The organism is Brachybacterium subflavum (assembly GCF_009299795.1).
GTDB classification, from domain to species: domain Bacteria; phylum Actinomycetota; class Actinomycetes; order Actinomycetales; family Dermabacteraceae; genus Brachybacterium; species Brachybacterium subflavum.
In genome coordinates, this window is the sequence record NZ_VIGP01000009.1 from 1 (window position 1) to 49,084 (window position 49,084).

Annotated in this window: 43 protein-coding genes, 4 tRNA genes, 1 pseudogene and 1 riboswitch; of the genes and pseudogenes, 30 read left to right on the forward strand and 18 right to left on the reverse strand. The window is 72.3% G+C overall.

What is annotated here, in order from left to right; genetic code table 11:
• Both FHG10_RS18340 and FHG10_RS17155 read left to right on the forward strand, forming a co-directional pair.
• Positions 1-543: pseudogene (locus FHG10_RS18340) on the forward strand (hypothetical protein); the annotation flags it as partial.
• Positions 544-673: 130 nt separating this feature from the next.
• The gene (locus FHG10_RS17155; RefSeq protein ID WP_152354623.1) at positions 674-1,099 is read left to right on the forward strand and encodes an HIT family protein; all 426 of its coding nucleotides are present in this window, start codon (positions 674-676) and stop codon (positions 1,097-1,099) included.
• Positions 1,100-1,277: 178 nt separating this feature from the next.
• Here FHG10_RS17155 and FHG10_RS17160 read toward each other — a convergent pair whose 3' ends face one another.
• Positions 1,278-2,228 carry an SDR family oxidoreductase gene (locus tag FHG10_RS17160; RefSeq protein WP_227488349.1) on the reverse strand — a complete coding sequence of 317 codons (951 nt, stop codon included), beginning with the start codon at positions 2,226-2,228 and terminating at the stop codon, positions 1,278-1,280.
• Between the two features lie 377 nt (positions 2,229-2,605).
• A tRNA-Leu gene (locus FHG10_RS17165) sits at positions 2,606-2,687 on the reverse strand.
• A gap of 87 nt (positions 2,688-2,774) precedes the next feature.
• On the opposite strand from FHG10_RS17165, the gene FHG10_RS17170 reads away from it, so the two are divergent.
• Complete coding sequence (locus FHG10_RS17170) at positions 2,775-2,948, forward strand: DUF3618 domain-containing protein (protein ID WP_227488350.1); 174 nt, start codon at positions 2,775-2,777, stop codon at positions 2,946-2,948.
• A 109-nt stretch (positions 2,949-3,057) separates the two neighbouring features.
• Here the strand turns inward: FHG10_RS17170 and FHG10_RS17175 are convergent, their stop codons facing one another.
• Positions 3,058-3,474, reverse strand: a complete 417-nt coding sequence (locus FHG10_RS17175; RefSeq protein WP_152354592.1) for a YchJ family protein — start codon at positions 3,472-3,474, stop codon at positions 3,058-3,060.
• Between the two features lie 279 nt (positions 3,475-3,753).
• Here FHG10_RS17175 and FHG10_RS17180 point away from each other — a divergent pair, with 279 nt between their 5' ends.
• From FHG10_RS17180 to FHG10_RS17195, 4 genes are all read left to right on the forward strand, one after another.
• Entirely contained in the window at positions 3,754-4,338 is a 585-nt protein-coding gene (locus FHG10_RS17180; protein WP_152354593.1) for a sugar O-acetyltransferase, read from the forward strand.
• 69 nt (positions 4,339-4,407) lie between these two features.
• Complete coding sequence (locus FHG10_RS17185) at positions 4,408-5,172, forward strand: SDR family oxidoreductase (protein WP_152354594.1); 765 nt, start codon at positions 4,408-4,410, stop codon at positions 5,170-5,172.
• Between the two features lie 113 nt (positions 5,173-5,285).
• Positions 5,286-6,008 (forward strand): TVP38/TMEM64 family protein, encoded by a 723-nt coding sequence (locus FHG10_RS17190; RefSeq protein WP_227488351.1) that lies wholly within the window; start codon positions 5,286-5,288, stop codon positions 6,006-6,008.
• 236 nt (positions 6,009-6,244) lie between these two features.
• Entirely contained in the window at positions 6,245-6,994 is a 750-nt protein-coding gene (locus FHG10_RS17195) for a hypothetical protein (RefSeq protein WP_152354595.1), read from the forward strand.
• A 21-nt stretch (positions 6,995-7,015) separates the two neighbouring features.
• On the opposite strand, the gene FHG10_RS17200 is transcribed toward FHG10_RS17195, so the two are convergent.
• Complete coding sequence (locus FHG10_RS17200; protein ID WP_152354596.1) at positions 7,016-8,113, reverse strand: NADH:flavin oxidoreductase/NADH oxidase; 1,098 nt, start codon at positions 8,111-8,113, stop codon at positions 7,016-7,018.
• A 203-nt stretch (positions 8,114-8,316) separates the two neighbouring features.
• On the opposite strand from FHG10_RS17200, the gene FHG10_RS17205 reads away from it, so the two are divergent.
• Positions 8,317-9,222 carry a LysR family transcriptional regulator gene (locus FHG10_RS17205; protein WP_152354597.1) on the forward strand — a complete coding sequence of 302 codons (906 nt, stop codon included), beginning with the start codon at positions 8,317-8,319 and terminating at the stop codon, positions 9,220-9,222.
• 13 nt (positions 9,223-9,235) lie between these two features.
• On the opposite strand, the gene FHG10_RS17210 is transcribed toward FHG10_RS17205, so the two are convergent.
• Together FHG10_RS17210 and FHG10_RS17215 are read right to left on the reverse strand one after the other, a co-directional pair.
• Positions 9,236-10,075 carry a PrsW family intramembrane metalloprotease gene (locus FHG10_RS17210; protein WP_152354598.1) on the reverse strand — a complete coding sequence of 280 codons (840 nt, stop codon included), beginning with the start codon at positions 10,073-10,075 and terminating at the stop codon, positions 9,236-9,238.
• Positions 10,076-10,077: 2 nt separating this feature from the next.
• Positions 10,078-10,698 (reverse strand): MarR family winged helix-turn-helix transcriptional regulator, encoded by a 621-nt coding sequence (locus FHG10_RS17215; RefSeq protein WP_152354599.1) that lies wholly within the window; start codon positions 10,696-10,698, stop codon positions 10,078-10,080.
• Between the two features lie 120 nt (positions 10,699-10,818).
• Here FHG10_RS17215 and FHG10_RS17220 point away from each other — a divergent pair, with 120 nt between their 5' ends.
• Positions 10,819-12,999 (forward strand): MMPL family transporter, encoded by a 2,181-nt coding sequence (locus tag FHG10_RS17220; protein ID WP_152354600.1) that lies wholly within the window; start codon positions 10,819-10,821, stop codon positions 12,997-12,999.
• 183 nt (positions 13,000-13,182) lie between these two features.
• Positions 13,183-14,223 carry a TerC family protein gene (locus FHG10_RS17225; protein ID WP_152354601.1) on the forward strand — a complete coding sequence of 347 codons (1,041 nt, stop codon included), beginning with the start codon at positions 13,183-13,185 and terminating at the stop codon, positions 14,221-14,223.
• Positions 14,224-14,238: 15 nt separating this feature from the next.
• Here the strand turns inward: FHG10_RS17225 and FHG10_RS17230 are convergent, their stop codons facing one another.
• Entirely contained in the window at positions 14,239-15,447 is a 1,209-nt protein-coding gene (locus FHG10_RS17230) for an NAD(P)/FAD-dependent oxidoreductase (RefSeq protein WP_152354602.1), read from the reverse strand.
• A 191-nt stretch (positions 15,448-15,638) separates the two neighbouring features.
• On the opposite strand from FHG10_RS17230, the gene FHG10_RS17235 reads away from it, so the two are divergent.
• The 9 genes from FHG10_RS17235 to FHG10_RS17275 all read left to right on the forward strand — a co-directional run bounded on the left by FHG10_RS17235 (position 15,639) and on the right by FHG10_RS17275 (position 25,228).
• On the forward strand, positions 15,639-17,165 hold the full coding sequence (locus FHG10_RS17235; RefSeq protein ID WP_227488352.1) for an MFS transporter: 1,527 nt from the start codon (positions 15,639-15,641) through the stop codon (positions 17,163-17,165).
• A 127-nt stretch (positions 17,166-17,292) separates the two neighbouring features.
• Positions 17,293-17,366: transfer RNA gene (locus FHG10_RS17240), tRNA-Lys, on the forward strand.
• Positions 17,367-17,588: 222 nt separating this feature from the next.
• Positions 17,589-18,485: an NAD-dependent epimerase/dehydratase family protein gene (locus FHG10_RS17245; RefSeq protein ID WP_152354603.1), complete on the forward strand. Its 897-nt coding sequence runs from the start codon at positions 17,589-17,591 to the stop codon at positions 18,483-18,485.
• A 241-nt stretch (positions 18,486-18,726) separates the two neighbouring features.
• Positions 18,727-19,689: a mevalonate kinase gene (mvk, locus tag FHG10_RS17250; protein WP_193636371.1), complete on the forward strand. Its 963-nt coding sequence runs from the start codon at positions 18,727-18,729 to the stop codon at positions 19,687-19,689.
• Complete coding sequence (mvaD, locus tag FHG10_RS17255) at positions 19,686-20,690, forward strand: diphosphomevalonate decarboxylase (RefSeq protein ID WP_152354605.1); 1,005 nt, start codon at positions 19,686-19,688, stop codon at positions 20,688-20,690. Before mvk ends, mvaD begins: the two co-directional genes overlap by 4 nt.
• On the forward strand, positions 20,687-21,784 hold the full coding sequence (locus FHG10_RS17260; protein WP_152354606.1) for a phosphomevalonate kinase: 1,098 nt from the start codon (positions 20,687-20,689) through the stop codon (positions 21,782-21,784). Before mvaD ends, FHG10_RS17260 begins: the two co-directional genes overlap by 4 nt.
• Positions 21,781-22,968, forward strand: a complete 1,188-nt coding sequence (gene fni, locus FHG10_RS17265) for a type 2 isopentenyl-diphosphate Delta-isomerase (protein WP_152354607.1) — start codon at positions 21,781-21,783, stop codon at positions 22,966-22,968. The genes FHG10_RS17260 and fni overlap by 4 nt, the downstream gene beginning before the upstream one ends.
• Entirely contained in the window at positions 22,965-24,035 is a 1,071-nt protein-coding gene (locus FHG10_RS17270; protein WP_152354608.1) for a hydroxymethylglutaryl-CoA reductase, read from the forward strand. The genes fni and FHG10_RS17270 overlap by 4 nt, the downstream gene beginning before the upstream one ends.
• Entirely contained in the window at positions 24,032-25,228 is a 1,197-nt protein-coding gene (locus tag FHG10_RS17275; RefSeq protein WP_152354609.1) for a hydroxymethylglutaryl-CoA synthase, read from the forward strand. Before FHG10_RS17270 ends, FHG10_RS17275 begins: the two co-directional genes overlap by 4 nt.
• On the opposite strand, the gene FHG10_RS18085 is transcribed toward FHG10_RS17275, so the two are convergent.
• Together FHG10_RS18085 and FHG10_RS17280 are read right to left on the reverse strand one after the other, a co-directional pair.
• Positions 25,225-25,374, reverse strand: a complete 150-nt coding sequence (locus FHG10_RS18085; protein ID WP_193636372.1) for a VOC family protein — start codon at positions 25,372-25,374, stop codon at positions 25,225-25,227. The genes FHG10_RS17275 and FHG10_RS18085 overlap by 4 nt on opposite strands.
• Positions 25,375-25,461: 87 nt before the next feature.
• The gene (locus FHG10_RS17280; RefSeq protein WP_152354610.1) at positions 25,462-26,166 is read right to left on the reverse strand and encodes an SDR family oxidoreductase; all 705 of its coding nucleotides are present in this window, start codon (positions 26,164-26,166) and stop codon (positions 25,462-25,464) included.
• A 55-nt stretch (positions 26,167-26,221) separates the two neighbouring features.
• Here FHG10_RS17280 and FHG10_RS17285 point away from each other — a divergent pair, with 55 nt between their 5' ends.
• A complete protein-coding gene (locus tag FHG10_RS17285; RefSeq protein ID WP_227488353.1) occupies positions 26,222-26,611 on the forward strand; it encodes a MerR family transcriptional regulator in 390 nt (129 codons plus the stop codon).
• 49 nt (positions 26,612-26,660) lie between these two features.
• Here the strand turns inward: FHG10_RS17285 and FHG10_RS17290 are convergent, their stop codons facing one another.
• Positions 26,661-29,249: a polysaccharide pyruvyl transferase family protein gene (locus FHG10_RS17290; protein ID WP_152354611.1), complete on the reverse strand. Its 2,589-nt coding sequence runs from the start codon at positions 29,247-29,249 to the stop codon at positions 26,661-26,663.
• 792 nt (positions 29,250-30,041) lie between these two features.
• Here FHG10_RS17290 and FHG10_RS17295 point away from each other — a divergent pair.
• Positions 30,042-30,413: a cupin domain-containing protein gene (locus FHG10_RS17295; protein WP_193636373.1), complete on the forward strand. Its 372-nt coding sequence runs from the start codon at positions 30,042-30,044 to the stop codon at positions 30,411-30,413.
• 60 nt (positions 30,414-30,473) lie between these two features.
• On the opposite strand, the gene FHG10_RS17300 is transcribed toward FHG10_RS17295, so the two are convergent.
• Positions 30,474-30,549: transfer RNA gene (locus tag FHG10_RS17300), tRNA-His, on the reverse strand.
• 196 nt (positions 30,550-30,745) lie between these two features.
• On the opposite strand from FHG10_RS17300, the gene FHG10_RS17305 reads away from it, so the two are divergent.
• Complete coding sequence (locus tag FHG10_RS17305) at positions 30,746-31,336, forward strand: hypothetical protein (protein WP_152354612.1); 591 nt, start codon at positions 30,746-30,748, stop codon at positions 31,334-31,336.
• 68 nt (positions 31,337-31,404) lie between these two features.
• Positions 31,405-31,746, forward strand: coding sequence for a thiamine-binding protein (locus tag FHG10_RS17310; protein ID WP_152354613.1), 342 nt, complete (start codon positions 31,405-31,407; stop codon positions 31,744-31,746).
• A 176-nt stretch (positions 31,747-31,922) separates the two neighbouring features.
• Here FHG10_RS17310 and orn read toward each other — a convergent pair whose 3' ends face one another.
• Complete coding sequence (gene orn, locus FHG10_RS17315) at positions 31,923-33,827, reverse strand: oligoribonuclease (RefSeq protein ID WP_227488354.1); 1,905 nt, start codon at positions 33,825-33,827, stop codon at positions 31,923-31,925.
• A 61-nt stretch (positions 33,828-33,888) separates the two neighbouring features.
• A riboswitch (TPP riboswitch) is annotated at positions 33,889-33,981 on the forward strand.
• Between orn and FHG10_RS17320 the strand changes: the two genes are divergently transcribed.
• The 3 genes from FHG10_RS17320 to FHG10_RS17330 all read left to right on the forward strand — a co-directional run bounded on the left by FHG10_RS17320 (position 33,973) and on the right by FHG10_RS17330 (position 37,039).
• Positions 33,973-35,403, forward strand: coding sequence for an MFS transporter (locus FHG10_RS17320; RefSeq protein WP_193636374.1), 1,431 nt, complete (start codon positions 33,973-33,975; stop codon positions 35,401-35,403). It overlaps the preceding riboswitch by 9 nt.
• Entirely contained in the window at positions 35,400-36,311 is a 912-nt protein-coding gene (locus FHG10_RS17325) for a hydroxyethylthiazole kinase (protein WP_152354614.1), read from the forward strand. The genes FHG10_RS17320 and FHG10_RS17325 overlap by 4 nt, the downstream gene beginning before the upstream one ends.
• Entirely contained in the window at positions 36,308-37,039 is a 732-nt protein-coding gene (locus tag FHG10_RS17330) for a thiamine phosphate synthase (RefSeq protein WP_152354615.1), read from the forward strand. Before FHG10_RS17325 ends, FHG10_RS17330 begins: the two co-directional genes overlap by 4 nt.
• Here FHG10_RS17330 and FHG10_RS17335 read toward each other — a convergent pair.
• Positions 36,993-38,084: an SDR family NAD(P)-dependent oxidoreductase gene (locus tag FHG10_RS17335; protein WP_152354616.1), complete on the reverse strand. Its 1,092-nt coding sequence runs from the start codon at positions 38,082-38,084 to the stop codon at positions 36,993-36,995. The two genes, FHG10_RS17330 and FHG10_RS17335, sit on opposite strands and share 47 nt — an antisense overlap.
• Before the next feature lie 253 nt (positions 38,085-38,337).
• The gene (locus tag FHG10_RS17340) at positions 38,338-38,964 is read right to left on the reverse strand and encodes a TetR/AcrR family transcriptional regulator (protein WP_152354617.1); all 627 of its coding nucleotides are present in this window, start codon (positions 38,962-38,964) and stop codon (positions 38,338-38,340) included.
• A 65-nt stretch (positions 38,965-39,029) separates the two neighbouring features.
• Between FHG10_RS17340 and FHG10_RS17345 the strand changes: the two genes are divergently transcribed.
• Complete coding sequence (locus tag FHG10_RS17345) at positions 39,030-40,025, forward strand: aldo/keto reductase (protein WP_152354618.1); 996 nt, start codon at positions 39,030-39,032, stop codon at positions 40,023-40,025.
• A 39-nt stretch (positions 40,026-40,064) separates the two neighbouring features.
• Positions 40,065-40,373: a DUF2316 family protein gene (locus FHG10_RS17350; RefSeq protein WP_227488355.1), complete on the forward strand. Its 309-nt coding sequence runs from the start codon at positions 40,065-40,067 to the stop codon at positions 40,371-40,373.
• A 63-nt stretch (positions 40,374-40,436) separates the two neighbouring features.
• Here FHG10_RS17350 and FHG10_RS17355 read toward each other — a convergent pair whose 3' ends face one another.
• Entirely contained in the window at positions 40,437-41,102 is a 666-nt protein-coding gene (locus tag FHG10_RS17355; protein WP_152354620.1) for a hypothetical protein, read from the reverse strand.
• A gap of 324 nt (positions 41,103-41,426) precedes the next feature.
• Here FHG10_RS17355 and FHG10_RS18410 point away from each other — a divergent pair, with 324 nt between their 5' ends.
• Positions 41,427-41,549: a hypothetical protein gene (locus tag FHG10_RS18410; protein ID WP_264674035.1), complete on the forward strand. Its 123-nt coding sequence runs from the start codon at positions 41,427-41,429 to the stop codon at positions 41,547-41,549.
• Between the two features lie 81 nt (positions 41,550-41,630).
• On the opposite strand, the gene FHG10_RS17360 is transcribed toward FHG10_RS18410, so the two are convergent.
• A tRNA-Arg gene (locus FHG10_RS17360) sits at positions 41,631-41,703 on the reverse strand.
• A 198-nt stretch (positions 41,704-41,901) separates the two neighbouring features.
• Here FHG10_RS17360 and FHG10_RS17365 point away from each other — a divergent pair.
• Positions 41,902-42,873 (forward strand): nucleoside hydrolase, encoded by a 972-nt coding sequence (locus tag FHG10_RS17365; RefSeq protein WP_152354621.1) that lies wholly within the window; start codon positions 41,902-41,904, stop codon positions 42,871-42,873.
• 70 nt (positions 42,874-42,943) lie between these two features.
• On the opposite strand, the gene FHG10_RS17370 is transcribed toward FHG10_RS17365, so the two are convergent.
• Together FHG10_RS17370 and FHG10_RS17375 are read right to left on the reverse strand one after the other, a co-directional pair.
• Positions 42,944-43,969, reverse strand: coding sequence for a DNA-formamidopyrimidine glycosylase family protein (locus FHG10_RS17370; RefSeq protein WP_152354622.1), 1,026 nt, complete (start codon positions 43,967-43,969; stop codon positions 42,944-42,946).
• Positions 43,969-48,747, reverse strand: a complete 4,779-nt coding sequence (locus tag FHG10_RS17375; RefSeq protein WP_152354631.1) for an ATP-dependent helicase — start codon at positions 48,745-48,747, stop codon at positions 43,969-43,971. The genes FHG10_RS17370 and FHG10_RS17375 overlap by 1 nt, the downstream gene beginning before the upstream one ends.
• Positions 48,748-49,084: the final 337 nt, after the last annotated feature.

Here is a 49,084-nt window from a genome sequence, read left to right on the forward strand (position 1 = left end):
CTGTGCTGGTTCCACCACGCCATGAAGACCGCCGGAACCCTCGACCCCACCCGCATCGAAGCCGACACCTCACCCACCGGGCGTGGCGGGACAGTGTGGGAGATCGAGGAACGCATCCGCGTGTTCCGTGAAGACGACACCGACCTCCTCACCCCGCAGGCCGTCGCCCAGCTCAACGCTGTCGAGGACGCTATGCGACGCAGGCGCGACGAGTTCGCGTGGCGGCGAGACTCAGCTGAGGCCCCGAAGCGCTCAGCCAACGCGGCCGACCCGTCCGCCAGCCCGGATCCCGAGAACCTCGACTCGCCCTGGCCGATCCGCCCCGGGCCACCGGACCCCTGGCCCCGCGTGGACATGGACCGCGCGGGTGCCTCGGACGAGGAAGAGGTCCCTGTCGAGAAACCCGCCGGCCGCCGCTGGCAAGGAAGACCCCCCCACGGTCCCGTATGCCAATGCGGACGCCCCATACCCATCCTCGAACGGCCACCAGACCCCGACCCCGAACCACCACCGAAACGAGACCCGGGCCCACCACCCTTCTGAGCCCGAGCGCTGGACCGGCCCGCCACCCGAAGCGCCACCCTCGCCTGTAGAGGGGCACGCCACCGTGCCCCTCTACACGCACGCCCGAAAGCCTTTGACGCGATGTGCGATCTCGTGGGGGATCGGCCGCATGGTCCATGGATATCCATCGCCGAATGAGGAGGCCCCGAATTCCGTCTTCCCCGGTGTGCCCGCAGAAGAGCGGGTCACGCAGAACGATCTCGCCTTCGCACTTCGAGATGCGAACCCTGTGCCCCCTGGCCACACGCTCGTGACCCCCTTCCGTCTCATCACGACGTGGTTCGAAGCTGAGACGGACGAGTGGCGAGCGGCGTGGGAGCTCGTCGGTCGCTGCAAGGACGAGCTCGATGATCGTCTCGCTCCCGACGGATGCAACGTCGGCTTCAACGCGGGCAGGGCGGCGGGGCAGACGGTGCCGCATGCCCACATCCGTGTGATCCCGCGCTTCCTCGGAGATGTCCAGAACCCGGTCGGGGGAGACCGGCATGCCGTGGTGGGCCACGGCTACTACGAGCGACCCGGTGGCATCGACTGACCTGTCTCAAGGGGCCAGTTCTCATATGAACGCTCGATCAATTCCGTGACCTGTGTGGGCAGGCACGTGGGTCGCTGCCCACGCAGCAGTCCGGCGGAGTGCCTCCTTCCTGGTCGGGGAGATCAGAGCATGCTCCGATCGGAGCCGTACGACGGGCCTGGTCAAGCCCGGCGACCGGTCACGCCTGGAGGTGTTCCAGGTCTTCGAGCAGGCTCGCGTGGGTGGGCCGCCAGCCGAGCACCGTGCGTGTGTGCAGGCTCGATGCGGGCTGGTCCATCGCGAAGATCGGCCCGAACGGCCCGTAGAAGGACTCGTCGACGGACTCGACGGGAAGCCCCAGGCGTCGACCGATGACGGCGGCGATATCTCGGGCGCGGTCCCCCTCGTCGGCGACGGCGTGCCAGGCCGTACCGGCGGGAGCGGACTCGAGCGCGAGGCGGAACAGCGCTGCCGCGTCGAGGGCATGGACAGCAGGCCAGCGCTGGCTTCCGTCTCCGATGTATCCGACCACGCCCGCCCGGCGTGCCTCCTGAGCGACCAGGCCTGCGAACCCGCCTCCGCCGTTGTTGTGGACGGTGCGCGGCATCCGAACGGCGCTGGCGCGAACGTTCCGCGACGCCAGTGCCAGCAACGCGTTGACGGACCGCGCGCGCCCGGCCACGGGTCCTTCGAGCGGCAGCGGATCTGCTTCGACGGAGGCGCGCCTCGGGACCCAGGGCGTGCCGGAGACCGTGACGATGGGGCGCCCTGATCCCAGCAGCGCCTCGCCCAGCGCCGCCATGGCGGCGCGTTCCTCGGCGATGGCGGCAGCAAGCCCGTCATCGGTGCCGTAGTCGGGGCTGAAGGCCAGGCTGATCACGCCATCGCCCCGGGAGGCGGCCGATCGCAAAAGGTCGATGTCCGCGATGGAACCGCGCAGAACTCGCGCACCCGCATTCTGCAGAGTCTGGTCGGAGGCGTCCGAGCGGGCGAGTGCCAGCACGGTGTGTCCGGCAGCGATGAGCTCTGATACGACGGCGGATCCGATGGTTCCGGTGCCGCCGGTCAGGAAGACATCCGTGGGTTCTCTCCTCGAGTGATGGGACAGGTGTCGCATCACCGTAGCAGAGCGATGCGACACCTGTTGCATCAGAATTTCGTGTTCGTCACGGCGCCGCGATGGGAGCCCGGTGCTCGGGAGCGTCTCGTGGTCGCTGCCGTCGCCGCCGGCCCCTTCGGCTCGTCGCAGAGTGCCTCGCACTCGCCTCGGGGCCGCGGCAGCCGTGGACGACTCTCCGGCTCGCGCGCGAGGTCGCCGAACCCTCTGCGCAGCTCGCGGGCGAGCGCAACGCCGACCGGGCATCCGCCTCCTGCATAACGGCGGCCGTGAAGCGCATCTATGCCGCGATGACCAGGCTGAGGTGACACGCATGCGGCATGCGCCGGCGAACAGCGACAGGATCATCGCTGTCCTTCAGCTGCGCGGGCGCCGTGGGCGCATCGCCGCGCAGGAGCTGACGACAGGGGTGCGCGAGGCGGGACTCGAACCCGCACGCCCTCGGGCACTGGAACCTAAATCCAGCGCGTCTGCCAGTTCCGCCACTCGCGCGCCGCACCAGAGTAGCGGTCCGGACGCGGCAGCTCCGTGCGCACGATACGATCGGAACCGTCAGCACCCGACGACCCGGAGGCAGCCGTGGCCAAGAAGAACAAGGTGTCCCTGGAGGACATGCGCCAGGAGGCGACGAGGCGCCAGGACAACCTGGCCTCGGACATCGACGAGCTCGTGGACCGCGTGAACCCCAAGAACGCCGTCGCCCGCTGGGCCAACGAAGCCGTCAGCACCGCGAAGGGCCTCTTCCGCCGCTGACCCGCAGCACACCGTCTCGCCCCCGGCGCGGATCGCTCCGCGAACCGGGGGCGAACTGCGTCCGAGGCTCCTCGAGCGCAGACGCGGCGCGCACGCGGCGGAGGTCCGCTCAGTCGCGGATCTCCCCGTCGACATAGACCCAGCCCGGCGCCGCCCCCACGCGGCGGAATCGCGAGCGCTCGTGCAGACGCACCTTGCCCGCGCTCCCGCGCGCGATGGCCACGAATTCCACGATGCCCTCCGCATCGTCGGGCCCGCCGCCGACCACGTCGAGGATCCGCAGCTTCTGCCAGCGCAGGTCCTCGTCCGACGACTCGAGCTCTGAAGCGGACGGGCGGTGCGCCGCATCCCAGCTGCGCCGCAGGTGAGCGGTGTCCCCGAGAGCGAAGGCCGTGAAGCGCGAGCGCATCAGCGCCTCAGCCGTCGGCGCCCCGCGATCCCCGGAGACGATCGGTCCGCAGCACGCGGCGAGCGCCTCCCCGCTCCCGCAGGGGCAGGGCGCCCCGGCCGGCACGGTGGGAGGCATGGAGGAGTCAGGGGATATGGGTGAGCGGGGAGCCACCCGATCAGTATCCCGTGCTCGCGTCCCTCCCGCTCTCCCGTCACGGACTGAGCCGTCGTCGTGGCCCGGCCGCCTGCGAGGATGACGACCACGACCTCGCAGCAACCGGCCCGCTCCCTGCCCGTCGGCCTCTCCATCAGCGCCGATGCTCCCGACGTCGAGGAGTACGTGCGACACCCCGACCCCACTGAACCCCACCTCAACGACTTGCCTCCCGCAAGCCGCTTGACATAGGAGATGCCCATGCAGCCCTTCGCCGTCGACCCCGATGACACCCGCAGCCAGCTCGAGCGCATGCTCGACGGCGACTGGTACATCGCCGACGACCCCGACATCCAGCGGCAGTTCCGCCGCGCGCTGCGCGAGACCGCCCGCTTCAACGACGTCTACGCCCAGGATCCCGACGCCTCCCAGGGCATCCTCGGCGGCCTGCTCGGAGGCCTGGGCGAGCGCGCTCACGTGCGGGCGCCCCTGCGCGTCGACTACGGCAGTCGCCTGTTCATCGGCGCCGGCACCTTCGTGAACTTCGGGCTCGTCGCCCTCGACGTCGTCGAGGTCCGCATCGGCGAGCGCTGCCAGCTGGGGCCGAACATCCAGCTGCTCACCCCGATCCACCCGCTCGAGCGCGAGGCCCGCGCCCAGGGCTGGGAGGCCGCAGAGCCGATCACGCTCGAGGACGAGGTGTGGCTGGGCGGCGGCGTCATCGTCTGCCCCGGTGTCACCATCGGCGCGGGATCCGTGATCGGCGCGGGCTCTGTCGTGACCTCCGACGTGCCGCCCGGCGTCCTCGCCGTGGGGAGCCCCGCACGGGTGGTCCGCGAGCTCTGAGCGTCCGGTAGCCTCGGGGCGATGCCGGTCGCGCGCCGGCGACCCCGACCCCATCGAAGGAGCAGCACCATGTCGTCGACGTCCCTCGCAGGCAAGACCGCCGTCATCACCGGATCCTCGCGCGGCGTCGGCGCGGACACGGCGAAGCTGCTCGCCGCCCAGGGTGCGAACGTGGTCGTCAACTACCGCCAGAAGGCGCCGCGCGCCACCAAGGTCGTCAAGGAGATCGAGGAGGCCGGAGGCCGCGCGATCGCCGTCGGCGCCGACCTCACCGAGCCCGAGGACGTGCGCGGTCTCATGCGCGCGGCCGTCGACACCTTCGGCAGCCTCGACGTGCTGGTCCTCAACGCCTCCGGCGGCATGGAGGCCGACCTCGGCGAGGACTACGCGATGCGCCTGAACCGCGACGCGCAGCTGGACGCCCTGCTCGCCGGCACCGAGCTCATGACCGACGGCGGCCGCGTCGTCTTCGTGACCAGCCACCAGGCCCACTTCATCCGCGACGTCGAGACCATGGACCAGTACGTCGCGGTGGCGCTGTCCAAGCGCGCCGGCGAGGACGCCCTGGTCGAGCGCATCCCCGAGCTCGAGGCCAAGGGCATCGACCTCGTCGTCGTCTCGGGCGACATGATCGAGGGCACGGTCACCGCGACCCTGCTGAACCGCGCCGAGCCCGGCGCTCTGGACGCGCGCCGCGAGGCCGCCGGCCGCCTGTACTCGGTCGCCGAGTTCGCGGCCGAGGTCGCGAAGATGGCCACGGCCGACGTGAAGACCGGGCACGTGGAGCTCGTCGGCGGCGCCGAGGACTTCCTGGCCCAGTCCGCGGACTCCTGAGCGAGGACACCACGCCGCCCGCATCCCGGGATCCCGCCGCGCCCCGCGGCGAGACCGCCCCGCACGAGCGCTCCCCGCACGAGCATCCCCCACGCCGGTTCGAGCCGCTGCCCGTGCTCCGGTCGCTGGCGCTCGTCGCGGTGGTGCTGCTCATGGTGTGGCTCGCCCTCACCGTGCGCCTGCCCTCGCTGGACGTCCTCCAGCAGCGGCTCGAGGACTACGGCTGGGCGGCCTTCCTGGTCTTCGCCCTGCTCTACGCCGTCGTCGCGCTGACGCCGATCCCGGTGACGATCATGGCGGTCGCGGGCGGCATGCTCTTCGGCGTGCTCGAGGGCGGTGTGCTCTCGATCGCCGGGGTGATGCTGGGCTGCTGGGGCGCATACTGGGTCGCCCGGCTGCTGGGCCGCGGCGTCGTCGGGAAGATCCTGGGCAGCCATTCCCGCACCGTCGGCGACCGGCTCGAGAACGGCGGCTTCGCCGCGGTCTTCCTCCTGCGGGTGATGCCGGGCCTGCCCTACTGGCCGGTGAACTACGGGGCGGGCGCCTTCGGCATCACCCAGCGCGAGTTCCTCACCGCCTCGCTCATCGCCTGCATCCCCGGCCAGGTCTCCCTGGTCGCGATCGGGGCCTTCCTCGCTGACCCGGGAATCATGATCGGCGTCGTCCTCGCCGTGTCGTGGGCGGTCGTGATCGTGATGACGATCTGGGGCTACCGCGCCTTCCGCGGCACCGCCCGTCGGCCCCTGCCCGGGTCCCGGCCCCACGGCGAAGGACGCCGGACAGGGGCAGACGGGAGCGACGCGGACCCCGGGGACGTCGCGGACGACCAGGCCTGACGCCCCCGCTGCGGATCGCGCGCCCCTCACGTCGCGGCGCGTCGTCCGGGCCGCCGGTCTTCCCGACCGGCCCCGCACGTGGAGCGGCCGTACGATGACGTATTCTCTGCCGGTGGGGCGGATCGGACAGGTCGCCCAAATCGGACTCGCCCGGCCCGTCCCGGACGGAGCGAGCGGTCCGTCGGACCACCCGCAGGAGTGACGAGGGGAGACGCATGGGGGAGCAGGGGACTCGCGTGCACGCGCGACGCGCCGGCGCCCTCCTGCCCGAGAGCAGGGATCCCATCGCCCAGCGGGTCCTGGACTCCGCGCGCGAGGTGCTCGCCCAGCAGCCAGGCTCGGCGGTGACCCTCGACGAGGTGATCAGTGCCGCGCGGGTCGAACCCGCCGGCGCACGTCGACTGTGGAGCTCCGACCAGGACCTCATGGTCGGGCTCATCGCCCGGGACCTGCTCGAGGCCGCTCGCCGCGTGTCACGCGCGCTGCGCGAGGACCCCGGGCGCGCGCGGCCCGACCGGCTGTGCCTGCATCTGGTCGAGAGCCTGCGCTCGCGGGTCCTGGTGTGCGCGCTGCAGCGCGCCGACGGGGACCTCCTGGGCGACGCGGTCGACGACCTCCGCACGGTGCAGCTCACGCGGCAGCTCATGCCCGTGGGCCTGGTCGGCGAGATGGTCGGGATCTGGCGCGAGCACGGACTGGTGTGCCTCGTGTGCGAGGCCGATCACCAGGCCTTCTCCCTGCAATGCCTTCTGCGCGGCTTCATGGACCCGCTGATGGCCGGCGTGCCGCTGCACGGCTCGCATGCGCGGGACGACATCGCCACGGAGACCTTCGCCTCCGCCGTCGACCGCGTGCTGGGGCGGGGCCCGGCGAGCGACGGCCCACGCGGTGCCGTCGAGGCGGAGAGCCTCGCCGCCGCCTCGGCCGACGTGCGCCGTCTGCTCGCCGAGCGCACCGCGTCCGTGCACTCCCTGCTGGGGCTGTGACCCGCCGGCCCCTGCCCTGCGTCAGCCGCGCAGCTGCTGGCGATAGGCGCGGACGTAGGGGGCCGGGATGGGCGGCTCCGCGACCCGCAGCGCGAGGGCCGTGCGGATCGCGAAGCTCGGATCGCGCAGGAACTCGCGGCCCACGCGCACCACGTCCGCGAGACCCGTCGCGGTGATCTGCTCGGCCTGCCAGGGCTCGTCGATCATGCCGACGGCCGAGACCGGGATCCCCGCGCCCTGCTTCACGGACGTCGCGAGCGGCGTCTGGTAGCCGGGGCCGACGGGGATCTGCGCCGCGGGGCTGTTGCCTCCCGAGGAGATGTCCACCATGTCCACGCCGTGCTCGTGCAGCCATCCCGCCACGCGCACCGTGTCCTCGACGTGCAGGCCGTCCTCGACCCAGTCGGTCGCCGAGAGCCGCACCAGCAGGGGCATGCCCTCGGGGATCGACCCGCGCACGGCATCGACGATGCCCAGCAGCAGCCGCGCGCGGTTCTCGAGGCTGCCGCCGTACTCGTCGGTGCGGACGTTGCTGAGCGGGGAGAGGAACTCGTGGATCAGGTAGCCGTGGGCCCCGTGGATCTCGATCATGTCCATCCCGGCCTCGACGGCGCGACGGGCCGCGGCGACGAACGCCTCGATGACGCCGTCGATCCCGTCTGCGTCGAGCGCCCGTGGTGCGGTCAGATCGCCGAAGGCCAGATCCGAGGGGCCGACGGTCTCCCAGCCGCCGTCGGCGACGGGGATCGAGGTGCCGGGCGCCGGGTTGCCCCACTCGCTGTAGGTCGAGGCCTTGCGGCCCGCGTGGGCGAGCTGGATGCCGGCGGCGGCGCCCAGGGAGTGCACGAGGTCGACGACGCCGCGCAGGGCATCGCGCTGCGCGTCGTTCCACAGGCCCAGGTCCTGCGGGCTGATGCGCCCCTCGGGGACCACGCCGGTCGCCTCGACGATCACGGCGCCCGCGCCGCCGCGCGCGAACGAGCCGTAGTGCATGAGATGCCACGGGGCGACGACCCCGTCGGTCTTCTCGACCATGTACTGGCACATCGGCGGGACCCACACACGGTTGCGCACGGTGAGATCGCGCAGAGTGATGGGGTCGAACAGGGTGCGGCTCATGCCACGGCTCCTCGAAGCTGGGGGACGAGCGCCGGCCGCCGTGTCCGCGCGCCCCAGGGGGCGGGGCCGTGAGATGGCGGTCCCGGACATGGCAGCGACGCTGACTGACATCGCCGAAGCTATACCTCGGTGCGCCGGGAGTCCAATAGCTTCGCCTATGGCGGACATGTGTTCGCGTATGGGTCGGGCGGTAGGGTGGAGGTGTGACCACTCCCGTCCTCGACCTCAACCTGCTGCGCACCTTCCTCGCCGTCCACCGGGCCGGCTCGTTCACTGCGGCGGCGCGCGCGCTCGGTCTCAGCCAGCCCTCGGTCACCACGCAGATCCGTGCTCTCGAGGCGCAGGTGGACCGCTCGCTGTTCACGCGCCTGCCGCGCGGCGTGGAGCCCACGCCCTACGCGCACGAGCTCGCCGAGCGCGTGCGAGGGCCGCTCGACGCCCTCGATGCCCTGCGCACCGACGAGTGCGATCTCGACGGCGTCGCCACGCCCGTCCATCTCGCGGGCCCCGCCGAGCTGCTGTGCTCGCGTGTGCTCCCCGCCCTCGCTCCGCTGGTCGCCGAGGGCGTGCAGCTGCGCATGGCCGAGGGGCTCACCGACGAGCTCCTCGAGTCGCTGCGCGAGGGGACGCACGACCTGGTGATCACGACCCGTCGGCCGCGGGGCCGAGCGCTCGCGGCGACGCCGCTCAGCGACGAGGAGTACGTGCTGGTCGTCGCCCCCGACTGGGCGCGCCGCCTCGAGGGGCGCGGGGACGGGGAGACCCTCTGCCGTGCACTGCGGGAGGTGCCGCTCGTGAGCATCGCCGAGGACATGCCGATCGTGCGCCGCTACTGGCGCTCCGTGTTCGGCGCGCAGCCGCCCGGGGCGGCGCTCATCGCTCCCACCCTGCACGCCGTCCTCGCGGCCGTGCGCGCGGGGGCGGGCGCGAGCGTGCTGCCGCGGTCGCTGTGCCGTGAGGACCTCGAGGTCGGGGATCTCGTGGACCTCGGGGGAGCGGACGTGCCGCCCCTGAACACGCTGTTCCTCGTCCAGAGGCCCGGCGCCGAGTGCAATCCGGCCGTGGTCCGCGTGCGCGAGGCTCTCGAGGGTGCCGCGCGCTCCTGGTGAGCGGCGGGGCCCCTCAGCGCGGGTCGCCGGGAGCGACCTCGAGCGCCCTCACGTGCGTCCGGTGCGCCCGCAGGATGAGGAACACGAGCGCACCGACGCTCACGACCCCGATCAGCACGTGCAGCACCGCGCTCGAGGTCGCGTCCCAGGCCGTGTGCAGGACGATCGCGGCCACATAGGTGAGCGCCAGCTCGAGCACCGCGAGACCCTTGCGGCGTCCCTCGACCAGGTGCCAGACGGCGGCGCAGATCGCGCCCGTCCAGGCCACGTGACCGGCCGGGACGAGGACCGCGCGCAGGACCAGGGTCGAGTCGAGCGCCGCGAGGCCGCCCCCGTGCTCGAGCAGGGCGTTGAACCCGTAGCCCATCGTCTCGAGCACCGCGAAGCCCGTCCCGGCCGCGATGCCGACGGCGATCCCGCCGCCGCGGGTGGCGCGGTGCGCGATGGCGAGGACGAGCAGCGGGACGATCAGCTTCGCGGTCTCCTCGATGACCCCGACCAGCAGGATGGATCCCTGGCCGAGGAGCAGCGCCGCGATCGTCTCGAGGAAGCCGGCGAGGGTGACGGCGAGGAGGCCGCCGACGCCGACCGTCAGCAGGACGATGGGGATCGGCACCAGGATCCCGCGGCGCGTGGTCTGGGCCGCGAGCAGCACGGTGAGCGGCACGGTCCCGGCGCCCACGAGCAGCACGGTCGGCAGCAGGCTGGTGTTGCGCGTGAGCAGCATGACCACGAAGATCACGATGTAGGCGATGGCTCCGACGACCAGGACGAACAGCCAGGAGAGGCGCTCGTACCAGGGAGATCCGGGCAGGGTGTGAGGGGCGGTGGCGGGCACCGGCGGGGTCGTCATCGTCAGGTCCTCGGTTCTCCGGGTGCAGGGGCGGGGGCGGATGCGGACGGTCGTGGCTCGCGGGCCCACGGAGCGTCCTCGACGGAGATCTCGCGGGCCATCGAGCGCAGGAACACCGTGATCGTCTCCCGCTCGGCGTCGGTGAGGCGCGCGGCGGCCCGGAAGCGGCCCGCCTGCTGACGTCCCATGGTCTCCATGGCCGCCTGCCGCGTCGCGGGCGCGACCTCGATCGTGATCGCGCGGCGGTCCGAGGGGTGCGCGCGGCGGTGGACGTGCCCGCCGCGCTCGAGGCGGTCCAGCAGCTTCGTCGTCGAGGCGCTCGAGATCCGCAGCTCCGAGCCCAGGGCCACGGCCGTCGGCCGCTCGCCGCGGTGGGCGGCGGCGATCAGGTAGTGCAGTGCGCGCATGTCCGTCGAGTTCAGCTGCATGTACGCCTCGGAGGCCTCACGCAGCTCCTCCTCGGTGCGCCGCAGCTCCACGAGGGCCGCCATCAGCTCGTCGATCCCCGCGATCGCCTCGCGGGAGAGCCCCGAGCGGTCCACGAGCTCCCCGGACGGGTCGCTCGCATCGATGTCCTGCACCCGCCAGGGGGAGGGGGAGTGCGGCTCGGGACTCGTGCTCATGAGCGACAGCGTAGCCACCGCCCGCGACGGACCGGCGGCGATGGGCGGCGGCGGGGTCGTGAGGGGGCGGTGATGAGGTAGATTGCTCGCCAGGCTAGCAATCTCTGGACGGAGCCCTCCATGACCCACCGCGGCACGCCCCCGCCCCGGACCCGCTGGATCCGCGCCGTGCGGATCGTGCTGCCCGCGCTGCTCGTGGTGCTCTGGCTCGCGGGCGCCTCCGTCGGCGGTCCCCTGTTCGGCCGCATCGACGAGGTCTCCTCCAACGACCGGACCGCCTACCTCCCGACCTCGGCCGAGGCGACGCGGGTGCAGGAGGCCGCCGAGGCCTTCACCGAGGGGGACACCATCCCCGCGATCGTCGTCGTCACCACCGACGGCGCGGGCGACGGGGTGGGCGACGGGGCGCTGAGCGAGGACCAGCTGCGCGGCGTCCAGGACGCCCTCGCCTCCGCCGAGGACCTCGACCAGGTCTCCGGGAACGCGTCGCCGCCGATCCCCTCGGACGACGGCCGGGCCGTCGAATCCTTCGTGCCCCTGGACGCGGATGCGGACCTCGGCGCGGCGGTCTCCGACCTCGAGACCGCGCTCGCGGCGGACCTGCCCGAGGGGACGACCTCGTACGTCACCGGGCCCGCGGGCTTCTCGGGCGACCTCACGGAGGCCTTCTCCGGCATCGACGGCCTGCTGCTGGGCGTCGCGCTCGCCGCCGTGCTCGCGATCCTCCTGATCGTCTACCGCTCGGCGCTCCTGCCCTTCATGGTGCTCGCGACCAGCATGTTCGCACTGTGCGCGGCGCTCGCGGTGATCTGGCACCTGGCGAATGCAGGCGTTCTCCTGCTGAGCGGGCAGACCCAGGGCATCCTGTTCATCCTCGTGATCGGCGCCGCCACCGACTACTCCCTGCTCATGGTCGCCCGGTACCGCGAGGAGCTGCGCGCCGTCCCCGACCGCGGCGTCGCGCTGCTGCGCGCGATCCGCGGCACCGCCGAGCCGATCCTGGCCTCCGGCGGAACGGTGATCGCCGCCCTGCTGTGCCTGCTGCTGAGCGACCTGCGCTCGAACTCGACGCTGGGCCCGGTCGCCGCGATCGGCATCGCCTTCGCGATGCTCTCGGCGCTCACCCTCCTGCCCGCACTCCTGTTCCTCGCGGGCCGCACCGCGTTCTGGCCCCGTCGGCCGCTCTTCGATCCCGCCGCGGCCGAGCGCAGCGAGGAGGAGCTCGTGACCCGCGGGCTCTGGGCGGGCGTCGCCCGCCGCGTCGAGCGCCACCCGCGCCGAATCTGGATCGGCGTCGTGCTCGTGCTGTGCGTCGCGTGCGCGGGCCTGCTCCAGCTGCGGGCCGACGGCGTCTCCCAGTCCGAGCTCGTCCTCGGCGACTCCCAGGCCCGCACCGGCCAGGAGGTGCTCGGCGAGCACTTCCCCGGCGGCTCCGGCAGCCCCGCCCAGGTCCTCGTCCCGCAGGACCAGCTGCAGGAGACGGCGGACCGGCTCCTGGACGCGGACGGGGTGGAGTCGGTGAGCGCGCGCTCCTCGGACGCCCCCTCGGGCAGCGCCGCGGTCACGCCCGACGGGATCCAGGGCGGAGCCGCTCCCCGCGTCGAGGACGGGCGCGTGTTGCTCGAGGCGACGCTCGCCGACGCCCCCGACTCCGCGGCCGCCGAGACCACCGTGCGCGACCTGCGCGAGGACCTGCCGCAGGATGCCCTCGTGGGCGGCGAGACCGCCACCGCGATCGACACCGACGACGCCTCGGTGCACGACCGGAACCTCATCATCCCCGTGGTCCTCGCGGTGATCGCGGTGATCCTCGTGCTGCTGCTGCGCTCCCTGCTCGCCCCGCTGCTGCTCATCGCGACCACGGCCCTCTCCTTCGGGGCGGCGCTCGGGGTCTCCGCGCTCGTCTTCGACCACGTGCTCGACTTCCCGGGGGCCGACGCGGCCGTGCCGCTGTACGGCTTCGTGTTCCTGGTCGCCCTGGGCATCGACTACAACATCTTCCTCATGACCCGCGTGCGCGAGGAGTCCCTCGCGCACGGCACGAGACCCGGCATCCTGCGCGGCCTCACCCTCACCGGCGGCGTCATCACCTCGGCCGGGATCGTGCTCGCGGCCACCTTCGCCGCGCTCGCCGTGATCCCGATCCTCTTCCTCGCCCAGCTCGCGTTCATCGTCGCCTTCGGGGTCCTGCTGGACACCTTCGTGGTGCGCACCCTGCTGGTCCCGGCGCTCGCCGTCGACGTGGGGCGCAGCGTGTGGTGGCCCTCGCGGCTCGCGCGCCGGGCGGACCGCGCGGACTGAACCGGCCGTTCCCAGCTCCGGTTCACCTTCCCTCCGTAGCGTCTGCGGTGCAGAGGGAGTACTTCGCCTCGGCGGGCTCGTCAATACGGTCGTGCGATCACGACCCGGGCCGTCGGTTCTGGGGGACCAGGACGAAGGAGACTCTGGCAGCCATCGCGTGCCCGAGCCCCTCAGGAGCCCTCCTTGGACGTCTCACCCCTCGTCTGGACGATCACGCTCGCCGTGACCGTCGCCTTCTTCGTCTACGAGTTCTTCGCGCACGTGCGCACCCCGCACGAGCCCTCGATCGGCGAGGCCGCCCGCTGGTCCGCCCTCTACATCGGCCTGGCGCTGCTGTTCGGCGTCGGCATCGGGGTCTTCTCCGGATGGGGATACGGCGGCGAGTACTTCGCGGGCTACCTCACGGAGAAGGCGCTGTCGATCGACAACCTCTTCGTGTTCCTGCTCATCATGACCAGCTTCGCCGTGCCCAGGGTCCATCAGCAGAAGGTGCTGATGATCGGCATCGTCATCGCCCTCGTGCTGCGCGGCGCCTTCATCGCCGTGGGCGCGACGCTGATCGAGAACCTCTCCTGGGTCTTCTACGTGTTCGGCGCGCTGCTGCTCGTGCTCGCCTGGCGCCAGGCCTTCGGCTCCGAGGACTCCGATCCGACCGACGGCCGGATCATGCGCCTGGTGCGCCGCGTCCTCCCGGTCAGCGAGGAGTACGACGGCGGCCGCTTCGTGACCCGCATCGACGGCAGGCGCTTCGTCACCCCGCTCATGCTCACGGTGCTCACCATCGGTGTGGTCGACGTCGTCTTCGCCGTCGACTCGATCCCCGCGATCTTCGGACTCACCGAGCAGACGTACATCGTGTTCACGGCCAACGCCTTCGCCCTGATGGGCCTGCGTCAGCTGTACTTCCTCATCGGCGGTCTGCTGCAGCGCCTCGTCTACCTCGCGCAGGGGCTCGCGATCATCCTCGCCTTCATCGGCGTCAAGCTCGTGATGCACGCCCTGCACGTGAACGAGCTGCCCTTCGTGAACGGCGGCCAGCCGCTGCTGTGGGTGCCCGAGGTCCCGATCTGGTTCTCGCTGTCCTTCATCGGGCTGGTGGTCGCGATCGCGACGGTGGCGAGCCTGCTGCGCACCCGTGGCGGCGCGCAGGGGGCCTCGACATCGGCCGCGGTCGAGCAGGGCGATGCCGAGGTCGACCGCGGGAGCGAGCGCACCCGCTCCTGATCCGGCGCGGCCCGTTCAACCGCCGGGGCTGATCCTCCCGCGCAGGGACGCGGCGTCGGGCACCGGGGTCTCATGCGTCTCGGCGATGAGCTCGCGAGCGGCGTCGACGCTGTCCCACGTGTTCCACAGCAGCACGCCGCGCACGCGCCCGTCGGCCCCGTGGAGGACGACCTCGGCGGACCCGTCCTCGGTGGCGTCCTCGCCCAGGACGCGGGCGGCGTCGAGGTCCCCGATCGCCTCGTAGCCGTCGTCGAGGAGGTCCGACCAGAAGAACGGCGTGTGCTCGTACGGGGTGAGGTCGCCGGCCATCGCCCGGCCGGCGGCCCTCCCCATCGTCTCGGCGTTGTCGACGTGCTCGACGCGGCGCCTGCCCAGCAGGGCATCGGGGTAGGAGGCGACGTCCCCGGCGGCGAAGACGTCCGCGGCGGAGGTCCTCAGCAGCTCGTCCACGACGATGCCGTCGTCGACGTCGAGGCCCGCCTCCTGGGCGAGGGACGTGTTCGGGGCGACGCCGATCCCGATCACAGCCGCATCCGCGGTGATCTCCCCGCCGTCCTCGAGGGTCAGGGCCACGGAGTCCTCGTCCTCCGATCCTCCGGCGAGGCGGCCTTCGACGATGCGGGCGCCCTTCGCGGCGAGCTTCCGGGTGATCCGGTCCGAGAGATCCGGCGGGAACATGCCGGGCTGGACCGTGCCGTGGGGGAGCACCAGCGTCACCTCGACATCGTTCTGCAGGAGCGCGGACGCGATCTCGCCGCCGATGTACCCGCCGCCGACCACGGCGACGTGCGCGTCCGGCGTCGCCACGGCGCGCAGCGCCCGGTAGTCGGCGCTCGTGCGGTAGTGGATGACGCGCGGGCCCGGCGCGATCGGGCCGGTGCGCGGCGAGGCTCCCGTCGCGATCAGCAGGTGCTCGAAGCCGATGCGGGTGCCGTCGGCGAGTTCGACGCGATGCCCGTCCGGGTCGATCGCAGCGACCGTGCTCGAGGTGTGAAGCTCGACGCCCTCTCCGGTCACATCCAGCACCGAGTCCTCGAGGGATGCGTCGGCGTCCAGCCACAGGGTCTTGGACAGGTCAGGACGGTAGACGGGCGGGTCGGGCTCCGCGCCGAGGACGACGACCGAGCCGGTGCCATCCTTCTCGCGGATCCCCGCGACGGCGCTGGCCGCGGCGACTCCCGCGCCCACGATCACGTACGGGTAGGAATCCTGGAACTGCGTCATCGCGGCCTCCTCATCCGGTCGTGCCACGACCCTAGACCCGGGTCGCCGCCGGCGTGAGCAGCGTGGGCTCGGCGGTCCCCGTGCGCGCCCTCCCCCACGGTGTCGGCGAGATCACAGGAGTACGGTGCACGAGCGGTTCCTGGACGACGGCGCCCAGCGCACCCGGACATCGAGCACGCAGGAGGAGTTCTTTGAGCACGATCAGCTATACGCCGCAGAAGTGGCGTCCCGAGCAGGTCACCATCACCGAACCCTCGGTGATCCGTCGAGCGATCGGCGCCGCGGCCATCGGCAACATCACGGAGTGGTACGACTTCGGCGTCTACGGATATCTGCAGGTCACCATCGAGGGAGTCTTCCTCCCGAAGAACGCGGGAGCCGCCGGCGCGATCATCGTGGCCGCACTGTTCGCCGTCGCCTTCCTCGTGCGCCCCCTGGGCGGCATGTTCTTCGGTCCGCTCGCGGACCGTATCGGACGCAAGTCGGTCCTCGCCACCACGATGATCATGATGGCGCTGGGCACCTTCCTCATCGGCGTCCTGCCCGACTACGCGACGATCGGCCTCGCGGCTCCGTTCCTGCTGCTGGCCTGCCGGCTGATCCAGGGCTTCTCGACCGGTGGCGAGTACGGCAACGCGATGGCGTTCATCGCCGAGTACGCCCCGGACCGCCGCCGCGGCTTCTTCGGGAGCCTGCTCGAGGTGGGCACCTTCGGCGGCTACGTGCTGGGCGCCTCGGTCGCGACGATCATGACCGCGATCCTCACCCAGGACCAGCTGCTCAGCTGGGGATGGCGCCTGCCGTTCTTCGTCGCCCTGCCGCTCGGCCTCGTCGGCGTCTACCTGCGCTCCAAGCTCGAGGACACCCCCGCCTACCGCGAGCTCGAGAAGCAGCAGGACGCGGAGGCCAAGGCCAAGGTCGAGGAGAAGAAGGCCGCGAAGAAGGCCGGCGCCCCGGCGAGCACCGAGACCGAGGACACGAAGAAGGGCCGCGGCGAGATCAAGGGCATCCTGCGCCTGTGGCCGAACCTGCTGGCGTGCATGGGCCTCGTGCTCGCCTGGAACGTCACCAACTACATGCTGACCGCGTTCATGCCGCAGTTCTTCCCGATGATCCGCGAGTACCAGGGCAGCGGCGGCGTCTCCGACCTCGCCTCCTCGATCCTGCAGATCATCGTCATGGTCATGTGCCTGATCCTGATCCCCGTGATCGGCCGCCTGAGCGACCGCGTGGGCCGCAAGGCCGTGGTGCGCGCCGGCTCGATCGCGCTCATCGTGCTCTCGATCCCCTCGGTGCTGCTCATCCGAGGGAACAGCGATGTCACGGTGATGTTCGGCCTCCTCATCATGGGGCTGAGCCTGATCTGCTTCAGCGCCACCATGCCCTCGACGCTGCCGTCGCTGTTCCCGACGGCCGTGCGCGCGGGCGCCCTGTCGATCTCCTTCAACGTCGCCATCTCGCTGTTCGGCGGCACCACCTCCACGGTGATGACCTCCGTGGTGACGTGGACCCACTTCCTCATGTGGCCCGCGATCTACCTGATGGCCGCCGGCGTGATCGGCCTGATCTGCGTGCACATCGTGCCCGAGAGCAACGGTCGGCCGCTGTGGGGCTCGAAGCCCGCCGCGAGCGACCGCAAGGAGGCCACGGCGCACGCGAAGGAGCTCAGCGAGGAGGCCGAGGCCTTCGTCCTCGCCCAGCGGGCCGGCGCCCACTGATCCCCTGCGGGGCGGCCCGACCGGCGCGCGATGCGGCCGGTGCGGGCCGCTTCCTGTTTGCTCGCTCACAGGCCGTGGCCTCCGGTTTTGCACTCGGACTCGGGCGGGGTAATGTTTTCGTTCGTCGGCGCCATTAGCTCAGTTGGTTAGAGCAGCTGACTCTTAATCAGCGGGTCCGGGGTTCGAGTCCCTGATGGCGCACCCGATCGAGAAGCCCCCGTCGCGGAAGCGGCGGGGGCTTCGTCGTTCCCATCGGCCGTTCGCTCCGTGTCCGGTCCGCGTGCACGCCGCTCCCAGCCGCGGATCGGGAGAGCGGTGCAGGATCACTTAGACTCGACCTGCGCAGGCTCGGACCGCTCGAGGGCTCTCGATCCGGACGATCCGCGCACGACGCGACATGCGACCTGCGGAAGGAGATCGGCTGTGAAGATCGCCGTCACCGGTGCCACCGGCGTTCTGGGGCAGGAGGCGGTCGAGGCGCTCGTCTCCGCGGGCCACGAGGTGACCGGGGTGACCCGCCGTGAGCGCGGCATCCCCGTGGTCGAGGGCCGCGGCGCATCCGCGGTCGTCGCCGACGTCTTCGACGCCGCCGCCCTCGAGGACGTCTTCGCGGGCCACGACGTGGTCGTGAACACCCTCGCCCACGTGCCGATCGGCATGGCGGCCATGCGCCCGCTGGCCTGGCGCGAGGACGACAAGCTGCACATGGAGGCCTCCGTCGCGATCGCCTCCGCCGCGCAGAAGGCCGGCGTGCAGCGCCTCGTCCAGGAGTCGTCGATGTTCCTCTACCCGGACAACGGCGACGAGTGGATCGGCGAGGACGAGCCCCTGTCCGTCCGCAACCAGGCCTTCCGCCCGCGGGTGCGCGAGATGCGTGCGGCCGTCGACTTCGCGACCGGCGGTCGCAGCGCCGTGATCCTGCGCCTCGGCCAGCTCTTCGGCCGGGACCCGCAGACCACCCACACGCTCAAGGCCACCCGCAGCGGCGACCAGATCCTGCTGGGCAGGCCCGAGAGCTACATCACCCTGCTGCACCACCGCGACGCGGGCCGCGCCTTCGTCGCCGCCCTCGGCGCGCGCAGCGGCTTCTACAACGTGGGCGGGGAGCCGATCACCCGCGGGCGCTGGGCCAAGGACCTCGGCACCGAGGCCAAGGCGAAGGGGCCCGCGAAGTTCTACCCGGAGATCGCGCAGGCCGTCGTCGGGACCCGTCTCGAGGTCCAGCGCCGCAGCCTGCGCGTGAGCTCGGTCCGCTTCATGTCCGAGACGGGCTGGCGCCCTCTCATCGGGCCCTCGACCCCCGGCTGGTCCCGCATGTGAGACGGCCCTCCGGCCTCCGGGCCGGGGTGTTCACAGAACCTTCGCACGCCCGGCCCAGGAACCCCGCTCGGGACCGTCCCGCGCGTGCCAGAATCGAGGCATGTCCTCCCTCGACGTCCGCGCAGGTGAGCGTGCAGGTGAGCGGGCCCACCGCGGCGGGCGGTCCCGGGGCGGCGCGCCGTATCCTGGCGCACGGCCGGAGGTCGGCCGACAATCCACCAGGCAGCGGGGAGAGACGAGGATGAACCCAGCGCGCACGAGCGTGCACGGTGCGCGCACCGGCATCGGCCGGGCCCACGCGAAATCGATCCTTCTGGGCGAGCACGCCGTCGTCTACGGCACCCCCGCGATCGCCGTCCCGCTGCACGCCCTCGACCTCACCGTGCGCGTCTCCGAGCGCGCCGACGAGCAGCTCCACCTCCGCAGCGCCCTGTTCACCGGGTCCGCGGCCGACGCCCCGCAGCGCCTGCACCCCCTGGTCACCGCGATCCACGCGGCCCTCGCCCTCACCACCTCCGCGCCGATCGGCCTGGACGTCGAGATCGACTCGGCGATCCCCTTCGAGCGAGGACTCGGCTCGAGCGCCGCCGTCGCCGCCGGCATCGCCCGCGCGATCGGCGACCTCACCGGCACGCCCCTGGATGCCGAGGCCGTGCACGACGTCGTGATGGCCGCCGAGACCATCGCCCACGGCCGCTCGAGCGGCCTGGACGGCCGGGCCGTCGCCTCCGACGTGCCCATCCGCTTCCGCGCCGGCGAGGTCACCCCGGTCCCCGTCGGCGCCCCTCTCACCTTCGTCCTCGCCGACAGCGGCCACGAGGGCTCGACCGCGGAGGCCGTCGGCGCGGTCCGCGAGCTGCGCGAGACCTTCCCGAGCCGGGTCGACGGGATCATCGGCCGCCTGGGCGGCATCGTCGAGGAGTCCCTCGAGTGCTTCGCCACCGGCGACGTCCCCGCGCTCGGCGCGCTGATGGACGAGGCGCACGGCCTGCTCACCGAGCTCGAGGTGTCCGATGCGACCCTCGACCGCCTCGTCGGCGCGGCCCGCGAGGCCGGCGCGGCGGGCGCGAAGCTCACCGGGGGAGGGCGCGGAGGCTGCGTGCTCGCCCTCGCACCCGATGCGGCCCGCGCCGCGGACCTCGAGACGAAGCTGCGGGACGCCGGCGCGACCCGCACCTGGCAGACCACGGTGGAGACCGCATGAGAACGGCGACAGCGCGCGCGCACCCCAACATCGCGCTCGTGAAGTACTGGGGCAAGGCCGACGAGGAGCTCATCCTCCCCGTCGCCGGCAGCATGTCCATGACCCTCGACGCCTTCGCGACGACGACCACGGTGACCCTGGATCCGGAGGCCGACGAGGACTCCTTCGTCCTGAACGGCTCCCCGGCGACCGGCACCGCCCTCGCGCGGACCACGCGCTTCCTCGACCACGTGCGCGAGCTCGCCGGGTCGAGCGCGCGGGCGCGCGTGCACTCGGTGAACGAGGCGCCGACGGCCGCCGGGCTCGCCTCCTCGGCCTCCGGCTTCGCCGCCCTCGCCCTCGCGGCCTCCCGCGCCTTCGGCCTCGCGCTCGACGAGCGCGCGCTGAGCCGTCTCGCCCGACGGGGCTCCGGATCGGCATGCCGCTCCGTCGTCGACCGCTATGCGGTCTGGCATGCGGGGACCGATGACGAGACCTCGTACGCCGAGCAGATCGACGCACCCGACCTGCGCCTGGTGATCGTCACGGTCGACGGCGCCCAGAAGGCCGTCTCGAGCCGCGAGGGCATGCGCCGCACGGCCGCGACCTCGCCGTTCTACGACGCCTGGATCACCTCGACCGCGCGCACCCTCGAGGAGATGGTGCGCGCGTGCACCGCCGGCGACCTCACGCGGATCGGCGAGATCACCGAGTCCCACGCCCTGCGCATGCACGCCGTCATCGCCTCGAGCGAGCCGCCCGTGCGCTATCTCGCGCCCGCGAGCGTGGCGGTCTTCGACGCCGCCGCCGCGCTGCGCGCCGAGGGCGTCTTCGCCCACCCGACGGCCGATGCCGGTCCCAACGTGTGCGTGCTGACCACGCCCGCAGACGCCGAGCGGGTCGCCGAGACCGTGTCCGCGCACGGCAGCGTCCGGATCGTCGGCCCCGGGCCCGGCGCGCACCTCGTGGACGAGACGGTGGATGCGGTCGATGCGGCCGAGACGGACGGGGTGACGCGATGATCGAGACCCGCGCCCCCGGAAAGCTCTACATCGCCGGCGAGTACGCCGTCGTCGAGCCCGGCCATCCTGCGATCCTCGTGGCCGTGGACCGCTACCTCACCGTGCGCCTCACCGAGGCGATCGGCATGGGACGCGTCCACTCGAGCCGCTACGGGCACGGCCCCGTGACCTGGGTGCGCGACGCCGACGGCGACACCATCGTGGTGGACCACAGCCCCTTCGACTACGTCACCGCGGCGATCACGATCCTCGAGCGCCTGCGCTCCGAGCGGGGCCTGGACCCGCGCTACTTCGACCTGCACATCGACTCCGAGCTGGACGACTCCAGCGGTCGCAAGTTCGGGCTGGGGTCCTCGGCCGCCGTCACGGTCGCCGTCGTCGACGCGCTCGATCGGTTCTACGGCCTAGGGCTCACCGCGATGGAGCGCTTCCGCCTCGCGCTGCTCGCGACCATCCACGTCGCCCCGAAGGCCTCCGGCGGCGACCTCGCGGCCTCGACCTTCGGCGGCTGGATCGCCTACACCGCGCCCGACCGGGCGCGGCTGCTCGCCCTCAGCGACGCCCTCCCGGTGGCCGAGGTGCTCACCGCCCCCGAATGGGACGTCTGCACGGTGCGTCCGCTGCCGGACCTCACCGCGCTGCGCCTGCTCGTGGGCTGGACCGGCTCGCCCGCCTCGACCGAGCGGCTCGTGGACCGGGTGCGCATGAGCGAGGACGACCTCGACGCGCACTACGCCCGGTTCCTCGACGACTCCCGCACCGCCGTCGAGGAGCTCGTCGCCGCCTGGGACAGCGACCCCGCGGCGATGCTCGAGATCATCCGCCGCTGCCGCCGGCTGCTCCAGCAGCTCGGTCGCCTGCGCGGCACCACCATCGAGACCGACCAGCTGCGCACCCTGTGCGACCTCGCCGAGGCCGGCGGCGCCGCAGGCAAGCCCTCCGGGGCCGGCGGCGGCGACTGCGGGATCATGCTCCTGCCCGGGGACGTGGGCGACGACGAGGTGCTCGCCACCTGGCGCGAGCACGACATCCTGCGCCTGGACCTTCGGCCCCACCTCCCGCAGACGGCGGACACCACGGGGGCCGTGCGATGAGCGCGGGGGCCGACGGGGCGAGGCCCGACGCCGACGCCGCGGGACGCCGCGAGCGCAAGGAGGACCACGTGCGCCTCGCCACCGCGCAGTGGCAGGGCGGGACGCGCGCCACCGAGTTCGACGATCTCGAGTTCGTCCACCACGCCCTCGGCGGGGTGAGCCTGCCGGAGGTCGACCTCGGCGTCGAGCTGTTCGGCCGCACCGTGGCCGCCCCCTTCTACATCAACGGCATGACCGGCGGCACGGAGTCCACCGGGCGCATCAACCAGCAGCTCGCGATCGCCGCGCGCGAGACCGGCACCGCCATGGGCTGCGGATCCGTCTCCATCGCCCTGGAGGACGAGTCCGCCGCGGACGCCTTCCGGGTGATCCGCCGCGAGAACCCCGACGGCCTCGTGATGGCGAACATCGGCGTGGGCCGCAGCGTCGAGGACGCCCGCCGCGCCGTCGACCTCGTGGGGGCCGACGCCCTCCAGGTGCACGTCAACGCGGTGCAGGAGACCGTCATGCCCGAGGGCAGCCCCGACTTCTCCTCGTGGTTGCGGGGCATCGAGCAGATCGTGGCGGCGCTCGAGGTGCCGGTGCTCGTCAAGGAGGTCGGCTTCGGGCTCAGCGCCCGCACCCTCGCCGAGCTCGCCTCCATCGGCGTCGCCTGGGCCGACGTCTCCGGGCGCGGCGGCACGGACTTCCTCGCGATCGAGAACGACCGCCGCCCCGGCCGCGACTACTCGTATCTCACCGGCTTCGGCCAGTCCGCCCCCGCGGCGCTGCTGGACGCCCGCGCCCACCAGGGCGAGCTGGGCGGGATGACGCTGCTCGCCTCCGGCGGGGTCCGCGACCCCCTCGACGTCGTCAAGGCCCTCGCGCTCGGCGCCCGCGCCGTCGGCGTCGCCGGCTCCTTCCTCAAGGCCGTCGTCGAGGGCGGGCCCGAGGGGCTCGTCGAGCTCATCGGCTCCTGGCAGCGGCACACCCGCGAGCTCGCGGCCCTGCTCGGCGCCCGCACGGCCGCCGACCTCACGGGCACCGACGTGCTCGTGCGCGGGCGGCTGCGCGAGTTCTGCACGCTGCGCGGCATCGACGCGGGCGCCTTCGCGCGGCGGAAGCAGGCCGCCTCGCCCCGGCCCGCGCCCGCACCCATGTTCCATCCCGTCGACCTCCCCGCAGACCCCCAGGAGCAGCGATGAGCACCGCACCCGATCCCTCCGCGCCCGCGCCCACCACGCAGATCCCCACCCGCTGGGTGGGGCCTCTGCGGATGAGCGGCAACGCCGTCGAGGGCGAGATCGAGGTGCCGCTGGCGACCTACGAGACGCCGCTGTGGCCCTCCGTCGGCCGCGGAGCGCGCATCTCCCGTCTGGTCGAGGGCGGCATCCGCGCGACCGTGCTGGGGGAGCGGATGACCCGCTCCACGCTGTTCGTCGCTCCCGATGCGGCGACCGCCTACGAGGCCTCGCAGATCATCGCCGAGCGCGTCGACGAGCTGCGCGAGGTCGTCTCCTCCGGCTCCCGCTTCGCGCGCCTCGAGGAGATCCACCCCGAGATCGTCGGGAACCTGCTGTTCACGCGCTTCGCGCTCACCACGGGCGACGCCTCGGGCCACAACATGGTCACGCAGGCCTCCGAGCAGCTCATGGAGCGGATCCTCTCCTGGGACCTGGGGATCGAGTACGGATCGATCTCCGGGAACTTCTGCTCGGACAAGAAGGCCACCGCCGTCAACGGCGTGCTCGGCCGCGGCCGCAGCGTCGTCGCCGAGATCCTCATCCCGCACGACGTCGTCGAGAAGCAGCTGCGCTCGACCGCCGAGCGGATCACCGACCTGGTGGTGCGCAAGGACTGGATCGGCTCCACGATCGCCGGCGCCCTGCGCTCCGCCAACGCCCACTACGCGAACATGCTGCTCGCCTTCTACCTCGCGACCGGGCAGGACGCCGCGAACATCGTCGAGGGCTCCCAGGGCTTCACCCACGCCGAGGTCCGCGAGGAGGGCCTGTACTTCTCGTGCACCCTCCCGCACCTGATCGTCGGCACCGTGGGCAACGGCAAGGACCTCCCGCACGTCGACTACGCGATGGAGCGCCTCGGCTGCCGCGAGGAGCGCGAGCCCGGCGCGAACTCGCGCCGGCTGGCCGCGCTGATCGCCGCGAGCGTGCTCTGCGGCGAGCTCTCGCTGCTGGCCGCCCAGACCAACCAGGGTGAGCTGATGACGGCCCATCGTCGCCTCGAGCGGAGGAAGGCACCGCGCTCATGACCAGCAACCGCACCGGAGAATCCACCAGCACCCGTTCCAGCGCGAGCATCGGCATCGAGGACCTCGAGCTCGCCGCCTCCCACCACGTCCTGGACCTCGGTCGGCTCGCCGAGGCCCGCGGCGTCGACGCCGCGAAGTACACGCGCGGCATCGGCCTGGACGAGATGGGCGTGGTCGCGGCCGACGAGGACGTGGTCACGCTGGGAGCGTCCGCCGCCGCGCGTCTGCTCGAGCGCACCGGGACCGAGGGGCTGCGCACCGTGCTGTTCGCGACCGAGTCCGGCGTGGACCAGTCCAAGTCCGGTGCGGTCATCGTCCACGGACTGCTCGGGCTGCCGAGCTCTGTGCGCTCCGTCGAGCTCAAGCAGGCCTGCTACGCGGGCGCGGCCGCCGTGCAGACGGCCATCGGCATCGTGGCCCGTCGGCCTCAGGAGAAGGTCCTCGTGATCGCGGCCGACGTGGCCCGCTACGGCTTGGGCACCTCCGGCGAGCCCACCCAGGGCGCCGGCGCCGTCGCGCTGCTGATCGCCGCCGACCCGGCGCTCCTCGCGATCGACACCGTCTCCGGCGTGTACTCGGCCGACGTCGACGACTTCTGGCGCCCGAACGACTCCACGACCGCGCTCGTGAACGGCCGGCTCTCGATCAGCGCCTACAAGAACGCCCTGCTGGGGGCATGGGACGACCTGCAGGCGCAGGGCGGCCCCGGCGTCGACGAGCTCGAGGCCGTGGTCTACCACCAGCCCTTCACGAAGATGGCCGTCAAGGCGCAGCGCTTCCTCGACCAGCACACCGGCGGCCGGCTCGATCCCGAGGCTCTCGAGCAGGGCGCCGTCTACGACCGCCGGCTCGGCAACACCTACACGGCCTCGCTGTGGGCGGGCCTCGCCGCGCTGCTGGACCATCGCGAGGGGCTCGAGGGCCGACGGATCGGCCTCTTCAGCTACGGATCCGGCAGCGCGGGGGAGATGCTCACCGGCACCGTCCAGCCCGGGTACGCGCGACCCGAGCGCGCCGCGGCGACCCGAGCGGCCCTGGACGCGCGCGTCCCCGTGACCGTCGAGGAGTACGAGGAGCTGCACGAGCGCCTGCTGGGCAGCGACGAGGACGTCGAGACCCCTCGCGTGACCACGGCGCCGTTCCGCTTCGCGGGCGTCCAGGAGGGCGCGCGGAAGTACGAGGCGACCGCCTAGACCGGTCGCCTGCCCAGGGACGACTGGAAGCGCAGCAGGTAGCCGTCGGGATCCTGGACCAGGAACTGCACGACGCCCGTCTCCTGCACTCCGGTGCGGTACCAGCGCGTCTCGGGAGCGAGGAACAGCGCGATCCCGTGTTCCACCAGGCGCCGCGCCGGCGACTCCGCGTCCGGGACGCCGATCTGCAGGTTGATGCCCCGGCCCAGCGGGGGCTCGAGCGGCCCGCTGGATCAGCCGAGCTCCGCGTAGAGCTCCTCGGGAGGGCTCGCCAGGCGTGCCTTGATCGCGGCGGAGTCCGTGTCGAGCACCTCGCTGCGGCCGGCCTCGAGGGCGTCGAGGGTCATCGCCACGACCTGCCGGGGGTCGTTCTTCGGGATGTCCCACCCAGCCATCATGTCGGTGTCGGTCGAGGCCAGATGGACGCCCAGGACCTGCGTCCCCTGGGCGGCGAGCTCGAGCCGAGTGCTGTTGGTCAGCTGCCACTCGGCGGCCTTCGAGGCGGCGTACGAGCCGTTCCCGGGGAAGGTGCGGAACGACAGCAGCGACATGATGTTGATGATCGCGCCGCCGCCGTGCGCGGCGAGCACCGGGGCGAACGCCCGCGAGACGTGCAGGGCGCCGAAGAAGTTCGTCCCCATCTCGGCGCGGATCCGCTCGAGATCGCCCGTGAGCAGGTTCTGCGCCGAGGCGATGCCTGCGTTGTTCACGAGGAGGTCGACGTCGTGGGCCTGCTCGGCGGCGGATTCGGCGTGCGCCGCGTCGGTCACGTCCAGGCGCAGCGGGACGACCCGCGGGTCTTCGAAGGGGAGCGACCTCGGGCGCCGAGCGGTGGCGTAGACGCGCCGGGCGCCCCGCTCGAGCAGCTGCTCGACGACGATGCGGCCGATGCCCCGGTTGGCTCCGGTGACGAGTGCGGTGCTGTGTGCGATGTCCATGTGCGCGACACTAGGACCTGACACCCATGTTAGGTGCAAGCGACGGGGAGGCACGATGCAGGAGGGCACCGGGATGCTGAGGATCGGCGAGCTCGCGAGGCGCACCGGGGTGAGCGTGCGCTCTCTGCGGTACTACGAGTCGAGAGGCCTGCTCGCGGCGGAGCGCACGGGCGGCGGTCAGCGCTCCTACCCGGAGGAGGCCGTGGATCGTGTGCTGCTCATCCAGCAGCTGTTCGCCGCGGGGCTCAGCAGCGGCGACATCGCCGAGCTGCTGCCGTGCATGCGCAGCGGCCGCACCACGGCCGCGATGGTCGAGCGGCTGGAGCGTGAGCGGGCCCGGATGGAGGACCAGATCGAGCAGCTCCACGCGGCGCGCGACCGGCTCGACGGCGTGCTCGCGGACGCGCGGAGCAGGAACGCGACGAGCGCGCCCACCCGAGGGTGAGCGCGCTCGTCGTGACCGGGCGGGGGAGAGGCCGCCGGAGCTCCGGGACTCAGGCGTCCTTGTGCTGGACCAGCGCGCGCTGCACGCCCGTGCGCTTCGAACGGGGCACCAGCACGCTCTCGTCGAAGTGGCCCACGCCGATGAACGAGATGAAGACCTCGTGGTCCGGGATGTCGATGAGCTCGCGGATCTTGGTCTCCTTCTCCGTGCCCATCGCCGTGTTCAGCGGCACCGAGCCCAGGCCCACCTGCGTGAGCCCCAGCAGCAGCGACATCATGAACAGCCCGCCGTCCACGAACGGCTGGTTGCGCTCGGGAGCGAAGAGGAACGCGTCCAGGTCCGCGGAGACCAGCAGCAGCCTGGGCGGCATCTCGTAGCCGGCGAAGCCGCCCTGGATGTCCAGCACCTTCTTGATGACGTCGGGGTCCTCGAACTGGTGGACCCTCGCGCCCTGGCGGTTGCAGACCGAGGGCGACTGCATCGCGATCTGCACCGCACGCGCGATCTCCTCGTCCTTCACGGGCTCGGAGGTGTACTCGCGCACGCTGCGGCGGCCGTAGACCACGTCGAGGAAGCTGCGCTCCTCGTCCTCGTCCTCCACCTCGCCGACGAGCTCCCGGACCTGCCCGGCCGGGAGCACGCCGCCCTCGGAGTGGGTGGTGCCGTCGATGAGGTCCTGGGCGGCCTCGGAGAACAGCTGTCGGAAGTGCGAGACGTCGGTGCCGAGCTGGTCGTGGCGGTCGAAGTAGGCCTTCATCACGGCGGCCGAGCTCTGCAGGAACTCGTCGGAGATGTCGCGATCCGCCGCGAGCCAGGCGTTCATCTCCTTGGAGAGGCCCGGGACCGCACGTCCGCCGAAGCCGGGTCGGAAGTTGCTGCGGCTCAGCCCCTTCTCGATGGCGTGGGCGTGGAAGATCATCCGCGCCTGGGCGCCGGAGACGCCGTCGGCCGACCGCGCATGGCCGAAGGAGCGCACCTGGCGCTCGGAGTCCTTGAGCGCGAGCGCCTTCGCCTGGGAGGCGAAGCCGCCCGCGGGCGCTCCGCCCTTGCGCTTGGCCGGGGCCTTGGCGGCGAGCGCGCCGGTGGGGATCCGCTCGATCTCGATGCTGCGGATGTCGGCCCCGGCACGGCGACCGGTGAAGTGCACGCCGCCGAGCATGAACTGGGTGAACCCGGGCTCGGAGACCGTGAAGGTGAGGGTGTCCGTGCGGGCCCGGCCGCGCGCGCCCTCGACGTTCACGGCGCCGACGACGCGGAACCGGGTCGTCTCGGGATTGCGCACGTGGATGTTGACCTTCTTGGCGTCCGCCGTCGGCGTCCAGTCGATGCGCAGCTGGTAGGCCGAGCCCGCGACGAGCGGCTCCGGCAGGTCCGTCCACACCAGGTTGCCCAGCACGGCGCCGTCGCGCGCCACCCGCAGGCGGGTCTGCTTGCCGCGACGGGCGATCTTCCAGCCGGAGCCCCCGGTCGCGAACTCCGGTGCGGTGAGCGTGAGCTTCTGGCGCGGGTAGAGGGCGGCGGAGCCCGTCGTGCTCGGATCCAGCGCGTCCTTCAGCCATGCCATCGAGGACTCGCGCCCGGAGCTGATGTAGTCGCGCGCCGTCGAGTAGTCGATCTCGCGGGTGACGTGCGGGTTCGCGGCGATGTCTGCCGCGGAGTCGGTCTCGCGCACGCGACGCGTCTCGTCGAGGCCGAGCGAGCTCATGAGGTTCTTGAAGCGGTCGGCGCCGCGCTTGGTGTTGAAGATCGAGGAGAAGGGCTTCTCGAAGATCGCCGCGAAGGCGGAGCCGTGGAAGCTGTCGGTGACGACGTACTCCGCGTCCTGGTAGGTGCGCAGGAAGTTCTCCGGCCGGTCCTCGTCGAGGATCTGTGCGCGCGGCTCGCCGGCCCACAGGGTCCGGCAGTGCTCGATGCCGTCATCGGGGTTGGGGATCACGCGGATGGTCTCGAGGCCGAGCTTGTCCGCGATGCCCTGGGCGACCGCTTTCTTCTCCTCGGTCGGATCGAGGAAGAAGACGCTGAGGTACTCGCCCTCCGGGGCGATGGTGGCCTTCGCGGCGAGCTCGTCGTAGTGCTCGCGGGGGAGCAGGAACACGGGGTCGACGACCAGGGAGGCCTTGGCGCCGAAGATGTCCTTCGCGGTGTCGATCGCGTAGCCCTCGCGCACCGAGATGGCCTTGAAGCGCTGCAGCTGCGCGGCGTGGGTGGCGATGAACTCGGGCGTGAACTTCTTCGTGCCGCGGTTGCCGAAGGAGGTGCCGTAGGCGACGCGCTTGTTCTTCTCGGAGACGAAGTCCAGGAAGAGATCGCTGTTCACGCGGCCGATGAGCGGGTTCCACAGCTGGTCGCTGCCCACCACGAAGGTGCGCGCGCGCTCGTTCAGGCGCGGCAGCTCGGTGAAGTGCATCTGCTGGGTGGTGTGGTAGCCGACGCGCTCGGCGAACTGCATCGAGACGATGTCGTCCGGCCACTCGACGCGGAAGCCGTTGTACCCCAGGGGCTCGTGCACCATGAGCACCGAATGGCCGAGGTTCTGGATCGCCCGGTTCAGGCCGTAGTAGGTGAGGATCGACCCGTAGTTCTTCCCGTACCACCAACCGCACACGGCGACGTCGAATGTCTGCTTCGGATCGGTCATCTGGTGAATCCTTGCCTCTCATCGCTTGCTGCAGGAGGTGACGCCTGGAGTCTGTGGTGCATTCCGGATCCGGCCGAGAATTCGATTCTTTCATGGTCCCGGGACGTCTGATCGAAATGCTTGCGGCGAGTCTAGCCCAGCACCGCCGGGGGAAATCGGTCGTGTCGCCGTGCAGGGGCTAGCGGCTGCGGCGGGTCGACGCCCGGCGGCGCGGCGAAGGGGCGCGCGATGCGCGGCGATGGCGCGGTCGTCGGAGAGCTCTCGCGCGGCGTGCGGTGCACGCGCTGTCCGTGAACGCCTGTCCGCGGTGCAGCATCGTTGCTGGTGAGGGATGGGTGGGTGGGAGTCCAGTGCGTCCGCTCCGCGGGCGACGAAGGGGATCGGGGGCTCGCGGGAGCCGCAGTCGCGGGCGGCCGGCGGCACCGCGATGGGGCGGAGACGGACGTCGTGGTGGACTTCACCGGTCCGGGGAACGCCCGCGGTACACGAGGTGTACGTGCGGTGAACGGAATGCGGACGAGGGGTAAGGGGAGTTCTCAAGCGTCTGGATGCGGAGAGGGGTGGGCGGTGGTGACGATGCCCGGGGCGATTTCGCGGAATGCTCGTTCGTGATATTCGCAGAATCTGCTGTTCGATATTCTGGGCATCGATGTTCTATTGCGCAGTGGTGAGGTGCGCGATATGCGTCGGGCGCTGAATACGAAGGCGATGGTCGTGCTTCCGAGGGGCTGGACAGCAGGGGGATACTGGAGACGGCGGACGGAGCCGTCCGCCGGTCGTGAGGAGGCCATCATGGATTCTCTGTCGGACGTCATCTCCCTGTGCGTGGACCGGGCGAGGTCCTCGGAGTCCGGCCGCCATGCCGAGCACGTGGTGCGCAGCGGTCCGCTGCAGCAGACGGTCGTCGCCCTGCAGCAGGGGAGCGGCCTCGCCGAGCACGAGTCCGATGTGCCGGCGTCCCTGTACATCTATACCGGTGCGATCAGGGTCGACGCGGATCCGCCGTTCGTCCTCCAGAGCGGTGCCCTCCACGTGCTGCCGGGGCGACGGCGTGCGGCCACCGCCCTCCAGGACACCGTCATGCTGCTCACGGCCGTGACGTCGCCGAGCGGCGAGGGCGGTCTCGAGGACGCGTTCGACGAGCACATCCTGCCGACGGGGTGAGGGTCGCCCGCGGCCCGGGGCCCGCGGCATGAAAAAACGCCCTGTCGCCAGGGCGTTTCTTGGGGTGATCGACGGGATTTGAACCCGCGACCGCCTGGACCACAACCAGGAGCTCTACCTACTGAGCTACGACCACCATGTGCGCTCCGAGGACCGCAACGAGAAGCAAGCATACCGGGCGTCGGCCCTGCTCCGCACCCTCGAACCCGGGTTCTCGCTGTGAGACGCCTTGCACTTCGGGGGTGGGACAGCGCCTGCTGGCTGCGCGGGTGCGGCACCCCGCTGTCGAAAAGCAGACGCCGGATGCCGCCTCGTCGTGACAGGCTCACCGCATGCTCCTGCTCGTGACCGGTTCCAGCTGCTCGGGGAAGTCCACGGCGGCCGCCGCCTGCACCGGGCTGCCCCGCCTCGCCGTCCATGACAGCGACGAGCGCGGCGTGCCCAGCGATGCCGACACCGCCTGGCGTCAGCGCGAGCTGCGCTGGTGTGTGCGTGAGGCGATGCGTCTCGAGAGGGCCGGGGAGGATCTGCTGCTCACCGCGCAGTCGCCGATCGGCGAGCTGCTGGCCGTGCCGGAAGCCGTGGAGGTGCGGACGGCGGTATGCCTCCTCGACGTCGAGGACGAGGAGCGCCGACGGCGTCTGGAGGCGCGCGACCCCGGCACGTGGTCGCCCGCGCAGGTCGATGCCTTCCTGGGGTGGGCGCGCTGGCACCGCGGCCACGCCGCAGATCCAGCCCACGCCCCCGAGGTGATCGTCGCGCCGGGCGAGACGGGCATGCGCTGGGAGCGCTGGCTGCCTCCCGCTCCGCGGCCGAGCGCATGGCAGGTCGAGGTCATCGACACCACCGGGGCGCCGCTCGAGGCGACCGCCGACCGGCTCAGGTCATGGATCGGCAGGAACCGGGCCCTGATCTCCGCATGACCGGTTCCCCATGACCGGCTCCGCGCGACCGGCTTGCCTGCGGGCCGACGGGGGAGAACAGTGGGGCCATGATCATCGCCTTCTCCGTCCAGCCCACCGGTGAGCCCTCCGACCCGAGCCTGACCCGCGACCTCGCCGAGGGATCCGACGCCGCGAGCGTCCACGACGCGGTCGCCGCGGCCGTCCGCGTGGTCCGCGAGTCGGGCCTTCCCAACCGCACCAGCTCGACGTTCACCGAGATCGAGGGCGACTGGGACGAGGTGATGGACGTGGTGCGTCGCGCGACCGCCGAGGCCGGCCGCTTCGGATCGCGCGTCTCCCTCGTGCTCAAGGCCGACATCCGCCCCGGACACGAGGGTGAGCTCGACGGCAAGATCGAGCGCCTCGACGCCGCTCTCGACCGACACTGAGGTCGGCTCCGCGCCGGCCCGACGCGCAGCGACGTCGGCCCGGCGCGCAGCGACGCACGGAGATGTGACCGTGGCGAGCCAGAATCCGCTGATCCTGGCTCGCCAAGGTCACATCTTCGCCGATCCGCGAGCGCGGCGCGCGGCGCGTGCCGCGTGCCGCGTGCCGCGTGCTCCGCTCAGCCGATCTCGTCGACCAGGCCGTCGCGGACCGCCGCGGCCATGGTCGGGGTGACCGGCAGGCGCGGGAGGAGCGTCGCCTGGTAGGCGTGGTAGATGTCGGGCTTGCCCTCCCAGGTGCGGGCCTGGGGCTGGTTGCGGCGGTCCAGCTCGTGGTGCCAGCTGCCCCGCTCGGGGTCCAACAGGAACTCGCTGACGTACTCCCACCAGGACTGGTAGCGGTCGGCCCACTTCGCCTCGCCCGTCACCTGGAACATCACGGCGGCGGCGGCGGTGGCCTCGGCGGCGACCCAGTGCATGCGCTCGTGCACCACGGGGGTGCCGTCCCAGTCCACGGTGTACGGGAAGCCGGGCTCGCCGTCCATGCCGAAGGCGGCGTCGGCCCGGCTCATGAGGGCGTTCGCGGCCTCGAGCATCCACTCGGGGGCCTCGCCGTCCTTCGCCAGCAGGGCCGCGCGGCCGTGCATCACCAGGCGGGACCACTCGAGCCAGTGCCCCACGGTCGCGCCGTAGGGACGGAAGGGATCGGCGGGCTTGTCCTCGTTGTACTCGAGGATCGGGTTCCACGAGGTGTCGAAGTGCTCGGGCAGCAGCCAGTCCTGCTCGCGCGCGAACTCGTCGATCGCCCGGGTCATGATGCCCACGGCGCGGTCCAGCCAGCGTCGGTCGCCGGTGACGTCGGACGCGGCGAGCAGCGCCTCGGTGGTGTGCATGTTCGCGTTGATGCCGCGGTAGTCCTCGCAGACGGCGAAGGCGCGGTCGAAGGTGTCCACGCTCATCCCCGCCTCCTCGTCGTAGAACTTCGCATCGAGAACGCCCAGGGCCTCCTCGAGGAGCTCGGCGGCGTGCGGGCGGCCGGCGGCGGTCGCGGAGGCGGCGGCGAGCACCACGAAGGCGTGGGCGTAGGCCTCCTTGGCGTCGTCGATGACCGTCTCGCCGGAGATCTTCGAGTACCAGCCGCCGTGCTCCTGGTCCTTGAACACGGTGCGCAGCGACTCGATGCCGTGGTCGACGAAGCGCCCGTACTCGGGGCTGCCCAGCATGGTCGCGAGCGCGAAGCAGTGGGTCATGCGGCAGGTCACCCAGAGCTCGGCGGGCTTGTCGGGATCCAGCTCGCCGTTCTCGTCGAGCCAGCCGAACCCGCCGTCCTCGCGCAGGGACTCGGCGCCGAAGACGAGCAGCTCCTCGCCCTCGGAGTCCAGCCAGGTGCGGTGGGTGGCGCGCTGCAGCCAGGCGACGGCGGGCGCGGAGGCGGGGGCCTCCTGCGCGGCCGCCTCCTCGCCCTCCGCCGTCAGCTCGTAGCTGCGGGCTGCGGCCTGGGCCTGTGCGGTCGTCGGCCCGGGATCCGCCACGAACAGCACCTCGCGGTAGTACTTGAGCTCCTGGATGGACTCGCGGATGTCCGCCAGCGCCCGGTGGCCGCCGTGCTTGGCGGGCGTGTTGTAGAAGACACGGGGGAACCAGCGCTTGGCCAGCTCCTTGAGGCTCGAGACGTCGATCGTGCGATAGGAGAGCCAGGCGGCGAACTCCGGCACGTCCTTGTCGAGGAACACCCGGTCGGTGCCCACGGAGTTGCCGGCGAGCGGCGCCTTGCCGGCCTCCGGGCAGTGCTCGCGCACGTAAGCCAGGCACTGCTCCTGCGCGGCCTCGAGGGTGATGCCCGCATCCAGCTCCTCGAGCAGACCGGAGTCGGTGTGCATGGTGCGCACGAAGTCGCCCATCTGCTCCAGCGCCTCGGCCGGGGGCTTGACGACGACGTCCACGCCCTCCCCGAGGATGTTCAGGTCACCGTCGGTGACCAGGACGGCGATCTCGACGAGCGCGTCCTTCTCCTTGTCCAGTCCGGTCATCTCGCAGTCGACCCAGATGATGCGGTCGGCGGTTCCACGGTTCGAAGTGCTCACGTGGCAAGGGTAGTCGCCGCGGACGGCGCCGCGCCGCCGCCGACGGCTCTGGAATACTGACGCGCCGGACACGGGGTGCGCCGCCGGCGCTGAGATCACACCCGTGGAACCTGATGCAGTTCGCACTGACGAAGGGATGTCCGCCATGCGGTCACGTCTGCCCGAGAGCCCGTCCACGACACCGTCCGGGACCACGTCCGGGAGCTCCGCCGCGGCATCGCCGCCGGACGCGCCGTCCGCGCAGCTGCCGCCCGAGGGGCGCGCCGCCCTGCGCGCCGGCGTCGTGGGCAACTTCATCGACAACGTCCACGTGTTCCTGCCGCTGACCGCGCTGACCCCCGCGCTCGCGGTCGTCGCGGGACCGGGGATCGCCGCCACCACGGGCGCGATCGTGGTGATCGCGATGATGCTCGGCCGGCCTGTCGGCGGGATGGTGTTCGGCAGGATCTCGGACCGTCTGGGGCGCACCCGCACCACGAAGGTCGCGATCACCGGCACCGCCGTCTGCGCCCTGCTCATCGCCGCGATGCCCACGCACGAGCTCCTGGGGGTCGGCACGATCGGCCTCATCCTCGCCCTGCGCTTCCTGGGCGGCATCTTCGTGGCCGGCGAGTACTCGGCGGCGATCCCGCTGGCGATGGAGTGGTCGGCTCCGCGCCGGCGCGGCCTCATGAGCGGGCTCATCCTCTCGATGGCTCCCTGGGCGCAGGCCGCGATCGCCTTCGCGACCGCGGCGCTGCTGGTCGTCCTGGGTCCGGAGGCCTACGCCGCGTGGGGCTGGCGGGTGCTCTTCGTGCTCGGGGCGCTCGCCTCCCTCGGCATGCTCGCCTACTACCGGCGGCGCGTCGTCGATGCGCCGATGACGCGACGCGTGATCGAGCGACCGCAGGCGTCCGAGAGGGCCGACGAACCTGCCGCATCGGGCATCGCGGCGATGCTCCGCGGGCGCTGGGCGGGCGCCTTCTGGCAGGTGTTCACGCTGATGACGGGCCTGTGGCTGCTCACGAACACGACGGTCATCATGCTCACCGCGCAGCTCGGCGCGGACACGGGACTCTCCGCGACAAGCGTCTCGGTCGCGATGGGCATCGCCTCGTGCGCGCAGGCGCTCGCGATGGCCCTCGCCGGGCATCTCTCCACCAGCACCGGCCGGCGGCGCCTGTTCGTCCTGTGGGGGATCGCGGCGACCGTGCTGGGTCCGGTGCTGTGGTGGATGTCGGTCGGCTCGAGCACGCTGGCCGGCGCTGCCGTGCTCGCCGCGGCGCTGCAGATCGTGACCGTCGCCGCCTACGGTCCGGTCTCCGCCTACCTCTCCGAGCGCTTCCCGACCACGGTGCGCTCCACCGGGTACGGCATGGGCTACAGTCTCTCGCTGATCCTCCCCGCGCTCTACCCGTTCTACCTGCCGGGCCTGGCCGGACTCCTCGGCGCGCACGCCGCCGTGCTGGGCCTGCTCGCCCTCGGCGGAGTTCTGCTGGTGATCGGCGCAGCGGTCGGGCCTCGGCTCTCGGCGGCGGAGATCGACGGGGACCTCGACGCGGTCGCCGAGGGACGCACACCGGGGGCAGGGCGATGAGCGCGGACCGGGGCCTCCTCGACGACCCGGACCTGCGCGTCGTCGCCCCGGTCATCGCCGAGCTGTGCCGCCGCCCGCCGCTCGTCCACTGCGTCACCGCCACGGTGTCGATGGGGATCGTCGCCGATGGTCTCCTGGCCGCGGGCGCACGGCCGATGATGACGGAGACCGAGGCGGAGGCGCCCGTGGTGACAGGGGCGGCCGACGCGCTGCTCGTGAACCTCGGGACGCTCAGCACGGATGGGATGACGGGCATCCCCGCGACCGTCGCGGCCAGCATCGCTGCAGACCACCCCTGGGTTCTCGACCCCACGGCGATCGGCAGGGCCCCAGTGCGCACGGCGCTCGCGCGCGAGCTCGTGGGCGAGCGGCCCGACGTGGTGCGTGCCAATGCCTCGGAGACCCTCGCCCTGCGCGGCGGATCCGGCGGGCACGGGGCCGACGCGAGCGATGCGGCCGAGAGCGCCCGCGGGGCCGCCCGCGAGATCGTCGCCCTCACCGGTGGGGCGGTCGCCGTCTCGGGTCCGGTGGACTGGATCGTCGGTGCGGGTGCGGGTGCGGGTGCGGGTGCGGACGACGGGACCGGCTCGTCGCGGATCGAGGTCCGACGGGGGCATCCGCTGCTCACGCGCGTGACCGGCACCGGGTGCCTGCTCGGAGCGCTCACCGCCGCGTGCCTCGTCGCGGTGCGGAGAATGCGACCCGTCGACCCGCCCGCGGACCCGGCCGTCGACCCGCTCGCCCGCCCCTCGGTCCTCGCCGCTCGCGCCGCGACCGTCTGGCTCGACGTCGCGGGGGAGCGCGCCGCCCGCCGCGCACCGCGGCCCGGCGCCTTCCGCACAGCCCTTCTCGACGCGCTCGACGAGATCGGCGAGCACGCCCTGTCGAGCACCATGGAGGACCGATGACCCTGCACCACGACCATCTCGCGGACTCTGGCGGGGACACCGCGCCGTCGGCACCGCTCGACCTGCGCTGCTATCTCGTCACCTCCGGCGCCGACCGTCGCACGGTGGAGACCGCCGCTGCCGCCGCCGAGGCCGGCGCGGGCGTCGTCCAGGTCCGCGCGAAGGAGCTGGGGACGCGCGAGCTGCTGGGCCTCGTGATCGAGGTCGCCCGCGCCGTCTGCGCCGCCGCACCCGCGTGCCGGGTGCTCGTCGACGACCGCGTGGACGTGGCCTGCGCCGCCCGTGCCCGCGGCGAGCACGTCCACGGCGTCCACCTCGGCCAGGACGACCTCCCGGTCGCGGATGCGCGCGCGGCGCTCGGCCCCGAGGCGGTCATCGGACTGACCACCGGGACCCTCGAGCTCGTGAGGACCGCCCAGACGCAGGCCCACCTGCTCGACTACGTGGGCGCCGGCCCGTTCCGGCCCACGCCAACGAAGGAGTCGGGCCGCACGCCCCTGGGCATCGACGGCTACCGGACGCTGGTCGCGGCCACGCGCCTGCCGATCGTCGCGATCGGTGACGTCACGGCCCGTGACGTGCCCGAGCTCGCGGGCACAGGCATCGCCGGCACCGCGATCGTGCGGGCGATCATGGGAGCGGACGACCCCGCGGGCGTGGTCCGCGAGGTGCTGGACGGCTTCACACCGCCGACCAGCCCCCGTCGGACGCGAGCACCGCGCCGTTGACGTTCGACGCATCGTCGGAGAGCAGGTACAGGATCGAGGAGGCCAGCTGCTCCGCCAAGGCGATCGACGGGATGTTCCCGCGCGCCTCCTCGAGCCGTGCGCTGCCGAAGGGAGCGATGGACGGCTGCATCGGGATCCCGGTGGCGACGCCGCCCGGCGCGACGGCGTTCGTGCGGATCCCCTCCTTCGCGTACATGAAGGCCATCGACTTCGTGATGCCCATGACCGCATGCTTCGAGGCCGTGTAGGCGACACCCGACGCCGAGCCGCGCAGCCCCGCCTCGCTCGCCACGTGCACGACCGCTCCGCCGCCGCTCTCGAGCATCCGGGCGGCCACCGCGCGCGTGACCGCGAGGAGACCGCCCACGTTCACCGCGAACACCTTCGCCCACATCTCGTCGCTGACCTCGTGGATCGCGGAGAAGTCGTCGTTGATCCCGGCGACGTTCGCGAGGCCGTCGATGCGCTCGCCGGCCTCGGCGAGGATCGCGTCAATCGTGGCGGCGGATCCGAGGTCGCCGACGACGGTGATCAGACGCTCCCGGCCCGAGACGCCGGACGGACCACCCACCTCGGCGGCGTCCGATGCGAGGGCCTCGAGCCGCTCGGCGGAGATGTCGGTCGCGACCACGCGGGCGCCCTCGGCGAGCAGACGCTCGGCCGTCGCCCGACCGATGCCCCCGGCGGCGCCCGTCACCACGACGGTCCGGCCCGCGAAGCGCCCCGACCCCTGCGCTGGGCCGCCGCCCTCGACGCGCCTCCGGGAGGCGGCGCCGGCCGGATCCTCCGGGATCTCCCCGCCGTTCGCGGCCCGGACCATGTCGTCGATCGCGCTCTGCGGGAGCTCACCGCGGCTCAGCGGCACCAGTTGCTGGAGCGGCATGCCGAGCGCGGGACCGAGCGACGACTCGCTGCTGCCGCTGCGCTCGAGGAAGGCGCGCAGCACGGGCCCTCCGGTCGGGTGGTCGAGCCAGGCGCTGATCGGAGCGCTCGCGGTGATGTGATCGGGGGCGGGGCTGGGGGTGGGAGAAGCAGCATCGCTCATTGTGTGGACCTCCGACGTCGACGTGGGTGGACGAGGGCGCGCGGATCGGGCCCTCGTTCCCACGGTAGGCGGGGACGCGGGATCCACCGGGGCATCCGATGCCGGAAACCGCCTCCAGACCCCCTGGCCGAGAGGGGCGTGCCCTGGAGGTGTCCTGGTCAGGGCGGGGCGTGCCGGGTGATGTCCCATCTGCAGCGATCCACCTCGTGAGGCTTCTTCGGGTCGGCCGGAGCGATGCTCCGTCCCTCCTTCCCTACTGACGAGGCCGCAGCGCGTCGAGGGCGAGATCGATCAGGCGCGGCGCGTCGTCGGTGCCGGGGCCTGCCGGCGCGGCGAGGAAAGTGCCGAGCAGGAGAGTGGTGACGTCGCCGGGATCGACGTCGGACCGCAGCGTCCCGTCCCGCGCCCCCGCGGCCAGGATCGGGGCGATCGCGCCCGTGATGCGCTCCCGGGTGGAGGACGCGGAGATCCTGCCGTCGGCCGCGCCCTGCCGCAGCGCATCTGCCATGCCCCGCTTGGCGGCGGCGAACCGTGCGTAGCGCGTCGCCCACTCGCGCAGCGCCGCCTCGGGCGGCAAAGTCTCGAGCAGCTGTGCCGAGCTCACCACCAGGGCGTCCAGCTCTGCGCCGTAGACCGCTTCCATCAGCTCCTGCCGGGTGGGGAAGTGGCGGTACAGCGTGCCGATCCCGACCCCCGCGCCGCGGGCGATCGCATCGAGCGAGGCGTTCCCGCCGTCGGACGCGAGCGCTTCGCGAGCGGCATCGATCAGCCGGTCGCGGTTGCGGCGGGCATCGGCGCGCAGCGGTCGGGCTGCGGACGGGGATTCGGTGCTCGGTGGGGAATCGGTGCTGGGCGAGGATTCGGCGCTGGCCGGAACCATTCGGAGGGGTCTCCGTTTCTGATATCGTCTCGGGAGCGGAGGACCCTCCGCTTCATCATCGTCTCATGAGGACCGAGGTCTCGACGTTGTCATCTTCAGCTTCTTCCTCCACCGATCCCACCCGTCCCTCCACCTCCGGTGCGCCGCTGCGACCGGGCGGCACCGCGCAGCTGGGATCGCGCGAGGTCGCCCGCATCGGCTTCGGCGCGATGCAGCTCCCGCGCTGCGCGCCCGATCGTGACGCCGCGATCGCGGTGGTCCGCCGCGCCGTCGAGCTCGGCGTCGACCACGTGGACACCGCACAGTTCTACGGCCACGGGTTCTCGAACAGCATCCTCGCCGAGGCGCTGCGCGACGAGGACCGCGTGGTCGTGGTGAGCAAGGTCGGGGCGGATCCCGACGAGGGCGGTCCATTCCCGCTGCGCGTCGCCCAGCGGCCCGAGGAGCTGCGGGCGAGCGTCGAGGACAACCTGCGGGCCCTGGGCCGCGAGCAGATCGACGTGGTCAACCTGCGCCGCATGGACCGGGACCTGCGGATCCCGATGCCGCCCGAGCAGCACGTCGATCTCGACGACCAGCTCGCCGAGATGGTCGCGATGCGCGAGGAGGGGCTGATCGGCGGGATCGGCATCTCCAACGTCACCGCCGACGGGCTCCGCCGCGCCCTGGGCGCCGGGATCGTCTGCGTCCAGAACGAGTACAGCCTCGTGAACCGCGCCGACGAGGACATGCTCGCGCTGGCTGCCCGGGAGGGCGTCGCCTGGGTGCCGTTCTTCCCGCTCGGCGGCGCTTTCCCCGGCAGTGACAAGGTGTCCGCCCTCCCTGCAGTCCAGGATGCCGCCGCGGCACTGGGCAGCACTCCCGCGCAGGTGGGGCTCGCCTGGCTGCTGCGCCACGCGCCGAGCACGCTGCTGATCCCCGGCACCGCGAACATCGACCACCTCGAGCAGAACCTCGCCGTGGGCGACATCGCGCTGGACGAGGAGACGCTCGCCGCGCTCGATTCCGCCGTCGTGCCCTCCGCCCAGTCCGGCGCCGCGCCCGCCGACGCGGACCGCTGATCCCGGTCCCGGTCTCGGAGAGGGAAACCTCCCATATCCCTGAATCCCGATCAGCTCCGCCGCACGCGCGAGGAACTGTGCGCGAACCTCGAGCGCACGGGCCTCGCCGAAGCCGAGGTCCTGAGCGATCTGCAGTGGTCCCGCGAGCGCCTGGATGCCGCGCTGCACTCCAACGGGTCCGCGGACCCCGTGGACGTGTGGGAGCTGCGCGACTACCTGGAGACGGCCGTGCGTGACGCCGGCGGTACGCCCGTGCCGTTCTCCACGCTGAACTCCGCGAACAGGATCCGCGCCCGCCTGTGGTTCCGGCTGAGGAGGGCGCCGCGGCACGATTTCACCCGGCGCTGATCGGCTGTCGCGCGGAGCTCTGATCAGCTGGGTCGGGAACTATTACGACGCGCTGGAAACGCTCTAGCTTTCGTTCAGACTCTCTGCCGTTCGACCATCCGCTGGGACGTGTGGGATCCGGAATGATGAGTGCTGATGGATCGACGTATGGTGCTCGTCGTTGATCCACGCAACGCTCAGCATGACGAAGCCGAGGCGGAGCAAGTACTCAGCACCACTGATGGTCTGCCCGTCGTGAAGCGCCTGGGTGCCGGGGAGACCAACGAAGGTCCGCAGCCAGTCGTCATTTCCAAGCCGGACCATCAATCGCTTCCGCCCCGCCAGGATCTCGTCGTCGACCGCCATGCTGATGACGAGGCTTCCTGTCGGTCCTCCGTCTAGGAAGCCGCGCGCGTCGTCTGGCACGGGGAGGTTGTCAGTCCGCATCATGCACCCGAATTGCTTGATCAGGTACTGAGCTAGCGAGGTCGCACCTGCGCGCCAGTCCCTGCCGTAGATGTCGCGCCACCGAAGCCGGCGGGCGGTCATGAGTTCTTCCCAGTGGTCGTCGAGGTAGTCGACGAACCGGTCGTAACTCCGGTCGAAGGGTTGACTACGCGCGTTGTTGCAGTCGGCACAAAGGGTCACGCTCCAGCGGATCGCCGTACCCCTCCTCAGCGACTTCAGTACCCCTGAGAAGCCTTCTTCTGCTGCTCGGTAGACACTGCCCTCCGTCGACGCGCCTTGCACCCGGCGAAGATCGCGAGCCTTGTACTTGTGCTCGGCAGTGGTGGCTGGCGCACCACACCACCAGCACCGGCCGTCGTCGGGGATTCAGTACTGATCCAGGACTCCGGCGATCGACTGCTCGCTCATGAGGTGATTGTGGCACCACCAGTGCGCAGCAATCGCTCGCGTGGCTGCTCCGGTCGTGGGGCCGTCGACCTACCCTCCAGCAACCACCGTGGACACCGCGCCGCGACGACAGGCGATGCCGTCCGGCGCACGCTGGATCGCGCGGGCTTCAAAGAGGCCACCTTCCACACGATCCGGCGCACGGTCGAGGGCCGACGCATGGATGCCGGGACCGACCCCCGCGTCATGATGGCGATCATTGGGCACGATCCGGCGACCTCGTGGGCGTACTACACCGACCGTCGAGTCGACGTCTCGAAGGCCGCGGACACCCTCGGGTGAAGGCGGAGGCCGAGATAGCGCCTTCTTAACGTGTATCTCGGCCGCCTGTTCGGTCCCGGAGCATTAAACATGCAGTTCAGGTGCCCCCAGCAGGACTCGAACCTGCAACCTACGGATTAGAAGGCCGTTGCTCTATCCATTGAGCTATGGAGGCGTGCGTCGTCGCCGGGCGGGATGCCGCCGGGCGCTGATGCGCGGACCAGTCTAGCGAGGACGCGACGCCGTCCTGACGAGCGGTGGGCCCGCGACGTGGGAAGGTGAGTCTCGGCCCCGAGTCGGCGGCGTCGACACCTGCGCACCTCGGTCGGATCCTGTCGGCTCCGCCGTCCACTCGCATTCCCGGGAGGCATCCATGCCCACGCACCACATCCTTCTCGACGTCGACACCGGCGTGGACGACGCGATGGCGATTATGTTCGCCGTCCGCCATCCCGACATCGATGTGCGCGCCGTGACCTGCGTGGACGGCAACGTGCCGCTGCCGCGCGTCCTCCAGAACACGTGCCGGGTGCTCGATGCGCTCGGCGCCCCGAAGGACCTCCCCGTCGCCGCCGGCGCCTCGCGGCCGCTGCTCGAAGCGCCGCGCGACGCGGCGCAGGCGCACGGGGCCGACGGTCTGGGAGGGATCGCAATGCCACCCAGCGACCGGGCGGTCTCCGATCTCCACGCCGTCGAGCTCATGCGGGCGCAGATCGAGGCCTCGCCCGAGCCGCTCACTCTCGTAGCCCTCGCGCCGCTGACGAACGTCGCGCTGCTGCTGCGGATGTACCCGGAGGTCGCGGCGCGGCTGCAGGGGATCGTGCTGATGGGCGGGTCCGCCTCGGTCGGCAACGCGACCGCGGTCGCCGAGTTCAACGTGTGGCACGACCCGGAGGCGGCGCGGATCGTCTTCGAGAGCGAGCTCCCCGTGCGCATGTACGGGCTCGACGTCTTCGACCGGGTGGGGCTGGACGAGCAGTCCGTGGCACGGCTCGCCGCGAGCGGCGACCCGCTGACCACCGCTCTCGGCGAGCTGCTGGACTTCTGGCTCCGTGACGAGGACGGTATCCCGGGCGGCCCGGAGGCTGCGCGCATCGGGGATGCCGGCGCGGTCTGCTCGCTGGTCGCGCCGGAGCTCATGGACATCCGCACCCTCCCCGTGCGGGTGGAGACGGCGATCGGACCCGCGCGCGGCCAGACCATCGTGGATCGCAGGATGGGACCCGGCGAGGACGCCGAGCACGGTCTCGCCGACGGCGGACGCAGCATCCAGGTGGTCCTCGGGGCGCAGGAGAATGCCGTCGCCCGGCTCTTTCTCGAAACCGTCGTGCCCGACGGCGCCTGACCCACCACCGAGCCTCACACGGAGGTCCTCACAGCAGCGCAGCGCATCCTCGTCACCGGCGGCTCCGGTGTCATCGCCGGGGCTCGTCCGGTCCCGAGTCGCGGTCCGCCGGACGAGCGCCGCCGTCCGCCGAATGGCGTCGCGGCCCTCCGGACTGGCCCAGCGGCCCTCCGGACTGGCCCAGCGGCCCTGTGGACGGGCCCTGTGGACCTCCGGACTGGCATCGCGGGCACGCGAAGATGACCCGCCCCTCGGACCCCTCGATCTCGGGCTCGACGAGGTCCCCGCGCTGGATGCGCGCGCCGCAGCGGCGACAGGGTTCGCGGGCGCGGCCGTAGACCCACAGGTCGCCGCGGCGGCCCATCATGCCGCCCGTGGTCACGCGCACGGTGCGCTGCGTGTTCAGGGCGAGCAGCCGCCGGGCGAGATCGACCATGCCGGGCAGGTCCTCCACCTCGCCCAGCGGGGCCGAGGGATGGATGCGGTGCAGGAAGCACAGCTCGCAGCGGTAGATGTTGCCGATACCGGCGAGGTTCCTCTGGTCCAGCAGGGCCAGGCCGACGGGTCGCTCGGGGCGTGCGCGCAGGTGCGCGAGCGCCAGCTCGCGATGCTCGTCGGACCACTGCGGATCCAGCAGGTCCGGGCCCAGGTGCCCGACGATCTCGTCCTCGTCGGCCGTGCGCAGCAGCCGCACCTGCTTGACGTCGTACCCGACGGCGCGCACCTCGCTGCCGTCGTCCTGGCGCGCGTCGAGGACGATGCGTGCGGTGTGCAGGGGACGCGGGCCCGCGCTGGCGTCGCTCGAGCGCAGGGAGACGCCGTCGACATGCCAGATCCCGTCCATCATCAGGTGGTTGTGGAGGGTGAGCGGCTCGGGGGCACCGCGGCCCGGCGGCCGCCCGGGCTCCGTGCCCCGCGGCGGGTCCAGCCGCAGCAGCAGATGCTTGCCGCGGGGGACCACCTCGCGCACGCGCCATCCGCGCAGGTCCGCGGTCGCAGCACTCGGCACCCGCAGGTCGCTGCGGGTGATCTCGGCGCCGGCAAGGGCCTCGTGGAGGATCCGGCACTGGCGGAAGACGGTGTCGCCCTCGGGCATCAGCGGCCTCCCGCGCGCAGGCGCAGCGACCGCGGGGAGCGGTAGCAGCCGGCGTCGACGAGCGCCCGGGTCACGTGGGCGACCTCGGCGTCCTCGAGTCCGTGCCCGACGATCCGCTCCACCTGCAGCTGCGGCAGCAGGGACTCGTCGCGGATCGCGCGGGCGAGCTGCTCGGCCACCAGCGGCGTGGCCTCCTCTCCGGCCCACCACAGCAGGCTCTTGCCGCCGCGCTCCACGAAGGCGGCGACCTCGCCGTCGACGAGGACGACGAGCGTCCCGGCACGGCGCGCGGGCCGCGCCGTCGTGCCCTCGGGCGGCGCGATCGGCAGGGCCGGCCAGGGCAGCGCGGCGCCATAGGGGTTCGCCGGATCCGTCGCGGCGAGCACGAGCGTCGACGGTCCGGCGCCGCCCTCGCGGCCATCTGCTCCTGCGTCCCGCCGCGACTGCGCTTCGTGCTCGCGGTCGCGCAGCAGGTCCACGGCCTCCACGGGCGCGAACTGCGAAGCGCCGAGGCCGTCCACGAAGTAGCCGCGCCGACAGCTGCCGGTCTCCTCGAGCGCCGACAGCACCCGGTAGACGCCCGCGAACGAGCCCGGCACGTCCTCGACGTCCATCGCACCGCGGGTGAGGACACCGTGGCGGTCCAGCAGCAGCGTCGCGAGCGCCGCGGAGCGTGCGGAGGGCTCCACCGCCTCGACCCGCAGGGCCGACCACCGCCCCGCGCCGACGGGCCCGGTGACCAGCTGCGACGGCTCCGAGGCACCCTGTCGCATCATGGCCGCCGAGAGCCGCGCAGCGCCGCGCCGGGTGAGGGGACGCGAGCGGCCCGACCGCCCCGCGCCGCCCGTACGGCTCGCGCCGCGGGAGGGCGCGGGCCCCAGGGCATAGGACCGCAGGGCCTCGAAGGAGTCGTTGGTGACGAGTCCGGCGAAGGCCAGGTCCCAGAGAGCCTCGTGCACGTCCTGCGGACGGGCGGCCTCGCCGTCGTCGTCCCCAGCGCCGCTCGCGAGCGCGGTGAGGATCTCGCCGTGGCGCAGGGCGCCCGGGGTATCGCGCAGCAGGGCGAGGATGCGGGCGCTCAGCGATCCCTCGACGAGCGCGGCCGCGGACTCCTCCAGGGCGCTCGCATCCAGCCCCAGGGGGAGTGCATCGGCCAGATGGAGACGCACCCATCCGTCGGCCGCCCCGAGCCGGCCGTGCCCGGACCACACCACCTCGCCGGAGGCGAAGGCCGCGTCGAGCGCGGCGGGGGAGAAGTCCGGGAGGCGCGCGGGAAGGACCTGGGTCTCCCAGGCGCTCAGCGGCAGGGACACCCCTGCGAGCTGGTCGATCACCGAGAGCAGACCGTCGGCCCCGCGCCAGTCGGCCCGCTCGCGGCGGCCGTCGGGCCTCCGCGCCGGCAGGTGCTGCCAGTCGGAGAGGAAGCGCGCGTAGACGGGGTGGGGGACCGGGGCGATGTCCTTGCGCGAGGCGGCGAGCGAGGCGCGGCGGATCCGCCGCAGCATCTGCGCGTCCACCCACTCCTCGCCCTCGCGGCCGGGCGTGAACTCGCCCTGCTGGAGGACCCGCTCGGCGGTGAGCTGCTCGAGCGCCGTGCGCGCGACCCCGGGAGCCAGGTCGAAGGCGTCGATGAGGTCCGACGGGGCGAAGGGGCCCCGGCTGCGCGCCCACCGCGAGACGAGGTCGGCGACCGCGCGCGGCACGGGCGCCAGATGCGGCTCGGGGATCCCCGGCGGCAGGGCGACGCCGAGGGCGTCGCGCAGCAGCCCCGCGTCCTCGATCGCCGCCAGGTGCTCGATGCCGCCGATGCGCACGGTGAATGCGCGGCGGGCGTCGACGAGCTCGCGGGCGATCTCGGCGGCGCGGTCGGAGGCGTGCTCGTCCGCCCGCCCGAGCCGGGCGGCGAGCTGCTCGCGCGTGAGCGGTCCGAGGCGGCGCAGCGCATCGGCCGCGTCCTCGGCGCCGCGCAGCGGGCGCTCCCCGTCAAGGCCCTGCGCGCGGCGCTCGACGTCCTCGATCACGCGCGCGTCCAGCAGCTCCCGCAGGCTCACGCTGCCCAGCAGCTCCGCGAGCAGCGACTGGTCCAGGGCGAGGGCGGCGGTGCGGCGCTCGGCGAGCGGGGCGTCGGTGTCGTAGATGAACTGGGCGAGGTAGCCGAACAGCAGGGACCGCGCGAAGGGCGAGGGGGCGTCGGTCTCGACCTCCCGCACCTGCACGCGCCGCCCGGCGACCCCGCGCATGAGCTCGACCAGGGCAGGGAGGTCGTAGACGTCCTGCAGGCACTCCCGCGCCGCCTCGAGCATGATCGGGAACTGCGGATAGGGGCGGGCGACCTCGAGCAGGTGACCGGCCCTCTGGCGCTGCTGCCACAGGGGCGCGCGGGAGCGCGGGTCGCGGCGCGGCAGCAGCAGGGCCCGGGCCGCGCACTCGCGGAACCTGGCGGCGAAGAGGGCGGAGGTGCCGACGAGCCGCCGCACCTCCTCCTCGATCTCCTCGGGCGTGAACACGAACAGGTCCGCTCCGGGAGGCTCCTCGCCATGGGGGATGCGCAGGACGATGCCGTCGTCGGCCGCCATCACCTGGCCGTCCAGCCCGTACCTCTCCTCGACGCGGGCGCCGACCGCGAGGGCCCACGGCCCGGTGATCCGCTGCCCGAGCGCGCAGTGCAGGACGACGCGCCAGTCACCCAGCTCGTCGAGGAAGCGCTCGATCAGCAGCTGGTCCGGGCCGGGGACGACTCCGGTCGCCTGCTGCTGCTCGGCGAGGTGGTCGACGACGGCGCCGCGCGCGTTCTCGTCGAGGCCGAGGGAGCCCAGGCGCTCGCGGGCGGTGTCGTCCGGGAGGGCTGCGAGCTCGGCCTGCATGCTCGCGATCGCGCGGCCCAGGGTCGCCGGCCGCCCGGCTCCCTCGCCGTGCCAGAAGGGGATGCGACCGGTGAGGCCGAAGGCGGGGGAGACCGTGACGCGGTCGGCGGTGATCTCCTCGATCCGCCAGCTCGAGGTGCCCAGCGTGATGACATCCCCGCGGCGGGACTCGTAGACCATCTCCTCGTCGAGCTCGCCCACCCGGCGCGGCTGGGTGTCCCCCTCGGCGGCGACCAGGTGCACGGGGTAGAGGCCCCGGTCGGGGATGGTGCCGCCGCTGGTGACGACGAGCCGCTGCGCGCCGGGGCGCGCCTGCAGGGTGCCCGACTCGTGGTCGTGCACGAGCCGCGGGCGCAGCTCGGAGAAGGCGGTCGAGGGATACCGGCCGGCGAGCAGGTCGACCGTCTGGTCGAAGGCCGAACGCGGCAGCGAGCGGTAGGGGTGGGCCTCGCGGACCAGGTCGAACCAGTCCTCGACGTCCAGGTCCTCCGCGAGCGCTGCCGAGAGAGTGTGCTGGGCGAGCACGTCCAGGGCGTTGCGGGGCGCCGCGAGCGGCTCGATGCGACCCTCGACGGCCTCGTGCACGGTGACCGCTGCGCGCAGCACGTCGGAGGCATGGAGGGGATGGAGGATCCCCTGCGAGGTCGCGCCGACGTCGTGCCCGGCCCGGCCGATGCGCTGCAGAAGGCTCGAGACGCTGAACGGCGTCTCCACCTGGATCACGAGGTCCACCGACCCCATGTCGATGCCGAGCTCGAGGGAGGACGTCGCCACCACGCAGCGCAGCGCCCCGGACTTCAGCTGGTCCTCGATGCTGGCGCGGATCTCCTTGGACATCGAGCCGTGGTGCGCCCGGGCCACGTCCTCGATCTCGTCAGGGGAGACGGCGAGGTCGTCGGGGGAACGGGCCACGAGATCGGAGTCCGCGTCCGCGCCGAGCACGCGGGCCGCCTCGTCCCCGACGACCTGCCTGCGGTGGAGGGTGTTGAGCTTCGAGGTGAGGCGCTCGGCCTGGCGGCGGGAGTTCGTGAACACGATCGTCGAGCGATGGGCGAGGACCTCGGCGAGCACGGCCCGCTCCACGTGCGGCCAGATCGTCCCGGAGACGTCGTCCTCGTCGACCGCGTCGGCGGGCGGGTCGATCGCGGACAGGTCCGGTACGGGCAGGCGCACGCCGATGTCCCAGGTCTTGGCCGACGGCGGACGCACCACCTGCACCGCACGGCCCCGAACGGGTGCGCTGTCTGCGCGGCCCACCCCACCCCGTCGGTCCGCCCCGCCGAGGAACGCGGCGACCTCGTCGACCGGCTCCACGGTCGCCGAGAGCCCGATCCGCTGCGCCGGCTGGTCGAGCATCGCGTCGAGCCGGGCGAGGGAGAGCGCGAGGTGCACGCCGCGCTTGGTGCCCGCGACCGCGTGGACCTCGTCGACGATCACGGTGCGCACGCCGGAGAGCGTCTCCCGCGCGGACGACGACAGCATGAGGAACAGCGACTCGGGAGTCGTGATGAGGATGTCCGGCGGACGGGTGAGGAGACGACGCCGCTCGGCAGGCGGGGTGTCGCCCGTGCGCACGCCCACTCGCAGCTCGCGGTGGTCGAGCCCGAGGCGCTGGGCCGCGCGCATCGTGCCGACCAGCGGGGACGTGAGGTTCCGCTCCACGTCGACGCCGAGCGCCTTGAGCGGGGAGACGTAGAGGACGGAGGTGGTCCCGGGGCTCTCGTCGCCGCCGAAGGCGAGATCGTCGATCGCGGTGAGGAAGGCGGCGAGGGTCTTGCCGGATCCGGTCGGGGCGACCACGAGCGTGTCCTCGCCGCGGCCGATCGCCTCCCATGCCCCCTGCTGCGCGGCCGTGGGCGCGGCGAAGGCCTCGGTGAACCACGCGCGGGTCGCGGGGGAGAACCGCTCCGGCATCGCGCGAGCGGCCGGTGCCGGGGCGAGGTCCGTCCCGGCATCGGATTCCGTGCCGGAACCGCTGCCCCGGTCAGCACCTCGTGCGCTCGCCATCGGGCCATTCTCGCAAGGCTCTCCGACGAACGGGGCCGGGTGCCGGAGACGGGCAGGGGCGCGCACCGTCGGCGCCCGGTGGCGGGCCCGTCAACGGCGGATCCTGTGTGAACCTGCCCTGCCCGCATGCAGGGCCGACGTGGCAGGATGGTGGACACGGCGGGACCCGTCTGCGGTCCCCGCGACCTCGAATGGAAGGGATGAACCTCATGGCGGAGTACACGCTTCCCGATCTCGATTATGA

Coding starts and splice junctions, on each gene's coding strand:
- FHG10_RS17155 (WP_152354623.1), top strand. CDS start 674: ATGGTCCATGGATATCCATCGCCGAATGAGGAGGCCCCGAATTCCGTC.
- FHG10_RS17160 (WP_227488349.1), bottom strand. CDS start 2,228: ATGCAACAGGTGTCGCATCGCTCTGCTACGGTGATGCGACACCTGTCC.
- FHG10_RS17175 (WP_152354592.1), bottom strand. CDS start 3,474: ATGCCTCCCACCGTGCCGGCCGGGGCGCCCTGCCCCTGCGGGAGCGGG.
- FHG10_RS17180 (WP_152354593.1), top strand. CDS start 3,754: ATGCAGCCCTTCGCCGTCGACCCCGATGACACCCGCAGCCAGCTCGAG.
- FHG10_RS17185 (WP_152354594.1), top strand. CDS start 4,408: ATGTCGTCGACGTCCCTCGCAGGCAAGACCGCCGTCATCACCGGATCC.
- FHG10_RS17200 (WP_152354596.1), bottom strand. CDS start 8,113: ATGAGCCGCACCCTGTTCGACCCCATCACTCTGCGCGATCTCACCGTG.
- FHG10_RS17210 (WP_152354598.1), bottom strand. CDS start 10,075: ATGACGACCCCGCCGGTGCCCGCCACCGCCCCTCACACCCTGCCCGGA.
- FHG10_RS17215 (WP_152354599.1), bottom strand. CDS start 10,698: ATGAGCACGAGTCCCGAGCCGCACTCCCCCTCCCCCTGGCGGGTGCAG.
- FHG10_RS17220 (WP_152354600.1), top strand. CDS start 10,819: ATGACCCACCGCGGCACGCCCCCGCCCCGGACCCGCTGGATCCGCGCC.
- FHG10_RS17230 (WP_152354602.1), bottom strand. CDS start 15,447: ATGACGCAGTTCCAGGATTCCTACCCGTACGTGATCGTGGGCGCGGGA.
- mvk (WP_193636371.1), top strand. CDS start 18,727: ATGAACCCAGCGCGCACGAGCGTGCACGGTGCGCGCACCGGCATCGGC.
- mvaD (WP_152354605.1), top strand. CDS start 19,686: ATGAGAACGGCGACAGCGCGCGCGCACCCCAACATCGCGCTCGTGAAG.
- FHG10_RS17260 (WP_152354606.1), top strand. CDS start 20,687: ATGATCGAGACCCGCGCCCCCGGAAAGCTCTACATCGCCGGCGAGTAC.
- fni (WP_152354607.1), top strand. CDS start 21,781: ATGAGCGCGGGGGCCGACGGGGCGAGGCCCGACGCCGACGCCGCGGGA.
- FHG10_RS17270 (WP_152354608.1), top strand. CDS start 22,965: ATGAGCACCGCACCCGATCCCTCCGCGCCCGCGCCCACCACGCAGATC.
- FHG10_RS17275 (WP_152354609.1), top strand. CDS start 24,032: ATGACCAGCAACCGCACCGGAGAATCCACCAGCACCCGTTCCAGCGCG.
- FHG10_RS17280 (WP_152354610.1), bottom strand. CDS start 26,166: ATGGACATCGCACACAGCACCGCACTCGTCACCGGAGCCAACCGGGGC.
- FHG10_RS17285 (WP_227488353.1), top strand. CDS start 26,222: ATGCAGGAGGGCACCGGGATGCTGAGGATCGGCGAGCTCGCGAGGCGC.
- FHG10_RS17290 (WP_152354611.1), bottom strand. CDS start 29,249: ATGACCGATCCGAAGCAGACATTCGACGTCGCCGTGTGCGGTTGGTGG.
- FHG10_RS17295 (WP_193636373.1), top strand. CDS start 30,042: ATGGATTCTCTGTCGGACGTCATCTCCCTGTGCGTGGACCGGGCGAGG.
- FHG10_RS17305 (WP_152354612.1), top strand. CDS start 30,746: ATGCTCCTGCTCGTGACCGGTTCCAGCTGCTCGGGGAAGTCCACGGCG.
- FHG10_RS17310 (WP_152354613.1), top strand. CDS start 31,405: ATGATCATCGCCTTCTCCGTCCAGCCCACCGGTGAGCCCTCCGACCCG.
- FHG10_RS17320 (WP_193636374.1), top strand. CDS start 33,973: ATGCGGTCACGTCTGCCCGAGAGCCCGTCCACGACACCGTCCGGGACC.
- FHG10_RS17325 (WP_152354614.1), top strand. CDS start 35,400: ATGAGCGCGGACCGGGGCCTCCTCGACGACCCGGACCTGCGCGTCGTC.
- FHG10_RS17330 (WP_152354615.1), top strand. CDS start 36,308: ATGACCCTGCACCACGACCATCTCGCGGACTCTGGCGGGGACACCGCG.
- FHG10_RS17335 (WP_152354616.1), bottom strand. CDS start 38,084: ATGAGCGATGCTGCTTCTCCCACCCCCAGCCCCGCCCCCGATCACATC.
- FHG10_RS17340 (WP_152354617.1), bottom strand. CDS start 38,964: ATGGTTCCGGCCAGCGCCGAATCCTCGCCCAGCACCGATTCCCCACCG.
- FHG10_RS17345 (WP_152354618.1), top strand. CDS start 39,030: ATGAGGACCGAGGTCTCGACGTTGTCATCTTCAGCTTCTTCCTCCACC.
- FHG10_RS18410 (WP_264674035.1), top strand. CDS start 41,427: ATGGATGCCGGGACCGACCCCCGCGTCATGATGGCGATCATTGGGCAC.
- FHG10_RS17365 (WP_152354621.1), top strand. CDS start 41,902: ATGCCCACGCACCACATCCTTCTCGACGTCGACACCGGCGTGGACGAC.
- FHG10_RS17370 (WP_152354622.1), bottom strand. CDS start 43,969: ATGCCCGAGGGCGACACCGTCTTCCGCCAGTGCCGGATCCTCCACGAG.
- FHG10_RS17375 (WP_152354631.1), bottom strand. CDS start 48,747: ATGCCGGAGCGGTTCTCCCCCGCGACCCGCGCGTGGTTCACCGAGGCC.